General features: G+C 45.1%; 46 protein-coding genes (2 of these 46 only partly in view). 14 read left to right on the top strand and 32 right to left on the bottom strand.

The window, feature by feature from the left end; genetic code table 11:
- The 9 genes from KYK27_RS02110 to KYK27_RS02150 all read left to right on the top strand — a co-directional run.
- On the top strand, positions 1–513 hold the 3' portion of the coding sequence (locus tag KYK27_RS02110; protein WP_199108409.1) for an MBL fold metallo-hydrolase. 504 nt of this gene lie to the left of the window's left edge; only the last 513 of its 1,017 coding nucleotides appear in the window; its start codon lies off the left edge, out of view; the stop codon is at positions 511–513.
- A gap of 63 nt (positions 514–576) precedes the next feature.
- A complete protein-coding gene (locus KYK27_RS02115; protein ID WP_199108410.1) occupies positions 577–2,049 on the top strand; it encodes a sodium:solute symporter in 1,473 nt (490 codons plus the stop codon).
- A gap of 414 nt (positions 2,050–2,463) precedes the next feature.
- Complete coding sequence (locus KYK27_RS02120) at positions 2,464–4,281, top strand: ABC transporter ATP-binding protein (protein WP_199108411.1); 1,818 nt, start codon at positions 2,464–2,466, stop codon at positions 4,279–4,281.
- Positions 4,282–4,417: 136 nt separating this feature from the next.
- On the top strand, positions 4,418–4,939 hold the full coding sequence (locus KYK27_RS02125) for a hypothetical protein (protein ID WP_233150210.1): 522 nt from the start codon (positions 4,418–4,420) through the stop codon (positions 4,937–4,939).
- Between the two features lie 101 nt (positions 4,940–5,040).
- Positions 5,041–5,907: a DUF2911 domain-containing protein gene (locus tag KYK27_RS02130; protein ID WP_199108412.1), complete on the top strand. Its 867-nt coding sequence runs from the start codon at positions 5,041–5,043 to the stop codon at positions 5,905–5,907.
- Positions 5,908–5,980: 73 nt separating this feature from the next.
- A complete protein-coding gene (locus tag KYK27_RS02135) occupies positions 5,981–6,904 on the top strand; it encodes a class I SAM-dependent methyltransferase (protein WP_199108413.1) in 924 nt (307 codons plus the stop codon).
- A 236-nt stretch (positions 6,905–7,140) separates the two neighbouring features.
- Positions 7,141–8,025, top strand: coding sequence for a hypothetical protein (locus KYK27_RS02140; protein ID WP_199108414.1), 885 nt, complete (start codon positions 7,141–7,143; stop codon positions 8,023–8,025).
- A 407-nt stretch (positions 8,026–8,432) separates the two neighbouring features.
- Positions 8,433–9,899: an ATP-binding protein gene (locus tag KYK27_RS02145; RefSeq protein WP_199108415.1), complete on the top strand. Its 1,467-nt coding sequence runs from the start codon at positions 8,433–8,435 to the stop codon at positions 9,897–9,899.
- Positions 9,900–9,958: 59 nt separating this feature from the next.
- Positions 9,959–10,393 carry a response regulator gene (locus tag KYK27_RS02150; protein WP_199108416.1) on the top strand — a complete coding sequence of 145 codons (435 nt, stop codon included), beginning with the start codon at positions 9,959–9,961 and terminating at the stop codon, positions 10,391–10,393.
- A 24-nt stretch (positions 10,394–10,417) separates the two neighbouring features.
- Here KYK27_RS02150 and KYK27_RS02155 read toward each other — a convergent pair whose 3' ends face one another.
- From KYK27_RS02155 to lon, 23 genes are all read right to left on the bottom strand, one after another.
- Positions 10,418–11,014 carry a ribonuclease HII gene (locus tag KYK27_RS02155; protein WP_199108417.1) on the bottom strand — a complete coding sequence of 199 codons (597 nt, stop codon included), beginning with the start codon at positions 11,012–11,014 and terminating at the stop codon, positions 10,418–10,420.
- Between the two features lie 147 nt (positions 11,015–11,161).
- Entirely contained in the window at positions 11,162–12,736 is a 1,575-nt protein-coding gene (locus tag KYK27_RS02160; RefSeq protein WP_233150211.1) for a RagB/SusD family nutrient uptake outer membrane protein, read from the bottom strand.
- Positions 12,737–12,754: 18 nt separating this feature from the next.
- Positions 12,755–15,895: a SusC/RagA family TonB-linked outer membrane protein gene (locus tag KYK27_RS02165; protein WP_246594249.1), complete on the bottom strand. Its 3,141-nt coding sequence runs from the start codon at positions 15,893–15,895 to the stop codon at positions 12,755–12,757.
- 1,159 nt (positions 15,896–17,054) lie between these two features.
- Entirely contained in the window at positions 17,055–17,780 is a 726-nt protein-coding gene (locus KYK27_RS02170) for a hypothetical protein (RefSeq protein WP_199108419.1), read from the bottom strand.
- 69 nt (positions 17,781–17,849) lie between these two features.
- Positions 17,850–18,362 (bottom strand): lipid-binding protein, encoded by a 513-nt coding sequence (locus KYK27_RS02175; protein WP_199108420.1) that lies wholly within the window; start codon positions 18,360–18,362, stop codon positions 17,850–17,852.
- Between the two features lie 10 nt (positions 18,363–18,372).
- Positions 18,373–19,020 carry a DUF5011 domain-containing protein gene (locus KYK27_RS02180; RefSeq protein WP_199108421.1) on the bottom strand — a complete coding sequence of 216 codons (648 nt, stop codon included), beginning with the start codon at positions 19,018–19,020 and terminating at the stop codon, positions 18,373–18,375.
- A gap of 26 nt (positions 19,021–19,046) precedes the next feature.
- Positions 19,047–20,480: a SusD/RagB family nutrient-binding outer membrane lipoprotein gene (locus KYK27_RS02185; RefSeq protein WP_199108422.1), complete on the bottom strand. Its 1,434-nt coding sequence runs from the start codon at positions 20,478–20,480 to the stop codon at positions 19,047–19,049.
- A gap of 21 nt (positions 20,481–20,501) precedes the next feature.
- A complete protein-coding gene (locus KYK27_RS02190; RefSeq protein WP_199108423.1) occupies positions 20,502–23,702 on the bottom strand; it encodes a SusC/RagA family TonB-linked outer membrane protein in 3,201 nt (1,066 codons plus the stop codon).
- A 568-nt stretch (positions 23,703–24,270) separates the two neighbouring features.
- Positions 24,271–25,348 (bottom strand): peptide chain release factor 2 gene (gene prfB, locus KYK27_RS02195; RefSeq protein ID WP_199108424.1). Its coding sequence is split into 2 segments (ribosomal slippage): positions 24,271–25,296 and positions 25,298–25,348, totalling 1,077 coding nucleotides; the frame shifts between segments, so codons are not numbered across the junction.
- Positions 25,349–25,451: 103 nt separating this feature from the next.
- Entirely contained in the window at positions 25,452–26,525 is a 1,074-nt protein-coding gene (locus KYK27_RS02200) for a branched-chain amino acid aminotransferase (RefSeq protein ID WP_199108425.1), read from the bottom strand.
- Between the two features lie 16 nt (positions 26,526–26,541).
- Positions 26,542–27,093 carry a cob(I)yrinic acid a,c-diamide adenosyltransferase gene (locus KYK27_RS02205; protein WP_199108426.1) on the bottom strand — a complete coding sequence of 184 codons (552 nt, stop codon included), beginning with the start codon at positions 27,091–27,093 and terminating at the stop codon, positions 26,542–26,544.
- Positions 27,077–27,820, bottom strand: a complete 744-nt coding sequence (locus KYK27_RS02210; RefSeq protein WP_199108427.1) for an ABC transporter ATP-binding protein — start codon at positions 27,818–27,820, stop codon at positions 27,077–27,079. Before KYK27_RS02210 ends, KYK27_RS02205 begins: the two co-directional genes overlap by 17 nt.
- Before the next feature lie 9 nt (positions 27,821–27,829).
- The gene (locus tag KYK27_RS02215; RefSeq protein ID WP_233150212.1) at positions 27,830–30,808 is read right to left on the bottom strand and encodes a tetratricopeptide repeat protein; all 2,979 of its coding nucleotides are present in this window, start codon (positions 30,806–30,808) and stop codon (positions 27,830–27,832) included.
- A 78-nt stretch (positions 30,809–30,886) separates the two neighbouring features.
- On the bottom strand, positions 30,887–31,174 hold the full coding sequence (gatC, locus tag KYK27_RS02220; protein WP_162428626.1) for an Asp-tRNA(Asn)/Glu-tRNA(Gln) amidotransferase subunit GatC: 288 nt from the start codon (positions 31,172–31,174) through the stop codon (positions 30,887–30,889).
- Positions 31,116–31,928, bottom strand: a complete 813-nt coding sequence (locus KYK27_RS02225) for a lysophospholipid acyltransferase family protein (protein WP_199108429.1) — start codon at positions 31,926–31,928, stop codon at positions 31,116–31,118. The genes gatC and KYK27_RS02225 overlap by 59 nt, the downstream gene beginning before the upstream one ends.
- A 1,030-nt stretch (positions 31,929–32,958) precedes the next feature.
- Positions 32,959–33,513 (bottom strand): NUDIX domain-containing protein, encoded by a 555-nt coding sequence (locus KYK27_RS02230; RefSeq protein ID WP_199108430.1) that lies wholly within the window; start codon positions 33,511–33,513, stop codon positions 32,959–32,961.
- A 58-nt stretch (positions 33,514–33,571) separates the two neighbouring features.
- On the bottom strand, positions 33,572–33,952 hold the full coding sequence (locus KYK27_RS02235; RefSeq protein ID WP_199108431.1) for a RidA family protein: 381 nt from the start codon (positions 33,950–33,952) through the stop codon (positions 33,572–33,574).
- Between the two features lie 26 nt (positions 33,953–33,978).
- Entirely contained in the window at positions 33,979–34,566 is a 588-nt protein-coding gene (locus KYK27_RS02240; RefSeq protein ID WP_199108432.1) for a hypothetical protein, read from the bottom strand.
- Positions 34,567–34,692: 126 nt separating this feature from the next.
- Positions 34,693–36,591, bottom strand: a complete 1,899-nt coding sequence (gene acs / locus KYK27_RS02245) for an acetate--CoA ligase (protein ID WP_199108433.1) — start codon at positions 36,589–36,591, stop codon at positions 34,693–34,695.
- Positions 36,592–36,876: 285 nt separating this feature from the next.
- A complete protein-coding gene (locus KYK27_RS02250) occupies positions 36,877–37,605 on the bottom strand; it encodes an SDR family NAD(P)-dependent oxidoreductase (protein WP_199108434.1) in 729 nt (242 codons plus the stop codon).
- Positions 37,606–37,934: 329 nt separating this feature from the next.
- Positions 37,935–39,326, bottom strand: coding sequence for an ATP-dependent protease ATPase subunit HslU (hslU, locus tag KYK27_RS02255; RefSeq protein ID WP_199108435.1), 1,392 nt, complete (start codon positions 39,324–39,326; stop codon positions 37,935–37,937).
- Positions 39,327–39,376: 50 nt separating this feature from the next.
- Positions 39,377–40,420 carry a type IX secretion system protein PorQ gene (gene porQ, locus KYK27_RS02260; protein WP_199108436.1) on the bottom strand — a complete coding sequence of 348 codons (1,044 nt, stop codon included), beginning with the start codon at positions 40,418–40,420 and terminating at the stop codon, positions 39,377–39,379.
- 73 nt (positions 40,421–40,493) lie between these two features.
- On the bottom strand, positions 40,494–42,983 hold the full coding sequence (lon, locus tag KYK27_RS02265; protein WP_199108437.1) for an endopeptidase La: 2,490 nt from the start codon (positions 42,981–42,983) through the stop codon (positions 40,494–40,496).
- A gap of 225 nt (positions 42,984–43,208) precedes the next feature.
- On the opposite strand from lon, the gene KYK27_RS02270 reads away from it, so the two are divergent.
- A complete protein-coding gene (locus KYK27_RS02270; RefSeq protein ID WP_199108438.1) occupies positions 43,209–45,188 on the top strand; it encodes an OmpA family protein in 1,980 nt (659 codons plus the stop codon).
- A gap of 14 nt (positions 45,189–45,202) precedes the next feature.
- Positions 45,203–45,955, top strand: a complete 753-nt coding sequence (locus tag KYK27_RS02275; protein ID WP_199108439.1) for a DUF4184 family protein — start codon at positions 45,203–45,205, stop codon at positions 45,953–45,955.
- Here KYK27_RS02275 and KYK27_RS02280 read toward each other — a convergent pair.
- The 6 genes from KYK27_RS02280 to KYK27_RS02305 are packed head-to-tail and all read right to left on the bottom strand — an operon-like array spanning position 45,952 to position 52,017.
- Positions 45,952–46,452, bottom strand: coding sequence for a DUF6702 family protein (locus tag KYK27_RS02280; RefSeq protein ID WP_233150213.1), 501 nt, complete (start codon positions 46,450–46,452; stop codon positions 45,952–45,954). The two genes, KYK27_RS02275 and KYK27_RS02280, sit on opposite strands and share 4 nt — an antisense overlap.
- Before the next feature lie 8 nt (positions 46,453–46,460).
- Positions 46,461–47,573 (bottom strand): LysM peptidoglycan-binding domain-containing protein, encoded by a 1,113-nt coding sequence (locus KYK27_RS02285; RefSeq protein ID WP_199108440.1) that lies wholly within the window; start codon positions 47,571–47,573, stop codon positions 46,461–46,463.
- Between the two features lie 11 nt (positions 47,574–47,584).
- A complete protein-coding gene (gene rseP / locus KYK27_RS02290; protein WP_199108441.1) occupies positions 47,585–48,898 on the bottom strand; it encodes an RIP metalloprotease RseP in 1,314 nt (437 codons plus the stop codon).
- A gap of 49 nt (positions 48,899–48,947) precedes the next feature.
- Positions 48,948–50,108: a 1-deoxy-D-xylulose-5-phosphate reductoisomerase gene (locus KYK27_RS02295; RefSeq protein WP_199108442.1), complete on the bottom strand. Its 1,161-nt coding sequence runs from the start codon at positions 50,106–50,108 to the stop codon at positions 48,948–48,950.
- Positions 50,109–50,132: 24 nt separating this feature from the next.
- The gene (locus KYK27_RS02300; protein WP_199108443.1) at positions 50,133–50,504 is read right to left on the bottom strand and encodes a four helix bundle protein; all 372 of its coding nucleotides are present in this window, start codon (positions 50,502–50,504) and stop codon (positions 50,133–50,135) included.
- A 13-nt stretch (positions 50,505–50,517) separates the two neighbouring features.
- Positions 50,518–52,017, bottom strand: coding sequence for a GH3 auxin-responsive promoter family protein (locus tag KYK27_RS02305; RefSeq protein WP_199108444.1), 1,500 nt, complete (start codon positions 52,015–52,017; stop codon positions 50,518–50,520).
- A gap of 167 nt (positions 52,018–52,184) precedes the next feature.
- Between KYK27_RS02305 and KYK27_RS02310 the strand changes: the two genes are divergently transcribed.
- Positions 52,185–52,619 (top strand): OsmC family peroxiredoxin, encoded by a 435-nt coding sequence (locus KYK27_RS02310; RefSeq protein ID WP_199108445.1) that lies wholly within the window; start codon positions 52,185–52,187, stop codon positions 52,617–52,619.
- 58 nt (positions 52,620–52,677) lie between these two features.
- Positions 52,678–53,184 carry a hypothetical protein gene (locus KYK27_RS02315; protein WP_233150214.1) on the top strand — a complete coding sequence of 169 codons (507 nt, stop codon included), beginning with the start codon at positions 52,678–52,680 and terminating at the stop codon, positions 53,182–53,184.
- Between the two features lie 552 nt (positions 53,185–53,736).
- Here KYK27_RS02315 and dnaA read toward each other — a convergent pair.
- The 3 genes from dnaA to KYK27_RS02330 all read right to left on the bottom strand — a co-directional run bounded on the left by dnaA (position 53,737) and on the right by KYK27_RS02330 (position 56,975).
- Positions 53,737–55,161: a chromosomal replication initiator protein DnaA gene (dnaA, locus tag KYK27_RS02320; RefSeq protein WP_199109196.1), complete on the bottom strand. Its 1,425-nt coding sequence runs from the start codon at positions 55,159–55,161 to the stop codon at positions 53,737–53,739.
- Between the two features lie 106 nt (positions 55,162–55,267).
- Complete coding sequence (locus KYK27_RS02325; RefSeq protein WP_199108446.1) at positions 55,268–56,203, bottom strand: metallophosphoesterase; 936 nt, start codon at positions 56,201–56,203, stop codon at positions 55,268–55,270.
- Positions 56,204–56,216: 13 nt separating this feature from the next.
- The gene (locus KYK27_RS02330; RefSeq protein WP_199108447.1) at positions 56,217–56,975 is read right to left on the bottom strand and encodes a 5'-nucleotidase C-terminal domain-containing protein; all 759 of its coding nucleotides are present in this window, start codon (positions 56,973–56,975) and stop codon (positions 56,217–56,219) included.
- Between the two features lie 424 nt (positions 56,976–57,399).
- Between KYK27_RS02330 and KYK27_RS18495 the strand changes: the two genes are divergently transcribed.
- Positions 57,400–57,671: the 5' portion of a T9SS type A sorting domain-containing protein gene (locus KYK27_RS18495; RefSeq protein ID WP_199108448.1), read on the top strand. Its footprint extends 1,261 nt past the window's final position; the window shows 272 of its 1,533 coding nt (coding positions 1–272); the start codon lies at positions 57,400–57,402; its stop codon lies beyond the right edge, outside the window.

Genomic DNA, 57,671 nt, shown 5'->3' on the forward strand with positions numbered 1-57,671 from the left:
ATCCGGAGTGCGAGCAAACACCTGCCTTACCAGGAAGCCGGCTGGTACCAGCGCTACGACATCGTCCCTGACCATCTTGAAATTTATTTTGTACCGGCATCGCACTGGCACCGTCGCGGCCTGTTTGATATGAACACGGTACTTTGGGGCGGATTTATCATCAAAACAAAAGAACAGACTATATACTTTGCCGGCGACACCGGTTTTAACGGCCACTTCGAGGAGATACAGGAAACCTTTGGCCCGCTGGATATTTGTATCATGCCTGTGGGCGCATATAAACCTACGTTTATGATGCAGAAAAGCCACCTGAACCCGAACGAGGCAGTGCGAGCTTACAATATTCTGCGTGGCGGCACTTTTATACCCATGCATTATGGCACTTTTGACTTATCAGATGAGCCGGCAAGTGAGCCAGTGCGGTTGCTGGAGCAAATTGCTGCGGCCGGCCTTATGCGCGGCTTAAAAATACCTGCTATAGGCGAACCACTGCTGCTCCGCGACCTTGCCTAGGCGGTAGCTAAAATAGCGTTATACTTTTGCTATATTTGTGGTTTACATCTAACAGACAGCCTTATGTCTTCTACCCTAATTATAAGCCTGATTATTGGCTACTTCCTTATTCTGATCACTATTTCCTGGTTCACGAGTAAGAACACCGACTCCGACACCTTTTTCCTGGCCAACCGACAGTCGCCGTGGTACATTGTAGCCTTTGGTATGATCGGCACCTCGCTTTCGGGTGTAACGTTTGTGTCAATTCCGGGGATGGTACAGAATGCGCAGTTCTCGTACCTGCAGCTGGTGCTAGGTTATCTACTGGGTTATTTTGTGATTGCTACCGTACTGATGCCGCTTTACTATAGATTGAACCTGGTGTCGATCTATACTTACCTGGAGCAGCGCTTCGGTTACTGGTCTTACAAAACGGGAGCTGCTTTTTTCATGCTTTCGCGCACTCTGGGTGCTTCCATCCGCTTGTTCCTGGTGGCAGGTGTGTTGCAGTTAGCTGTGTTTGATGATCTGGGTGTTCCGTTTGCGGTTTCGGTTATGATAACGATAGCGCTGATCTGGGTTTACACGTTCCGGGGTGGCATGAAAACCATTATCTGGACCGATACTTTCCAGACCACAGCCATGCTGATTGCGGTTGTTACCACCATCTGGCTTATTTCAGATGAGCTGAACATGGGCTTCCAGGGGATGATTGACAGTGTGCAGGCAAGCGATTACTCACAGGTATTTTTCTGGGATGTGAAAGACAGCAAGTATTTTCTGAAGCAATTCTTTTCCGGAGCTTTTATCGCGATCGTTATGACTGGCCTCGACCAGGACATGATGCAGAAAAACCTGAGCTGCAAAAATATTGGCGAAGCCCAGAAAAACATGTTCTGGTTCAGTATTATACTGGTGTTCGTAAATATGCTTTTCCTTACGCTGGGCGCTTTGCTTTACATTTATGCTAACACGAAAGGCATAACTCTGCCAGCTAAAGGTGATGATGTGTTCCCGTTCCTGGCACTTAACCACTTCACGCCATTCCTGGGTATCGTGTTCATTTTAGGTATCATTGCTATTACCTACGCTTCCGCCGACTCTGCGCTTACTGCTCTTACAACATCCTTCTGTGTCGATTTCCTGAACTTTAGTGAGCGATCGGAGCACGAGCGCGTGCGTTTACGCTACATTGTGCACTTCGGGGTTTCGGTAGTGATGGTGCTGGTGATTATCGCCTTTGATATTCTGAATTCTGAAAGTGTGATAACAGCTGTATTTAAAGTGGCCGGCTATACCTACGGGCCATTGCTGGGACTTTACACCTTTGGCCTTTACACCAAGCGCGCCATCCGCGACAAATATGTACCGGCTATCTGTATCGTCGCCCCAATTCTTACCTACATTATCAGTTACAATTCTGTAGAGTGGCTCTATGGGTATGAGTTCGGTTTTGAAGTGCTGATCCTGAACGGCTTCCTGACATTTGTTGGTTTATTCGCCATCTCATCCGGCAAAACAGACGATCTGGAACTGGCGCAAGAGCAAGCTTAATTTAGTTAAAGAGTTTGGGCGTTAAAGAGTTTAGGAAGCGAGAATTACATCAATTATGGCGCGAGCCTCCTGGCTCGTGTCGAACTATAGCAGGGGCCTCTGGCCCTTACCGAAATTTATAGTCTGTTACATATTCACTGAATTTTGAAATGTGTAAAAATGGGCGGGACGCCCAACTATAGTTCGACACGAGCCAGGAGGCTCGCGCCATGCTATTTTAACTTTCTAACTTCACTAACTCATTCCCCTAAACTCTAAAACTCCCAAACTCTTTAATTCTATAACTCTTTATTGCTTACCTTTGCAGGAGTGTAAATTGGGCAACTTTAAACCTAAGCAAAAGGTATCAGTTAAAACCAATCCGGCTACCTAACTATAGGGGCTTTTCAAAATTAAGTAACGCACAGTACATTAATGGCAAAACGCGGATTCGGGCAAACAGGAGCGCAGGACGGCGAAGAACGAAAGAAGATCACAAAGGAAAGCTTTCAACGCGGGCTCCGCATTTTCAGCTACGTATTACCTTATAAATTCAAATTTATAGTTGGGCTTGGGTTCCTGCTGTTCTCCAGCCTTACCTTTATGGCCTTCCCGTACCTGGTAGGTCAGCTATTCGATTCTGCTACGGGCAACTCAACAGGCATTCTGACAAACATCAACGTCATAGCGATGGGGCTGTTTGGAGTTATATTACTACAGGGTGTTTTCTCATTTTTCAGGGTGTACTTTTTTGCGCAGGTAAGCGAGAATGCCGTGGCCGATATCCGTAGGGATCTGTACAGCAAATTCATGCAACTTCCGATCTCATTCTATGAGAAACGCCGTGTAGGTGAAATTACCAGCCGTATTACAACAGATGTAGCCCAGGTGCAGGATGCCATGTCTATCACGCTGGCAGAGCTTTTCAGGCAGTTTACCACGCTTATAGTTGGTGTCATCATCATCATGTGGACGTCCATTAAGCTGTCGCTGTTTATGCTGGCCACTTTTCCGGTGCTTATAGTGCTGGCGATGGTCTTTGGCCGCAGAATAAAAACACTATCCAAAAAAACGCAGGACGAGCTCGCAAACACCAACGTTATAGTTGAGGAAACGCTGCAGGCTATAAACACGGTGAAAGCATTTACAAACGAGATGTTTGAAGTAAACCGCTACCGTACTACCCTGGCAAAAGCAGTTAAAACAGCTATAACTACAGCAAATTACCGTGGCGCCTTCATCTCCTTTATCATCATCGGCCTTTTTGGTGGTATCATACTCGTTATCTGGTATGGCGCTACGTTGGTAGCAAATGGCGATATCAATCAGGGCGACCTGGTTTCGTTTGTACTCTACACAGCCTTTATCGGAGCCTCTGTTGGTGGTCTGGGCGAACTATACGGTAAAGTACAGTCAGCCTTAGGAGCCACAGAACGTATTTTAGAGATACTGCAGGAGCAGGAAGAACCAACGGATAAGAGCCTTCGGGCCCTGAGCCAGGTACCGCGTGTGCAGGGCAATATCACTTATCGTAATGTAGCATTTTCCTACCCTACCCGCCCGGATATCCAGGTACTGAAAGACATCAGCTTTGAAGCACGAGCCGGTGAAAAAGTGGCTGTAGTTGGCCCAAGTGGTGCCGGTAAATCAACCATTATACAGCTACTGATGCGCTTTTACGATGTGCAGGGCGGCAGCATAACTGTTGATGGCAAAGACCTGCGTAGCATGGACCTAACCACGCTACGTGGAAATATTGGTATCGTGCCTCAGGAAGTGTTGCTGTTTGGCGGAACTATAAAAGAGAATATTGCTTATGGCCGTCCGGAAGCTACGGAGGCTGAAATTATAGAAGCTGCCAAAAAAGCCAACGCCTATAACTTTATCGAGTCGTTCCCGGAAGGCCTGGATACATTGGTTGGCGAACGCGGCATAAAATTATCGGGTGGCCAGCGCCAGCGTGTGGCCATTGCCCGTGCTATACTTAAAAACCCTGTTATCCTTATACTCGACGAAGCAACCAGTTCGCTGGACTCTGAATCAGAGCAACTGGTGCAGCAGGCCATGGATGTGTTGATGAAAGACAGAACCACGATCATCATTGCGCACCGCCTGGCAACTATAAGAAAAGCAGACAAGATATTGGTGATTGATGGCGGTGAAATTGTGGAAGAAGGCTCGCATGAGCAGCTTTCTGCAAACGACAACGGTATTTACGCCAACCTGCTCAGACTACAGTTTGAGCTCAGCTAACGTTTACTTATTGATTCCCTGAAAACCTGTCGGAGCTTCCCCGGCAGGTTTTTTTATGCGCTGGCATACTTAATATTATATTTTTCGTATGTTCGATGCAAATTCACACCTATAGTTAACGGTTAGCCGCTTCTAGATGCATTTCAACCTTTTTCGCGCTTTTATAGTCTTATTGCTGCTGCAAGCTCCCTTTATAGTTCATGCGCAGGAGTTCACTCAAAACATTCGGGCCAAACTTTCGCTTTATGTTGAGGCAGGCGGTAACTCCGACAGCTATTCTATAAACATTGACCATATTTTATACCAGCGGGATGCTTGGAAGGGCGGATTAAGAGCAGGTCTGGGCACCAACCTGTTTTTTATGGAAGAAGAACCCGGCGTGTACCCTGTAGTACCTCTGGAAGCTTATGCGATGGTGGGTAAAGCCCGTAACCATTTCGAGTTTGGCCTGGGTTATACCAAACGCTTCACTGATGCCCCTGAACTGTTACAGAACATGTACTTTGCACGGTTAGGATTCCGGTACCAGGTACCCAAAGGCGGATTGCTGGTGCGGGCAGGTCTTACACCATTTATTTCCCCGGAAGGCAGGGATGAGAAAACCGGGAGTTTAGCTTTGGTACCACGTTTTGGGTTAAGCATAGGGCGCAGCTGGTAAACTATAGTTGCAGCAAACAGACCGGAATTAAACTTTACAGGCAACTTAATTTTGACTAATTTCACACACCAAACTATAAACCTCCAATAAAGTATAAACTCATGAAAAAGACACTTATCGGCTTAGCATTTTCTGCAGCCATGTTAGTTGGCGCAAGCACTGTACAAGCCCAGATCGAAATCCCTGCTGCCAGCCCTGCTGCTACCGTAACCCAGAAAGTTGGCTTAACCGATGTTTCTGTTTCTTACTCGCGCCCGTCGCTGCGAGGCCGCACTGTTGGTAAAGATGTAGCTATCTATGGCGACATGTGGAGAACTGGTGCTAACAGCCCAACCCTGATCAAGTTTAACGACGACATAACCATACAGGGCAATAAGGTACCTGCCGGCGAATACGTGCTGATGAGCATACCTGCACAAAACGAGTGGACTGTGATCCTGCACAAAAATAAGGAACTGTGGGGTAACAACGATGCAAAGTATGATCAGGCTAATGACCAGCTTCGCTTTACTGTAAAGCCACAAACCAACCCGCGAACTATAGAATCCTTTACTATCAACTTCGCTAACCTGAAAAGCAACAGCGCTGATGTAGAGTTACTATGGGGCAAAGAGATCGCCAGCTTTACCATTACCACTGATGTAGATAGCAAAGTGATGGCCCAGATACAGGAGAAAGTAGTAAACAGCAAAGAGGTTTCGCCAAACACATATGCGGCAGCTGCATCGTACTACATGAGCGCCAACAAAGACATGAAGCAGGCGCTGGATTGGATGAAAAAAGCCAATGCCAAAGATGCCAAGTTCTGGAACCTGCATGCACAGGCTAAAATTCAGGCTAATTTAAAAGACTATAAAGGTGCTATAAAAACCGCAGAACAGTCTATAGAACTAGCTAAGAAAGCAAACAACCCGGAATATGTACGTATGAATGAACAGGCCATTGCAGAGTGGAAAAAAATGAAGTAATACCTGTTTAGCTAGATACCATAAGCCTCTGCCCTGGCAGGGGCTTATTTTTTATATTTAACCCAAACTATAGTTGAAAGACCAAGACGAAAAACAACATTCAGAAGAGCACCTGGGCCCTGCCCGCGAATACTGGTGGAACGACGATTACCTGGAATTACTGGCCCAGCGCCTTCACCTGCCTTATTGCCAGACTTTAGTGGATATTGGCTGCGGCAAGGGTATGATGGGCTTTAAGTTCTCGAAGTACATGCCCGATGGCAGCAATGTTATAGGCGTAGATTATGAACCGGGCTATATAGCAGAGGCACAACAACGCGCGCACAGCCAGTTCGGACACAACCAGATCAACTATAAATTCAGCGTAGGTAACGCTACTGACATTCCGCTACCCGATAACATTGCCGACATTACCCTTTGCCAGACCTTATTGATACACGTTAAAAACCCGCAGCGTGTAATCCAGGAAATGATACGCGTTACCAAACCGGGTGCCTGGGTAGTGGCTCTGGAGCCCAATAACCTAGTGCCCAACCTGATGTTCGACCGTTACGGCGAAACCGATTTTAACGTGGAAGGCATGCTGGACGTGCTGGAAATAAAGCTCCGCATAGAAAAAGGCAAAAAAAACCTGGGCGAAGGCTTTAACTCACTGGGCGATGTTGTCCCGGACCTGTTCCTGAAAGCTGGCCTGCGCGACATTAAAGTCTGGATATCGGATAAAGCACTGTCTATCATCCCGCCTTACGATACCCAGGAAAAGATATTGCGGGTAGAACAGATGATGCAATGGATTGAGACCGAAGCCATGGGTTATGATTACCAGGACAACCTGAACTATTACATGGCAGGCGGCGGCGAAAAAGATAAATTTGATGCCTACTGGGAAAAGCTGCTCTACAATAAAATAACTATGAAACAGAAACTGCTGAATGAGGAATATGTCTCGGCAGGTGGTAGTTTGGTGTATATAGTGGCTGCTCAGAAGCCGCGGTAATTTGCATGTGAACTATAGTTGCAAACTTGTCACATACAAAGACACAACTTCTGCCTACTTGGATATAGTCGGCAAACTATTGAGCTTCTATCTCTGAATTACTTTAGATGCTTGCAATAGCGTAAACCTATTGCCTGTCATTAACTTATTGACGCTTTCCATAATATATAGTAAGTTTAATATTAGTTTTACGAATCAATCGTCAGAAACTTTTATCTAAACCTTTATCATATATTATGAAAACATTACTTACTTCAGTATTGCTTGCTCTGCTTATTTTAACGGGTTGCAGTAAATCAGACGACCCTGCTCCCTTGCCAAAAATTAAGAGTGTTTCTTCTTATATGTACAATTATGACATTGAAGGTAATCTAATTGAAAATAGAAGACTTGCCTGGTCTCAGGAAGTTTATGATGTAGAAGGTGTGCTTTTGAAAAAGCAGTACCGCAAAGCACATTATTTAACTGATCATGAAAACCCTCTGTTTACAGAGAACAATACATACGAAAATGGTCTGCTTATTAAAAAGGAAATATTAAGATCTGACTACCCGACCCATAATACTTATAACAAATACTTATATGTAAATGGCACTCTGAACGGTTACGATTATTATTCAATTTCAGGTGGTACTCACTATTTACTTAAAAAGTACAGATATGAGTATATTACAGGCAACAACCCAAGCAAAATGCTGATTAATGATTATCCTTTTGATGAAGCCCCTGCTATTTATGAGTATGCCTATGATAGTCATGGTAATAAAATCAGGGAACATATATCGGGCAATAGTGCCATCAAAGGAACTTACGAATGGGAATTTGATGCTTATAATAACCAGACAAAAGAAATATTTACACGCTCATGGGGGACCTACTCGACATCGACTATATCTACCTATAAATATGATGCTACCAACAAGATAGCTGAAAAGTTAACGCATTATTCAACAGACTTTGGAAATTACATTTACGATTACGGTTCTTATAAATATATCTATGAGTATGACAAAAATGGATTACTAAAAACTGTAAATATCTTTTATCTTAACAAAGATGTTACAAATGGTGAATTCAGATTAGACGCAGAACTCCGGTATGAATATGAATTCAACAAATAACCTGGTGAGTTAACTTTAGTAAAATAAGTTGATTAAAGATACCGAGAGACTAAACTACAAATTAGTAAAGTCAAAAGGTTTACAGTAAGTCCTGACATAACTATAGGTGTGTCAGGACTTATCTTTTATAATTAAAAAGGTGCAATTTATTTTTCAAATAAGTGTAACCCCAAACCCAAAGTCCCGTACACAACGGACACTGTTTTTAGCCAAACCAAATCAACATCATGCTTTTCTACCCGCACCTTTATCATAAAACACCGCTTTCTGCAAAACTCCATAGCCGTGAGGTTATCGAAAATTTTATCCTATAATTCTTATATTTGTTCAACAGCCTTTCCTGCTCCTTAATACAAGGCGGCTATCCTGTTGATTATCAGACATTACGCAGAAAGTAAATCTCTTACATGAAATTATCTGTAAAGCTGTTTGTCGGGTTCCTGCTTATCTCGGCACTGTTCACAGCTGTGGCTATAGTTAACTTCCGGCTCTCGGAAGATGTAAATGCAAACTCAGACTGGGTGACACGTTCACAGGAGGTGGTGCGTAACTCGGCATCCCTGCAACGTAACATTATTGATATGGAAACCGGTATCCGGGGCTTTTTGCTGAACGGTAACGAAACTTTCCTGAAACCTTATACCCAGGCAAAAGAACAAATGCCAGCTCTTTTCCAGGATCTGTCAGAATATACGACCTATACAAAAGACCAGACACAAAAGCTAAAGCATATTATGAGTATGCAGAAGCGTTGGGAATTAGACTATGCAGAGCCTTTGATTAGGATTACAAGGGCAGACCTGGCCGATAGCACCTTAACAGATATAACTTCAAATGTAGAGACCCTGCTGATGGGCGAAAAAACCCTGATGGACTCGTTACGTGTTGCCTTCAGGGATTTTAATGCTTACGAGTACAAAGTGCGGGCAGACCGGCTTACCCGACTTAACAGCAGTATTGAGAACACACGTCAGGTATCCACTATACTAACTATAATTTCTGTAGTGCTGGGCCTAAGCTGGGCTTACTATATTACCCGTCTTATTACCGGGCGTATCATGATAATGGTAAACCTGGCCGATAAGATCTCGAAAGGAGAATATAAAACACAGATAATTGATACAGCCAATGATGAGCTAAGCATGCTCTCACGTTCCCTTAATATGATGGCTGCTACTATTGATGAGACTTTCTCGGAACTGGACAGGAAGAACAAAGAACTGGACCAGTTTGCCTATGTGGTATCGCATGACCTGAAAGCACCCTTGCGTGGCATAGAAGTAGCGTCGAGGTGGGTAGAGGAAGACATGGGACGTAGCCTTCCTGACAATGTAAAAGAATACCTTGTAATGATGCGGGCCAGGGTACACCGCATGGAAAATCTTATTAATGGTATACTGGCCCTTGCGCGCATTGGCCGTACAACCCTGATCGAGGAACAAGTAGTGGTTCACGAACTGGTAAAGGAAACTATAGATCTGCTCTCATTACCTGATAATTTTAAGGTAACCATACCCGATAATCTACCTGTTCTGTATACAGCCCGCGTACAGTTACAACAGGTTTTTTCGAACCTGATCAGTAATGCCGCAAAGTATAACGATAAAGCGGAAGGCAGCATAACTATAGGTTGCCAGGAGGGCGAGGAATTCTATACGTTCTCTGTTTCTGACAATGGTCCTGGCATAGATAAAGACTACCACGAGCGCATTTTTGTAATTTTTCAGACTTTACAGGAAAGAGATGCTGTGGAAAGTACTGGAGTAGGCCTGGCCATCGTTAAGAAGATTGTGGAATGGCAGGGCGGCACCATCCGGATTGACTCTGAACCTGATAATGGTTCAACTTTTACATTTACTTGGCCTAAAAAGTAGAAGTTAAGACCGGGATTTCCTACTTTTGTAATTGAGCACCCTATTTACATTTTTAAATAATGAGTGAAAAAATATTAAATATCCTTTTAGTTGAAGATGACTACCTGGATATTATGAATGTAGAGCGAGAGCTTAAGAAGATTGGATTAACACAACCACTGCACGTAGCGCGCAATGGCCGCGAAGCCCTGAAAATGCTGCGTGGCGATGGTGTTCCTAAAATTACCCCTGCACCTAAGGTTATACTGCTGGATATAAATATGCCGAAAATGAATGGCATGGAGTTCTTAACAGAATTGCGTCATGATCCTGAATTCAGCCATATCCCTGTTTTTATCATGACTACGTCAAATGAAGAAACAGATCGTATGGCCGCTCAAAAGTTACAGGTATCCGGCTATATTTTAAAGCCTTTGTCGTTCGAGAACTTCGATAATAACTTATCGTCCTTGGACAGCTTTACCCTTTTCCTGGATCTGATTAAGCTTAAATAACGCCCAACTATAGTTACCAACTGCTTAAACTGCGCTTAGCGGTTCAGGCAGCAGCGTAAAAGAAAGACGGTGGTGGTTGGTGGGCCCGTATGTTGCTATAGCACTGCGATGCTCTGTTGTAGGATAGCCTGCATTTCGCTCCCAGCCATACATACTAAATTCTAGGGCCAACTGCTCCATCAGGTCGTCGCGGTGCGTTTTAGCAAGCACAGATGCCGCCGCGATAGACAAATACTTTCCATCTCCTTTCACGATACAAGTATGTGGCACAATGCCATATGGTTTAAAGCGATTCCCGTCAACTATAAGGTATTCTGCTGTGTGGGTTAGAGCAGCTACAGCCCGGTGCATGGCCAGGAAAGTTGCCTGCAGTATATTTATTTCATCTATCTCAGTTGGCGAGGCCTCTCCTACTGCCCAGGCAACTGCATCCTGCAACACATCTTTGCGTAAGAGTTCGCGCTGTTTTTTATTTAGCTGTTTGGAGTCCTTCAGTAACTGGTGTTTATAGTCTGGGGGTAGAATAACTGCCGCCGCAACCACAGGCCCGGCCAAACAGCCACGACCCGCTTCATCTATACCAGCTTCCAGAACTGTACCGCTAAACGTTGAGAGTAACATAACCTATAAATGTGCGTCTGTTATACTTGCCTGAAACACAAAACTACTAAAAAAAGCTCCACGCACATTGCTAAAATTATCCAAAATAAGGCGCATAAAAAAGCCCGCTACAAGTGCAGCGGGCTTTTAAAACAAACTTATCTAAAATTAGTAACCAGGGTTCTGTTGTGCTTTTAATACTGGGTTTGATGTTGTCTCAGATGTTGGTATTGGCCATAGGAAGCGGTCATCACCATAAGGTATTGCAGGAATACTGGTAAACAGTGCAGGTCTCACTTCACCGCTTGCAGCAACCCAATCTGTAGCCTTTACAGCTCCATAAGCAACTTTTGCAGGGATACCAGAAACACCAAATTCAGCATTCTTAGCTAATCTGTGAATATCCTTCCAGCGTAACCCTTCTGCCACAAATTCAATTCTGCGCTCATTAATGATAGCCTGAGTTAAGGCATCACCAACAAGTGCTAAATCAATCTGGCTTGTAGATCTGCCTCTTACAGCCTTATAAAGTGCAAGTGCTTCAACTGGCTGATTTAAACGGGAATGCGCTTCTGCTTTGTTCAGTAACACTTCAGCATAACGAATAACCGGTGTATTATCAGACCAACCTGTCAGATCCTGGTATTTAGTGGTATACATTTCACCTCCAAAAGCAGAAAGAGCAAGGTTTGTTCTTCTCTTATCATCTGTAGGCCAGAAAGTCTGGTTCCAGATAACAGGGCTTATTGCAACAAGAGCACGGTTCTTTCCTGAATACATGTTAGCCAAGGCAGCGTTTGTGCCAGGGTTATCATCTGTTGAATTCAGGATAGAGAAGATAGACTCGCTATTACCTTTGTTGCCAGTAAATGGACCTTCAGGAGTAGCTGTTAAAGCATAGCCACCAACAGGGCTAGTGAATGTAGTAGTACCGGTAACAATTTTATTTGCTTCAGTAACTACACCACTCCAGTCTCTCATGTGCAGCTTTACTCTTGTTTTAAGCGCTATTGCAGCACCCTTAGAAGCTCTTGTTAAAGTTGCTGTAGTGATATTGTTTTCAGCAAAATCAAGATCCTCTAACAGGAAAGCATAACTTTCTTTAACAGTATGTCTGCCTTGTTTTTTAGCCTCCTCTATTCTGGTAGGATTATTAATGGCAGATCTTCTGTAAGGCACACCTGCATGTGAAGCATCTGCGGTGTGATTGTATGGTCTTGCAAAGTGAGTTAGCAACTCGTGATGTGCCAACGCTCTTAAGAATCTGGCTTCACCTTCGTACGACTTTGCCTTCTCTGCTGAAATAATACCAGCAGCCGCAGCAGTTTGTACCCCTTCTATCATTATATTGGCTTTATTGATAAGGCCATATAATGTCTCCCACATATACACATTGTTTAGTGTAGTAGTAGCGTTAAATGTACTCTCGTACGAAAAAGCGTAAAATGCCGCAACGTTTAGCATGTCTTCGCCTCTTACATCACCCTGCTGAATTGAGGCTGCCCCAAATGGATATCCACGTTGAGCACCGCTATAAAAGCCAGTCTGTGCAGCATCGTAAACGCCAAGCATAGACAGTTCAATTCTTTCAGCAGTTTCAAAAGCTGAAGCTTCTGTGATACGATCTTTCGGCAGCAGATCCATAGTCTCCTTTTCGCAAGACGTCATCATAACTGATAGCGCCAGCGAAGGAGCAAGCAGCGCCAGTCGCAGTTTATTTTTCAGATAAAAAGTATTTTTCATCGTAATTAAATTAATATTTTAGAAACCAAGGTTTAATCCTACTAGAACAACACGCTGCTGAGGGTTTGCATTAAAGTCAACACCTGTTGAAGTGAAGATTTCTGGATCTAGCCCCTTGTAACCTGTAATGGTAAATGCATTCTGCATCTGCGCATATACTCTTAAACGCTGTATTTTCACTCTATCAGTCAGAGCAGATGGAAGTGTATAACCAAGAGCAAGATTGCTTACTTTCAGGAAGTCTCCATCTTCAACGAAACGGGTTGTAGATTGTCCGTCTGCGTTGGCTGCTACGCCTCTACCCTGGTATAGACGAGGGGTTACCCCATCACCAGGTTTTTCCGGGCTCTGCCATCTGCCTAAGATCTCAGTACCATTGTTCTCAAAAGTCTGGTTTAATAAATCCTGACGAGTACGGTTCATGATCTTATTACCACCTGAGTAGCGTAAGAATACATTCAGGTCGAAATTGCCATACTTAAAGTTATTATCAAGTCCGCCAAACCACTTTGGCAGTGCACTACCTAGCACAACTTTGTCATCGTTCGTAAGTGTTCTTGATAGCTTCTGAACCTCAGCCTTCTCTGCAGGAGTAGTAAACGCCAGGTTGTTAGGGTTAGCAGGGTCATATACATAATATCCTGACAAACCAGTCTGAAGGCTCGACTGAACAAGGCTACCATCCGCTTTTCTATAGATTGGGTTACCATTTGCCTTGTTTACACCTTCGTAAACATAACCATAGATCGCGTTGAATGACTCACCAACTCTATTGATTGTGTAATCACCAATGATATCCTGGTTATTTACCAATGCTGTAACCTCATTGTTCTGCGTTGAGAAGTTCAGGTTGGCATTCCATGTGAAGTTTGATTTTTCAATAATAGATCCGTTAACAGAGAACTCCAGACCATCGTTTTTCATTGAACCGATGTTCATGTAGATCAGGTTACCAGGTAGACCAAGTGATGGTGGTTGAGGCGCCGCCAATACAACGTCTTTGTTATCTTTTCTCCAGTAAGCAGCTTCAAAGTTTAAGCGGCCATTGAAAAATCCAAGATCAATTCCTACATCGGAGATCTTTTGTGTTTCCCAGCTCAATTCATCGTTACCAGTGTTACTGTACGATATACCACTAGCACCACCATAAGGTCTAGGAGCAAACGAACCTAAATAAGGGAAGTTACCACCTACGATGCTTGAGTTACCAACTTCTGCATAGCTACCTCTGAACCTTAAGTCAGAAACGATGTTTGCGATCGCTGAACCTTTGAAGAAATCTTCTTCAGAAACTCTCCAGGCAGCAGATACGCCCGGGAAATAACCCCAGCGATTGTTCGGAGACAGTTTTGACAAACCATCTGCTCTAAGAGAACCTCCGATATAATATTTTCCTTTGTAGTTATAGTTGATACGACCTAAATAAGAAGAAAGGCCACTTTCACCAATACCACCAGAAATGTCTTTATTTGCTAAAGTACCGCTAACGATATTTTCTTTAAATAAGCGATCAGAGATCCCGCTACCAAAGGCATTGAAATAAGTTGATTTTGTTTTGTTATACTCTGCTACAGCTGTCACATCAATGTTATGCATATCATTGAATGATTTGTTGTAAGAAAGTATGTTTTGCCAGTTCCAGGTGCTGTAAGGAGAGTAATACTGATCGATATAACCATTTAATCCTCTACCGTCACCATGGCGAGGGTCCATATAACCGTAGTCTTCGCTCAGGGCTAAGTCAACACCTAGTGAAGTTCTTAAGTTAAGGCCTTCAATTATTTTGAAGTCTAAGAATGTGTTACCATTCGCGCGATAGCTTGCGGCTCTACGGATATTCTCTTTTAAGCTGAAAACAATGTTTGGCGTATTGTTATTGATGTGGATCAAGTTTGCACCTCTACCTAAGGCAGCAAGGTTTTTATCATCAATATTGTAACCAGTTTCATCAGCAGCATCATACACTGCAACGTTTGGCAACATGCGTATTACAGCAAATGTATTACCACCTAAGCTGTTAGAACCTGTTGACACACCGTTATTCAACTGATGCGTTAAACCTATATTTACACCAAAAGTAATGCGCTCAGAAACTTTCTGATCTAAGTTAGCTCTTAAAGAGTAGCGTTTCAGGTCGTTGGCAATAGCAATACCTTGCTGATCTGTATAACCCAGAGAGAAATAATATTTGCTACGGTCAGTACCAGCAGATGCTGAAATACTGTGGTTTTGCTGGAAGCCTGTTCTATAAACATAGTCATTCCAGTTTGTATTCGTATTATTTTTATCCATGAATGCCTGAGGAGCATTTCCTGCATTTGTATACTTTTCGTTTGCGATTTCTACAAATTGCTCAGCATTTAGTAAATCATGCAGTTTTACAGCCTTAGACCAGCCCGTATACATATCGTAATTTACTTTTACCTGTCCTTTTTTACCTTTTTTGGTTGTAACCAGGATTACACCATTAGACGCACGAGAACCGTAAATAGCTGTAGCTGCACCATCTTTCAATATCTCAAATGATTCAATATCATTTGGGTTGATATCGCCAAGTGCATTTGAAGAAGCATAAACGCCGGTATTACCACTAAGAGCTGGTACGCCATCAATAACTACTAAAGGGGAGTTACTACCAGATATAGAGTTTGTTCCTCTAATACGAATTACCGGAGGTGCTCCTAATATACCTGATGGTTGCTGCACAACTACACCAGATGCACGGCCTGCAAGTTGCTGGTCAAAGCTTGGAGTTGCCAGGTTAGCAATTTCAGCTCCCTTAACCTTTGAAATTGAGCTTGTTACATCCTTTTTTAACTGAGTACCATAACCAACAACAACAACCTCTTCCAGTTGCTTGCTATCTACAGCTAGTGTTGCGTTAATGGTAGTTGCACTACCAATTGCTTTCTCAACAGTGGTGTAACCTATAAAGCGGAAAACAAGTGTTTGAGCGCCTTCAGGCACATTAAGCGTATAGGATCCATCTGCAGTTGTTGCTGTACCAACCGATGTGCCCTTAACAATAACTGCCACTCCGGGCAATCCTAAAGAGGTACTCTGGTCAGTAACTGTACCAGACACAGTTCTACTTTGAGCAACTGCCTGGTTGAGCAGTGTTAGCGTCAAAATAAAACTCATGAGTAATAGTTTTCTCATTTAGTGTTTAATTTTAAAGTGAATAATAAAAAGGTTAGTTAGTAATTGTGTTAAGATTTTTATTAAAAGTATAGACAATACAATACCTGAGCACCTTTTTTGAAGGCACTAAACATTAATGTAACTGCTAGCAATCTGATGCATTACATCACACTGCCGTGTTATAGAATAAATTTATGAAGAGGTATGATGATTGCTTTACAATAGCAAATACATCATTTGTTACAGAGTTGTATTTGGAGCATTATTTTTCTTAATCACTTACTTTCATCGGGCGATAAAACTCCAAAACTTTGTCAATAATATTGACGATTTAATTGATAAGCAACTGTTAAGCAAAAAATATTTTCTCGACGAACAGATAAATTTTATCTACTAAATCAGTGTTATAACACACAAACAACTATTTATTCCTCCTATTATTAAGAAATGCACCTACTATAGACCCAGAATAACAGCACTTAAAACCTATTAATAATTATAACCGAAATAACAGTATATCTTAAAATAAACACCTGTAACATTAATAAATTATTATCTGGCTGAACGCTGCGAACTACATTCTTGAAACTTCACAATCTGTGAAGTGATCGCTTACCAGATAGGGACACTTTTATTTACCAGTATTCTTAGATAGTGTATGGAGTCGTCGTTAAAAATAGATTCTGTTACTTTAACACCCCACTTTTCGCGCCTGATAAAGAGCGCAAGATAGAGACAGTTGATGCTCCAAAAGCCCAGTGCTCTTTCATTAGGTCTGTTCGGGTTTGAAAAGTCGAGAGCGATAGATTCAGAAGATGATAAAAAGAACAATGTACTCGCTTTGCTTTCTAAAGTCAGACCCTATATTACACATCTATCACATTACGGAAACAAAGGCTAATTCGGGGCTGGACTGTACAAGTAAAGTTTGCAGAAAATACCTGGGACCTCTTTAACTCGTAACAACTTCGCTTCATTTATTCTTGTCTATAATCCTACTGCCCTGGCAACAACATACTGCAACATAAAACTGGGAAGAAAGCTCCTGACCTGTAATTGCTTTCAGCTAATATTGAAGAAGAAAAAAAGCTATTGAGCTCAATAGGCTTTTAAAGCAAAAAGCTTTTCCTTAAAAGGGCAAATACTATACAACCCGTGCCAGAGTAACAAACTTTGACTATAACGAACTATAGAATTCTAAAATGGCAATGGCGTCTTCTTTCTTATTCAGTTTCAGTTTTTTGGCTTTGGCATACGCCTTTACCCGATCAGCTTTATTCCCGAAAACAGAATAACTATCTTTCTCCAGTTCTGTAAGGTCGTTACCTCTTGCCAGGAATAACTTTTCTTTTTTTACCAGTTTATCTGTTTTGCTGCCCACATCAAACTGCGGCGAATAATCCGATCGCTTTAAATGTAACTCTGTGCGCATAAGCAGGTTTAAATCCGGGGAGGTTGCAAGCACTTTATAAAAAGTAGTATGTAACCCGGCTGCCACATCAGTATTGCTACCACTTACATAGAGAGCTTTTTTTGTTGGCTCCTGCAGCTCGAATTGCTTAATATACCGCCCCATCAGGGTTTTAACGCCATCTGCTGTATTTATTTCCATCACATCGTTTTTGATGTCATACTTCAGCTGTGCGTCCTGCAACACGTGTCCCGAGGAGGTATAAAGCGTTCCGGTAGTCCAGTTATCGTTAAGGTAAACTGTGCCTTCAGCATTTGCTACTCTAGTGTTTATCTCTCTTATGTTATCATAATTAACAATGGCAAACTGCTGATTATGGAAATATTCTCCGGGTGGCAAAGCTAACCGTTCTCCACGCTGTGCAGAAGCTGTGCCTATAGCGCAAACTATACTTAGCAATATAAGGCCGGGTAAAAGTTTTATAGTTCTCATAGGGTAATCTGTGGTTATAAAGTATAAAAAAAGGGGCAAAACGCCCCCTCTTTTAGAAAGACTTTTCTGTTAAAATTCATCTTCCAGGAAACCGGTACGCCTGTGACCCGAAACAACGTAGGTTAATCCGGTATCATCGTCGCCAAAAGCAACTTCAAAATAGATGCTGTCCGTCTTTACTCCTGTTCTGGATTCTCCGCCTCCAATAATGATCTTGCCATTATTAATAATTACTCCATTGGAGTCGTAGTATAAATTATCACCGTTCGGCGCTGAGAAAGTTCTTTCAGCTTTATTCACACCTACTATTGTTTTATATTCCCAGAAATTACCAAGGTCATCTACTATCATAGAGTCAACTGTATTTCCGGAAGTATTGTAAGTTATTAATGGTGAATAACCTACCCCATACACATCAACCAGGTCTCCGGTTCCTGATGTATCTGCCTTATAGGTTACATACCATTCGCCAGCCATATCACCAATGGCGGTCATTTCTATTTCCGGATCATCCCTTTCGCAGGAACTGAGTGCACCAAGCAGAAAGAGCAGTGCTATAATATATGTATATCTGTTTTTCATAACATTATCCTTAAAGTCTTTCAAAAGTTCGCAGAGCAGTACCGTACCCAGGGTTTATTACAACCCAGCTATATTGGCTAGCCGAATTGCCTACCGGCACATAAGATCCATCCTCAATAGAGAATACCCCCCCACCTGCAACTTCTTGTGCTGGCGCGACCAACGTAGTTCCTTCAGTATTGAAGAAATGAATGGTTGTGGATGGCCCCGGCACTGCTACACCGCCAACGTTGTCGGTGGTGTAATGGCCGGGCCCAAGCTTTATAACTGTAGATACACCAAGTGCACCAGCAGTTCTCTGGTACATCCCACTCAGGTCTACATCAGTTACAGCAGAATCTATAACCCCTATATATCTGCTGACAGATACTGTGAAACCATCTTTGTTGGTAGCCGAGTAAGTTATAGTATAAACGCCTGGCGTACTGGTATCAACAGAGCCCACTGTTGTAATCTCAGAAGGTTCTCCAGCTTCGGTGGCTGTTACAGCTGAATCAGTGTAAGTATCTCCGACAAAAACAGTCTGAAACTGTTCTCCTTCCATTTCAAACACAGGATAAAACGTGATAGTGGAGATATCTTCTGTATCCTTATCGCAGCTTACAAACAGGCACGCTGCAAAAAGTGCAAAAAAGTATAATATCTTATTTCTTTTCATGATTTCTAAGATTTAGATCTTTACAACTATTTAATATCCCACCAGATCGGCGTTGTAATTGGTACAGGCGTCTGCGGTGCGTTCGGGTTACGCTGCGACACAATGTTCGGCAACGGAAGCCGTTTAGCAAATACACCACCAGTTACACCTTCTACCGGGTAATCAAAGAAATCAGGATATCCTGTTCTGAGCTGTTCAAAATAAGCTTCCAGGCCTTGGTAAGTGCCAGCCAGTGCAACCCACTTTTGGGTAATGATAGCCTTTAACTGCTCTTCAAAACCACCTCCCGGAAAAGGATATCTGCCCCCTCTATCAACACCTAATTGCGCAAAAGAGGCATCTACACCTGCATTATAAAGTGCTGCCGCATCTCCGGTTCCCCATCCTCTAAGTACAGCCTCTGCCTGCAAAAAGTAACTCTCAGCTTCTGATATAAAATAAACAGGAGCGTCCGGCTCTATTAAAGCTCTGGAAACTGATAAAGGGTCCAGTTGTGCTGTTGTTGCATTAAATGTACCCTGTTGCTGCCCTTTATAGCCACCTGATGTCGCTTCCCGGTAAAGTGCCTGTAATCTGGGGTCGGTATTCTCTTCCAGGAATTCAAAAAGCGTAAGACTTGCTTTCAGGTTTTGGTTTGTGTTAAGCGCAGTACTTTGGTCCATTTCATATAGTGGATTCCTTCTGCTGGTAACATCCTCAAATATGTCCACGTTGGCAGATGTATCTAAAAACTCAGCTCCGGCAGCATACATTTCCTCAATACCGGCCTGTGCTACATCAGGGCGTGCTTCTGACTGGCGAATGAATATTTTAAGTTTAAGCGTATTTGCAAAACGTACCCATTGTTCCATATCGCCACCAAAAACAACATCGTTTTCTGACAGGCCTGAACTGGCGCTTCCTTCAGGAATTTCCTGCGCCAGTGCAAAGTTTATTCTGGCTATCAGAGTGTCATATACCTCTGGTCCGGGCCTGAAAACCGGATTAACATTGCCCTGATTCCCTTGCAGGGCTTCATCAATAGAAATATCTCCATACAAATCTGTAAGTACCTGGTAAGTGTAAGACTGCATAACGGTAGCCATAAGGTAGGCATCCCACTGGCCTGCAGTGCGCGACCTGTCTCTGATTACCTGATAGTCGTTTAAGGCTCCTGAGTACAACTCTGTATACCTGCCGGCAAACGTCGTATTGGTAGAGATAATGTTGTAAGAATCTATATCCTTGTACTGGTTAGAAGCATTGTTTTGTGTATAATACTGTGACCATAACCCGCCAAGGATAGCATATTGCCCGCCAACTGTACCAGCTGTTGAAATTACCGCAGCCGGAAATAACAGCTCTACTGGTGCGTTGATAGGGTTATTCGGGTCAGTGTTCACATCCAGAAAATCATCGCAGGAGGTCGTAGCGAACAGCATTGCCATGATAGCTCCGATATATTTGATTGCTCTTTTCATGTTCTTCAATTTTAACTGTTCTTAGAAACCAAATTTGAGGCTCAAGCCGAAGCTTCGTGTAGTAGGACCGCCTGCAAACTCGCCAAACTCACTGAGCAGGTCATTACCAAATGTGGTAGACTCTGGGTCAATGATATTATTGTTATCCGGAGTCCAGACAAACACGTTCCTGGCTACGAAACTGATATTGGCATTGCTGAATGGTGTGCGCTCAATAAATGTAGTTGGCAGATTGTAGCCTAAGGTAAGCTCACGCATTTTCAGGAAATCTCTTTCGCGCAGGTGGTCCCGTTCAATTGGCGGGTTACTGCTTGGGTTCCAGTAATCTACCACGTGATCGGCTTCTATTGGCGTAGTGTTAGGCACGGTTACCAGGTCCCCTTCTCCATTCACATCTGGTACTCCATCTTCATCAGCATCTACTGTTACCACCGAGTTAGGCACAATAAATGGCAGGCGGTCGTTATACAAGGTGTTGGTTGAGTTACCCACAAACTGCGTTAGGCGCTGGGTATAAGAATAGAACAAGCCTCCTTTTCTATAGTCGAAACCGAAAGACAGAGAGAAGTCTTTATAGTTAAAGGTATTATACAAGCCCATTGTAAAATCAGGCTGCGCAGTACCAAATTTAACTTCTTCGCCAGCCAAAGGATAACCAGTTGCAGGGTTAACAATAATACGGCCTTGTGAGTCCCGCTGGTAATCTATTCCTCTGAACACACCCAGTGGCTCTCCTTTTTCAGCAACAAACCTGATACCAAAAACACTAGTCAGTAATACTTCGTCAAGCCCTTCTTTCAGTTCGGTAACTTCGTTATCATTTTTTGTGAAATTATAGCGTACATCCCAGCTGAAATCACCTGCTTGTATCGGTGAACCAGACAACAACAGCTCCACACCTCTGTTTCGTACTTCACCAAAGTTCTGTATCTGTGTGGTAAAACCTGAAGTTGGGTCTACCGGAACTGCAAGAATCTGATCAGTTGTCTTTCTGTTGTAGAATGCAAGGTCAACGTTCACCCTGTTTTCAAAAAAGCCAAGGTTTGTACCTACTTCCATTTCAGTAGTAATCTCTGGTTGTAATTGTCTGTTACCTATCTGGTTCGATAACTCGAAAGCGTTGATACCTGCAATTGGGAAGTTAATAGTACCAAAACCTAGTCCTGTACCACCAGGTACAAACACCGGATCAATACTATAGACTGGTGCATCGTTACCTGCTTGTCCCCATGATGCCCTGATCTTACCATAGGATAGTGCAGATGGCAGGTCAGTGAACATATCAGAGAATACCCAGGCTACGTTAGCTGCCGGATAGAAAAAGGAGTTATCATTTTTTGGAAGTGTAGATGACCAGTCGTTTCGCGCACTTAGAGTAAGGAACAGGTAGTCCATGAAAGAGAATTCTGTCTGGCCATATACCCCGATTAACCTGCGCTGTTGTGTTAAGGTAGTTGCAGTTACCGGGTCTGTAGTATTTGACAAGTCAAAGAAGTCTGGTATACTTAGGTTGGTGATAGAAGCTGTGGTATTCTTACCATACCGCTCGTTCACGTTAAAACCAGCCAGTGCATTTAAATGTATATTCTCAGTCAGGTCATTGTTTGTTGAGGCAATAATATCTGAATTCAACTCTCGGGCCAGTGTGTTTATTTCAGCCACAAAACCTTCTGACGGGCTGGCAGTTGCATTCGGGCTGCCTGGGGTATAATCATAAGGCCTGATCCAGTCTTTCAGTACACCTGCTGCAACATCACCACCACCTCTTGCCGATAATGTTAACCAGCTATTCAGCTTATAGTCTAATGTAATGTTACCGAAGAAGCGGTTTTCTTCCAGGTCGTTGCCATTCATTTTAAGCGGCCAGTACGGGTTCTGCGCATAAAGCGTAAAGTAGTTATCGTTTGTGTTGAACGGGTTGTCCAAATCTTCGAAGTCAACTATACTTATATCGCGCGGAATCTGGATAATCTCCTGGAAGAGTGTGGTACCTCCACCTCCCTGGCCAGTAGTAACTACTGAGGCATCTTTACGAACATAGTTAAGGCTGGAAGAAGCAGATAGTTTTTCTCCTTTGGTCGAACCTCTCAAGGCTACAGTATTACGGTCATACTGGTCAGCATTGGTCGGGATGATGCCATTTTCTGTAGCGTTACTATAAGACAGGTAATAAGTAGACTGCTCTGAGCCACCACTCACCGATACTGTATTCAGGTAAGCCTGGCCTGTTTCAAAGAAATCTTTCAAGTTATCTTCCTGGGCTACAAATGGCTTTAACTGCTGTGAGTTATTTACCACGTTACCCCATACACGCTGTCTGCCATCGAATTTAGGGCCCCAGCTGCCATTTTCTTCAAAGGCAAATCTAGCGCTCCAGCCTTGTCCGAACCTGTTCTGCAACTGTGGCAAAAACAGTGGTCTGGATAAGGTGGCCGAACTGGTAACTTCTATTTTTGGTTTTTCGCCAGCCTGACCTCGCTTAGTAGTGATAAGTATCGCTCCGTTTGCTGCCCGTGATCCGTAAAGCGAGGTAGCTGCAGCTCCTTTAAGTATAGTTATAGAGGCTATATCGTCGGGGTTAATGTCATTGGCGCGGTTACCAAAGTCCTGGGTTCTGTTTACGCCACCAGCTGAATAGTTACCCGAACCGTTTGTAATTGGTGTACCATCCACCACATAAAGCGGGTTGTTATCACCACCTATAGAACTATAACCGCGAAGTATAACCTTGGTTGAGGCTCCAGGTTGACCGGAAGCAGTGGTAATGTTTACGCCTGCTACTTTACCCTGTAACGAGTTCATAGGGCTGGTTGCCCTGGCTCTTGTTATTTCTTCGCTCTGCACTGTACTGGCAGAGTAGCCCAAAGAGCGTTCTTCACGCTCAACACCAAGAGCAGTTACAACCACTTCCTGTAATTGCTGTGCATTAACGCCGAGGGCCACATCTATAGTTGATGCATTGCCAATTTCTCTTGTAGTAGTTTCGTATCCGATATATCGGAATTGGAGAGCGGTGCCACCCGCGGGAACGTTAATAGTATAAGCACCTTCAACGTTGGTAGATGTACCAACTGTAGTGCCTTGTACTATTACAGCTACTCCCGGAAGGGGCTGGCCGGTTGCCTGGTCAGTAACTTTACCAGTAACCGTCCTGCCTTGTGCAAACGCCTCTTGAGATAGGGTGAGCAACATGACAAGACTCAGTAGTATTAGTTTTTTCATTTGCCTTCATAGTAATTTTAGTAACGGAGTGAAAAGCAGTTAACACGAGTTAAACCACTTCGGCTCAACACATTGCTGAGGAAGTGTTTAGTCAGAGAAGCTCAAGTGCTAACAGGCGCAGAAATGAAGACAACAGCCAGCTACAGTTATACTGTAGCGCTATAGGTTCGGCACCGAAAGTAGAGGGAGGGCACTATGTTTATTAAAATATTATACGAGCATAATCTAATTTTATCTTGATTATGATGCATATTTTAGATTAAAACATAAAATCTTCCAATTTGGAAGGGTTTAGGCTATCGTTTTATAGTATAAAAAGTCAATTTCATTAACAGTTTATCCCTAAACTGGCAGTTCTACTGGGCTTTTTGGTTAGGTATACTTCCTGCAAACTATAGTGAACTACATCTTTATTTATGCTGTAATTCACCTATTGTTATATCCGAATATAAACAGGAGATATTATAGTGTTTTGTGCTATAGTTGCGAACTGCGTAAAATCAAAAATAAAAGCCGGCACACTTACCTGGGTAAGTATGCCGGCTTTTAAACTATAGTTTGAGATGCTTTAGTGCTGCATCAGGTAGGCTTTAATGTATTCGTCGAGGTCGCCATCCAGCACGTTCTGCACATCAGTGCGCTCAACGCCTGTTCGTACATCTTTTACCAGTTTGTATGGGTGCAACACATAGTTCCGGATCTGCGACCCAAAGTCGATCTTCTTTTTCGTGCTCTCGATGCGGTCGCGCTCTTCGTTACGCTTCTCCACTTCGATCTGGTATAACCTGGAGCGAAGCATACGCAGGGCATGTTCTTTGTTCATGAGCTGCGAACGCTCTATCTGGCACTCGATCACAATACCGGTCGGCTTGTGCTTTAAGCGCACAGCGGTCTCTACTTTGTTTACGTTCTGGCCACCAGCCCCACCTGAGCGGAACGTGTCCCACTCTATGTCACCCATGTTCACTTCAATGTTTATCGTATCGTCTACTACCGGGTAAGCATATACCGACGCAAACGAGGTATGGCGCCGCCCACCCGAATCAAAAGGCGAGATACGCACCAACCGGTGCACGCCTATTTCAGATTTCAGGTAACCATAGGTAAAGTCGCCGGTAATTTCCAGGGTTGCGGATTTTATGCCTGCGCCGTCGCCGGCCTGGTAGTTAAGCTGTTTTACGCTGAAGTTGTGCGACTCTGCCCACATAATGTACATGCGCATCAGCATCTCGGCCCAATCCTGGCTTTCGGTGCCGCCTGCGCCGGGGTTGATCTCAACTATAGCACTTAGCTGGTCTTCTTCGGAGCTAAGCATGCGCTTAAATTCCAGACCTTCTATCGCTTCGGTGGTGGCTTTAGCTTCCTGGTTTATCTCTTCTTCGGTAACGTCGCCTTCCTTGTAAAAATCAAATAGCGTTTCGAAGTCGTTGTATTTCTTTTCTACTTCTTCGTAATGCACCGTCCAGACCTTTATGGCTTTCACTTCTTTCAGCACCTTTTCTGCTTCTTTCGGGTTATCCCAAAAGTTGGGTGCAGTAGTTTGCGCCTCTATAGTTGCTACTTCTTCTTTCTTGCTATCGTAGTCAAAGGTACCTCCTCAAGGCTTCTACGCGCGCCTTTAAATCTTTTACCTGCTCTGCGGTCATCGTTTTATAGTTTATGCTTTTATTTTACTGTAGTTAAAACAAGAAGATGCTGAAGCATAAACCTCCGCGGCTATACTCCAGCATCTATCGTTGGTTCAAGCTTTTATAGGCTTATCTTTTGTACCCAGTTGTAAGGGTCCGGTGCCTGCCCGGTTTTTATCTTATCCAGTTCTGCGGCTACTCTGTTCGAAACCTCACGACTTTCTATGGCTGGCAGATCAAGGTCTTCGCCGTTATAGTTTATAGTTGCGATCTGGGCTATAGTTGCGGCTGTGCCTGTTCCAAAAGCTTCCTGCAATTTACCGGCTTTATGCGCTGCTACCACCTCATCTACAGAAACACGACGCTCTTCAACCTTATACCCCATATCTCTCGCCAATGTCAGCACGCTGTCGCGGGTAATACCGGCAAGTATAGTTGAGCTAACTGCCGGCGTTACCAGCACGCCATCTATCACAAACATGACGTTCATGGTGCCGGATTCTTCAATATACTTATGCTCTTTGTGGTCGGTCCAGATAAGCTGGTGATACCCTTTTTCCTGCATTTGGCGGGCCGGGTACATGGCTGCACCATAGTTGCCGGCTGCTTTTGCAAAACCTGCGCCACCCTCAGCAGAGCGTACGTAATTTGTTTCGATGGCCACACGCAGCGGAGCACTGTAGTAAGCGGCAACCGGGCATGAGAAAATGGCAAATCTATAGTTGGATGATGGTCTTACCCCAATAAAATCGTCGGTAGCGAACATGAACGGACGGATATACAAGGCACTTCCAGCTGTTGGTGGTACCCAGGCCGCATCTATACGCAGCAATTGTTCCAGGCCCTGCATAAATATCTCTTCCGAAATTGGAGGAATACACATGCGTTCAGCTGAAATATTGAGGCGGTGGAAGTTGTCGTACGGTCTGAAAAGCAGGATATCGCCATTTATACCGCGGTATGCCTTCATACCTTCGAAAATGGCCTGTCCGTAATGTATGGCTGATGTTGCAGGGCTAAGCGACATGTTACCGTAAGGCACGATCTCCGGATTTTGCCAGGCGCCATTTTTAAAGTCGGCAACCAGCATGTGATCCGAAAATATCTTACCGAACTCAATGTTATTGAAATCCAGTTCCGAAATACGGGACGTTGCTACAGGTTGTGTAGCTATAGTTAAGGTATCAGTAGACATAGTGTACTTAATAAATTTAGACTCTAGGTTTCCAGGTTATTTCTTCGGCCTGCAGTTCATGGGTCATACGGCGGCAAAGAGCAAACAGATAATCCGAAAGTCTGTTTAAATAAATAACAACTAATTCATCAACTGGAGATTCTTCCTGCAATCTGATAGCCAGGCGCTCTGCACGGCGGCATACGCAACGCGCTACGTGGCAAAACGAAACAGACTGATGACCACCCGGCAGCACAAAGGCACGCAAAGGCGGTACGTCTTCGCTCATGGCATCAATTTCGCTTTCAAGTAAGGTGACGTCTTCGGGGTGCAGGTCCGGAGTTACCATTTTCACGTTTTTATCCGGATCGGTCGCTAACATAGAGCCAATGGTAAACAGCCTGTCCTGTATCTCTTTCAGAATAGCAGCTCTTGATCTGTTTATTTCCTGATCGCGAACAAGCCCGATATAGGAGTTTAGTTCGTCAACGGTACCGTAAGCTTCGATACGCAGATGTGATTTTGCTACACGGGTGCCCCCGATAAGCGCTGTGGTACCTTTATCGCCTGTTTTAGTGTATATCTTCATTCACGTTGTGCGCTTCGCGCAGTTTTGCGGCAACAGCAATATCTTCGTTTATAGTATCCGACTCTATCAAACCATCACGCAAACGCACAATGCGGTGCGCATACCGGGCAATGTCTTCTTCGTGGGTTACCATAATAATAGTGTTGCCTTTGCTGTGCAGGTTCTCGAACAATTCCATGATCTCGTAAGATGTTTTGGTATCGAGGTTACCGGTCGGCTCATCGGCCAGGATGATACTTGGATCATTGATAAGAGCACGGGCAATGGCTACACGCTGGCGCTGTCCACCCGACAATTCGTTTGGTTTATGCTTGCCACGGTTGCCAAGTCCTACGCTTTCCAGAGCCTGCTGGGCCCGCTCTTCGCGTTGCGATTTGTTGTAACCGGCATAGATCAATGGCAAGGCAACATTTTCGAGAGAGCTTTGGCGCGGCAACAGGTTAAAGGTCTGGAACACGAAACCGATCTCTTTATTGCGCACTTCGGCCAGCTCGTTATCGGTCATGTTGCTCACATCGTTCCCGTTCAGGATGTAGGTTCCACCTGTCGGAGTGTCAAGGCAGCCAATGATGTTCATGAGCGTAGATTTACCAGAACCAGATGGCCCCATAAAAGCTACATATTCTCCTCTTTCTATAGTTATGGATACATCCTGAAGGGCATTGATTACTTCGCTGCCCATGCGGTATATTTTAGAAATATGATGTGTCTCAATGATGGTGCTCATACAGGTTTTTTATAGTTGCCAGTTGTCAGCTTTTTTAGCTGCGGCCTGGCGGTGGCTCTCGAACTGCTTTATAAATGTAGTATATTCTGATGCAGTAAGCAAACTCTGTAACGTGGTAAGAGCCCCTGCTGCATAGCTGATTAATCCCCTGTCCAGGCTCTCCAGCGCATAAGCTTTGTGCAACTCTGCCGAAAAAGTATTATAAGTTATACCATCCAGCAGTATGTCGTACGCTGTCATCTCATCAGGGGCATACTGTTTGTAAAAAGCCGAAGCAGCCTTCACCACTTCCTCATCAAATAACAGAATTTTTACAGCCTGGCTATATTTTTCAGCAGCTTCGCGGTCGCGGCCTTTGGCGGCGGCTATACTGGCTTTAAAATATAGTTTGTAGCGTTTATCCAGTCTTGTAAGGAAAACATTATCCATGCGATCGAGCAGGGCATCGTAGTTTTTAGTATAGTGCCAGAGCTTTAATTGCTGCAGGTTAAGCTTGCTCCGCAGTTCGCCTTCCGGCTGCAGTTGCGGCGATGCCATTTTAATGGCTTTGTTGGCCAGTCGCCATTTGTGCTGGTGCATCAGGTAATCTATCTGGCTTAGCAACGCTACTCTGTGCAGTTCCTTTTCTTTTACACTTTTTACAAGCGCATCAACCTGTTCTATAGTTAGCTGAGGCAGGTACGTTTGCAGGTATTTCACTTTATCGTCATCAGAACCCGACGCTATAGTTTGCCGCACATTTTGCTGCAACACCTGCTCCAGTTCCCCGGCCACTTCCGTAGCCGACTCCAGCCCGGTATAACCTACTTCCTGCAGGGCATTAACAGCTGCTTCCGGTTTATGCGCCATAGCCAGCGCATACCCATGCGACAGAAACGCCTGGGTATAGCCCAAGTCTTTAGCCTGCTTAAAGTAGTGTGCTCCTGCAAGGTAATTTTCTTCTTCCAGCATCCAGATACCCAGCGCATTATAGTAGTAGCCACTTCGTCCGGAAGCTGTAAGGGCAAGGTTCTCCACTATACTGCGCGCTTCTTTTGGACGGCCGTTATAATGATGCACCAGGGCCTTGCTGTAAAGCAGATCTTCCTGGAACAACTGGTTGCCTGGCATTTTAAGGTAACGGTCTATGGCTTTTAACTGGCTGGTATCGCCGTTATTCAGCCTGCTGATCGTTTGGTTATAGAACAGTGTAAAGTCTTCTACCTGCTCCAGCGAGTCTGGGGCAAATGCTTCGTCCGGTCTGTCGCTCACGCCAAGTAACTGGCGCAGGGCAGCCATGTTGCTGCGCAGCGATTTATAGTTGGCACCCTTTGCTTCGTTCAGTAAAGCGCGTGCCGGCTCCAGCATAGCCTGCCGGGTGTAAAACGCCAGCTTATTGCTTTGTATAACTTCTTTATCCGAACTATACTTTTCGGCCAGGTTAAAATAATACTCTACAGAGTCGGTTACGCTGGTTTGCATGTAAAGCAGCGCCATGTTGTTGTAGATCTCGCTACTCTCCGGAAACCTGTTGATACCCTCGTGCAGCACATACAGCTTTTCAAAAAAGTATTCCTTCTCGTCGTAGAGGTTAGCCATGCGCACATACAGCTTCGGGTTCGGGCGTTTGCCCAGGGCTCCCTTTAAGTGCACTATTTCGTTATTCCGCTGCGATTCTGCGCGGTACATAGAGGCTAAACTATAGTTGGCTTTCACATTGTTGATGTCGTATACATCACTCTCTTCGTAAAAGCGCTTTGCCAGTGCCGGATTTTCGGAGGCGGTATATAAGTCTCCGAGATAGTTATAATAACCTGCCTTTGCCTGGAAATACGTGCTATACTGGGTACGGATCACTAAGATGGCCAGTATGACGGTGCTCATTAAAAAGAACGAGAACAACGTAAACATGCGAGGCTCATATACCACTTTGTAAACAGGTTTACGTTCCTTTATCAGCTTCCCGAAATTCATCATCAGGTACAGGAAAAAAACCGAACCGTATACTAGATGCGTGTAAATGATGAACGTGTGAAACAAGGTGGTAAGCGAGTCGTTGGCAGTAGCGTAAGCGTACCCAATGCTTAAAAAAGCTATCGTTGCGAATACAAGGTAAAGGATCGCACCTGTAGGTCTGAAGGGAAAATACCTGCCATAAAAAGCTTCGCGCTGCTGCATTCCCCAGAAACCAGCCACTACCGAAAGCAGCAGTATCAGGTAACCGTTAACATAAATCAGGTCAGTTTGCAGATACCCCATGTGCCGTAGGTATAACAGCAGCAGGTTGGCTAAGTATAAGCCGGCAATTAACACAAACTGCCACAAACTATAGCGGCGTTCGGGGGTTTTGCCTTGCGTATTTATCCAGAGCAGCGCATTTACGTTTTCATACGATATCCAGATTATGAAAAGCAAGGTGGCAATAAGTGTCGCCAGCGAACTATAGTTTACCAGATGCAGAGCTGTCAGATCGGGGGCAAATTCGGCTTCGGTAAAGATGGCTACACCCAACACAATTATAGTTGCCAGCATAGCCAGCACGCGCCAGCCAAAAGCTATATGCTTCCAGAATGCCTGAAACCCGTAACTCAATCCAGCCAGCAACACAATGGCTACCAGCAACATGGCCTGGCTTTGCTCCGCGCCAAACACCTGTAACAAATCAATATTAAACGATGCCAGGAACAGCATCAGGAGTGAAATACCTACAAAGTAGGGTATCTGCCGCATCGTACTAATGGCAGCAGTATAAAAAACTAGGCAGAGGCTGAGAATACCGAGGAAAACGGCGGCAGGCCATGTATGAACTATAGCCGGGGCAGTGTCATACTGCTCCAGCAGCAGGTAACCATCGGCGTACAGGGTAAAGGGCTCGAGTAGCCGGGTAACTTCGTGCACCGGCACCGGCACTACCTGCAGATCCGATATTTTGTCCCAGGCGTAGGCGGCTGTGTTGCCTGCCAGGTAATAGTAAGCGCCCAGCAGCAAAGCCACTGCAGCAAGTACCATTAAAAAAAGATAGGGATACTTCAGATCAGTATCCCAGTTTTTCCAAAAGTTGGTTTTACTCATAAGCAGCCTTGCCTGTTACTCCAGTACCTTTGGCACTCTGAAGTAATCGGAGTCTTTTTTAGGAGCGTTCAACAATGCTTCTTCGTGTGTAATGGTATTTTGGGCCACATCTTCGCGCATCACATTCATTTCGGCGGTCATGTGCGTCAGGGGCTCTATGTTTTCGGTATCCAGCTCGCGCAGTTTATCTACCCAGTTCAGGATCTTGTTCAGATCGCCCAGTACTTCCTGCTCTTTCTCTTCGTTAAACTCCAGCCTGGCCAGGTGCGCTAACTTTCTGATAGTTTGAATATCTGTTGACATCCTTGTTATAGTTGTGTTTGGTTAACTCTTGTTGTATTATGTGGAATACCCGCTCTTTTAATGCCGGCAGATCTTCCAGGGTCATCCCTTCGGTTGCAATTGGTTCGTGCACGATCATTTTAAGCGGATGGCGTCGTATTTTCAGCCCTACTTCTTCCACATCGGGCATAAAGTGCTGGTTATACGGCATGGTAACCGGTACTACCGGCACTTGCTTTTCAATCGCTATTTTAAACGGTCCGTCTTTAAACTCCAGTAGCTGCTCCCCTGCCGTCGGTGGTATCGTTCCTTCCGGGAAAATTACCAGGCTACGGCCTTCATCCAACGTCTTTTTAGATTGGATGTAACTTTTGGCACTGCTCATGGCACTTTTGCGATCTACACAAATATACAATGTTCCGTATACTTTTCCCCACAACGGTACTTTAGCAAGCGAGCTTTTACCTACAAAGTTAAGAAAACCCGGAATAGAGCGCAGTATCATCGGTATATCGAGGTACGAACTATGGTTAGGCGTTAGTACATAGCGCTGCTTCGGGTCAAATTTAAAGCGCCATTCTACCTGGAGCGGGGTCAGAAACATGCGCAGAAAAATCACGGACCACAGCCTGTTGAGGTTATGTGCGTGCCTGTGCCACTGCGGCTTCCTGATAAATATCGCCTGAAATGGATATGCTACCACAAACGGGGCTATAAACCAGGTACAGCACCAGGTTGTATAAATGCGTTGCGACAGGTATTTAAGCACTTTCATGAGGTCAAATGTAAGAATATTCCGGCATTGTTCAACTCACCGAAAACCAACCTGGCGACAGAATGATTCAATAACGGGTATAGGTTGTGTATGGTATGGTTAAAGTAAAGGTTGTTGTTTTATAGTTAACCATTATAGCCTTATATTATATGTTATTCTGAACGATAGCCGAGGGTCTTAATCGTTTTATAGCTTCTCTTTACTTTATTGTCATTTCGAACAAAGTGAAAAATCTATCTCGGCTTTTAGATAACTATAGTTGCAGCTGGAACCAAGCCTTCTCTTTCATAGCTGCTTCTACTTCTGGGAGCTTTACTTGCCTATCATTCTATAGTTAGCTTTGGTGCCCTCACGGCCGGGAGGCCCCGTCTTCGGGCATCGCGCGGTGTACATTTCTTTTGCTCGTGCCTCGCAATGCCCTACAGGCACCAGATATTCACAAGGCGCTCAACCCAAAGACTGCGATCAGTTCGATCGTTAAACTATAGTTTAAGAAGCTGCTATAGTTACATCGCTTTATCGTGGCTGTAGTTCCAAGGGACAGGTAAACCTGTCCATATCGTGAGTTGTAACTAATGTAGACCCAGATTTCTCTCTTCGTTCGAAATGACAGTTGAGAGGTAGTAGCCAGAAAAGTCCCCCTTCGAAGGGGGGAGGGGGATGACAAACTCTAACTATAGAACTATAGCACCAACTATAATTATAGCTAAAATTCCCCTCTTGGGAGGGGCGGGGGTGGGTTAAAACGCTAACTATAGAACTATAACCTTTACTATTGCAGTAACCGAAAAGCTCCCCGCCTTAGACAAGGAGGGGATAAAGGGGTGGTTGGATCACGGTAACTATAAAATGATAGCCGGCGCTACTACTAGGCCTGTCCCTACCAGGCCAGTTGAGTTGAAAACTCAACACCATCGTAAGACACGGGTTGCAAACCCGCGCCAGTAGAAACCTATAGCCAGAGTGATACCAACAGCCCAATCCTGCAAATCTATTAACCCTGCGAATCCTTATTCAGACAACTATAAAACTACCTTACTCCAAGTATAAAAGCAGCTTTCAGGATTCCGGCTACGCTGATGGCGTCTGTTATTTCATTATTAAGGGCCATGCGAACGGCTTCTGTAAAAGGGACTCTTTTAATCTGGAGGTCTTCGGTTTCTTCGAAAGCGGTTTCGCCCGGAGTGAGTTCCTGGGCCAGGAAAACGAAACCCTCCTCGTCGGTTACGGAGTTAGATGTGTGCAGGCGGCAGATGTTGGTCCAGCGCGCAGCGGTAAAACCGGTCTCTTCCTGGAGCTCACGCTTGGCGGATTCAAGCAGGTCGTTTTCTACCAAACCACCGCCCATCGGTATTTCCCAGCTGTACTCGTTCAAAGCGTAGCGGTATTGCCCGATCAGGTAAGTATAGCCTTCATCATCAACCGGGATAATGCCAATGGCCTTGTTTTTAAAGCTCACTACACCGTAAATGCCTTCGCCACCTTTCGGATTCAGCACCTGGTCTTCACGCAATTTTATCCAGGGGTTCTGGTAAATATCTCTCGTTGAAAGTGTAGTCCAGGGGTTATGCTGCTCGTCGATCATAGCTATAGTTTATTCCTGTGCAAAGGTAAGTAGTTTGAAGTGTTAGCACCTAAGCGTACTACTTTATAGCTGCAATCATCTCAATCTCTACCTGTGCACCCAAAGGTAACGAAGCCACACCTATAGTTGTGCGGGCCGGGTAGGGCTGTGTAAATTGGGTTTTATACACATCGTTCATTGCCCCGAAATCTGCCATATCGGTTAAGAACACATTTACTTTTACCACAGCATCCGGGGTAAGACCAGCTGCTTCCAGAACAGCAAACAGGTTTATAAAACACTGCTTTGTCTGCGCAGCAATATCTCCTTCTACCAGTTTGCCGGTAGTTGCCTCTATGGGTGTCTGGCCGGATAAATACAACAGATCACCAGTTTGCACGGCATGTGAATACGGGCCTACGGAAACAGCACCTTCGGCAGTAAAAGCTTTTCTTGACATGATATTATAGTTTACAATGTGCCCCTCTATTGCTGGGGCTTGTGTTTAGTTATAGGTAAAAGGAGCGCAACTTTTGATGAAGCATATAGTACTCCCGGCCGGATAAACAGGTACAGTACGGCTCCCACCAGGCTTACCAAAATACCAAATCCGGTTGGAAGCACAGCGCCAAACGTAAAGGTCATCCCGAGTACAAAACCAAGCAGGCACTCAGCTCTGTATATTGGTAAAAAAATTGCGAAGGCGAGAAGCGCTAAAACCAGGTTTCCTGTTAAATCATTATATCCGAATGTAAAGCAAGTAGCTATAAGGGTTCCAAAAAGTATAGCACCTGCAAATCTGTAAAGTACGTCCATCAGAATCCTCCGATCTCCAGCATCTTCCCTTTTGATACTGAAAACTCTTTTATGAATGCGGTATAGCAGAAACCAGGTCAGCAATGGAAGTAACAGCGCTCCCCACCAATTGGAAATAGCAGGCATATCGTTATCTGCTGCGATGTGATGAATTGGCACACCTCCGTTATAGTGCCCCCAAACTAAAAGCGACCATATAGCGATAGTTATTACGCCTGTAACATAAAGGCGTAGCTTATAGAATTTCTGTTCCTGCATAACCAGTAGATTGGATTGGTTTTATAGTTTAGAGACGCTTTGATTTAGCTTTTTGGTATATAATAAAACTATAGGATTACCTGTCAGAAATAACAGGTAATCCTATTTATGAAATCTACTATAATCCTATAATGCTCCGTCCTTTATCTCATCCACCACATCCGGGTCGAGCAGTGTGGAAGTATCACCCAGGTTAGACGTATCGCCCTCGGCAACTTTGCGAAGAATGCGGCGCATGATTTTGCCGGAACGTGTTTTTGGCAGGCCGCTCACGATCTGTATCTTATCTGGCTTGGCTATTTTACCAATTTTTTCAACCACAGTCTCGATGATCTCAGCACGCAGGTAATCTTCGCGATCCGGTTTTTCTTTGCAGATAACGAAAGCATAAATTCCCTGCCCTTTGACATCGTGCGGGTACCCAACTACAGCAGATTCTACCACGTGTTCGTTATGGTTGATAGCTTCTTCTATTTCAGCCGTTCCGAAACGGTGACCCGATACGTTGATCACGTCATCTACCCGACCAATAATGCGGTAAAGACCGTCTTTGTCGCGCTTGGCACCATCTCCGGTAAAGTATAATCCTTTGTAAGTAGAGAAGTAGCTTAGGCGGCAGCGCTCATGGTCGCCGTAAGTGGTGCGTATCATTCCCGGCCACGGAAACTTCATGCACAGGTGCCCTTCCACTTCGTTCTCCGTAATTTCAGTACCATCCGAGTTAACCAGCAAAGGCTGTATGCCCGGCAAAGGATACGCTGCATGGGCTGGTTTTATAGGCGTAACGTTAGCCAGCGAGGAGATCATGATGCCGCCTGTTTCGGTTTGCCACCAGGTATCTACTACCGGGCAGTCTTCTTTACCAACGTGGGTATAGTACCAGTGCCAGGCTTCTTCGTTGATCGGTTCTCCTACTGACCCGAGTACTTTCAGCGAGTCTAAACTATAGGATAGCACGTCGTCAATATCGCCGGCCATAAGCGCACGAATGGCAGTTGGCGCTGTATAAAAAATGCTGACACCAAACTTATCACACACCTGCCAGAAACGACCGTTGTCCGGGTAAGTTGGCACGCCTTCAAACATCAGGGTTGTGGCTCCTGAAAGCAGCGGGCCATAAAGCAGATATGTGTGGCCGGTAACCCAGCCAATGTCGGCGGTACACCAGTATACATCACTTTCCTCGTACTGAAACACGTTCATGAAGGAATACTGGGCATAGACCATGTAGCCTCCGCAGGTATGCACCACGCCTTTCGGTTTGCCCGTTGAGCCCGAAGTATAAAGAATGAACAGCATATCTTCGGCGTCCATTTCCTCGGCAGGGCAATCTTTGCTTACATCTTTCACCTCATCATGATACCATACATCGCGGCCTTCCACCATGTTTACGGCCCATCCCAAACGCTCTACAACTATAACCTTTTCTACAGAAGGGCAATCTTCAAGGGCTTCATCCACCACACGTTTTACAGGTATCTGCTTGGAGCCACGGTTCAGGCCATCTGACGTGAGCACCATCTTGGCACCGGCATCGTTAATTCTGTCGGCCATGGCCACTGCCGAAAAACCGGCAAAAATAACCGAATGTACAGCACCGATACGGGCACAGGCAAGCACTGCAAAAGCCAGTTCCGGAATCATGGGCATGTAAATACACACACGGTCACCTTTTTTAACACCGTTCTTTTTCAGCACATTGGCAAACAGGCACACGCGCTCGTATAGTTCGCGGTAGGTAAAGCGAATAAATCTCTCTTTGGGGTCGTTGGGCTCCCAGATAAGGGCCAGTTTGTTGCCGCGGGTTTTGAGATGCCGGTCGAGGCAGTTTTCAGTAATGTTGAGCTTACCTCCCTTAAACCACTTCACGTCCGGCTCATCAAAATTCCATTCCAGCGTTTTGTCCCATTTTTTACGCCAGTTAAAAGACTCAGCAATGTCGGACCAGAAACCTTCCGGGTCTTCCACGCTGCGTTTATAAACCTGCTGGTACTCTTCAAAGGATTTTATTTGCTGATTGTGCATGGCTCTGATAAGTTTAAGGAGGGATGAGGTAATTTACATGTTAATTTAATCTAATAAACGCTCTCTACAGAAAGCGGTTTTGTTAAGATAGAGTTTCTGCTATAAATAAACAAGCATACAAAAGCGTCAGGAACTATAGTTACCAAGAGAATAGAACTATAGTTGGCACCGTCCGACACAGCAAAGCCCGGCTCTGTTGGCCGGGCTTTGCTGTTATCCGCTTATAGTTTGAGTTGCTGATTTATCCCAAAAACACAGAAACTATAGTTGTTCCGGAAAGCTGAACTACATATTCCGGACATCTACAACTACATCGCTGTAGTTGTCTGTGTTATGCATAAAGTGCACTATCTTTTGTCCGACTTCTTCAGGTGAGGCCAGTTCGTTGTTGGCTTTATAATCTCTGAACTTCTCTACTGTGCTGAAGCGGTCAGCGTCTGCTTCTCTTATATTTTCCTGCATGGCAGTATCAACCACTCCCGGCGACAAAGCATACACTTTTACACCGCTGCCGCGCATGTCCTGTTCCTTTTGTATGGTCAGGGACAGCATATCCAGGGCTGCCTTGGAGGCGCAGTAACTTGCCCAGCCATCGATCGGGTATTTGCCTGCCCCAGAGCTTATGTTAACTATAAGTTTCTGAGCCGGATGCTGCTGGTAAACCTTCAGGAAGCTATTCATCAGCATGGCCGGCACAATCACGTTCACATCAAAAACAAACTCGAAACGCTCGTTTGGCATGCCTTCTCCCACATATCCGATGTCGCCTAAAACGCCAGCATTGTTTACCAGTACCAGCTTCTGAGCGTCTTTATAAGGCAGAAAAACTTTCTGAAGATTGTGCTCCACAGCTGGTATATCTGAAAAATCGAGGGGCTGATGGCGGTAGTTTGGGTGGTTTATAGTACTGTTGCGGCAAACGCCAATCACGAAATTGCTTTCGTCTTGCAGAAGTTCCTCTGCTATAGCTTTGCCTATACCTTTGCTGGTTCCGGTTATAATGTAGTAGTTCACGGGTCGATGAGTTAGAAAATTTTAGAAGTTAGAAAGTTAAAAAGTTAATCGCTATGAATTACGACTTCCGAGTTGTTAAAGGTTATTTATGCATGTATAGTCAAAGTATGAAAATCGAACTATAAAACAAAAAGCCGGCAGCTCTGCATATGCAAAACTGCCGGCCCGTAAACTATAGTTATAACCTCAGCGAGTCTGGAAACTCGCTCCTAGCCTTCGTTACCGGTTGGATGCCTGCGCCAGAAACTTTTTTCGCGAATCTGAGATTTGCTTTTATAGTTGGCCCCGGAAGAGACTTCCGCGCCAGTTATAACTTTCTAACTTCCTAACTATAGAATAAACTCGCTCAGGTCGCGGTTCTTCACCATGCCTGCCAGTTTTTCGCGCACCATTTCGCGGTTTACCAGTATCTGGGCGTTGGCACCTATTTTGTCCGGAACATCAAATAGAATGTCGTTCAATAAGCGGCTCATAATAGTTTGCAAACGACGTGCACCAATGTTCTCAACTTCGGCATTTACTTCATACGCCATAGATGCTATCTCGTCCAGGGCTTCGTCGTTAAAGCTAAGCGATACATTTTCGGAAGCCAGCAACGCTTCGTACTGTTTGGTAAGCGCATTTTTTGGGAACTTCAGAATCTGGTAGAAGTCATCTTTTGTCAGGCTTTGCAGCTCTACACGAATCGGGAAACGGCCCTGCAACTCCGGGATAAGATCAGATGGCTTAGCCACGTGGAACGCACCAGCTGCAATGAACAGGATATGATCCGTGTTAATAACGCCATACTTTGTGTTAACCGTTGAGCCTTCAACTATAGGTAACAAGTCGCGCTGCACACCTTCGCGACTCACATCCGGTCCGCTGCCTTTTTTGCTTGAGCTGGCAACTTTGTCTATCTCATCAATAAAGATCACACCAGAGTTTTCCGCTTTAAAGATCGCTTCTTCCTTCACTTCATCCATATCGATGAGTTTCGATGCTTCTTCTTCCAGTAAGATCTTGCGGGCTTCAGCTATAGTTACTTTTCGCTTTTTGGTCTTTTTCGGCATCATCCCACTGATCATCTCCTGGATGTTCATCATCGAGGCTTCGTCCATTCCCGGGCCCATTACGCCCATGCCCGGCATCGCGCTCTGCTGAATCCGGATCTCGATCTTGCGGTCTTCCAGTTCGCCGTTTCGAATCTTTTCTCTGAATTTCTCGCGGGTACGCTCGTTCAGTTCATAGTCGCTATCCGGAATGGCATCCGGGTGCGCGGCCATGCTTACCGGCGTTGTAGAGCGGCCCTGAATCGGTGGAATAAGCGCATCCAGGATAATGTCTTCTACAATTTCGGCAGCGCGTTGCTTTACTTCTTCTTTCTTTTTGGTCTTCACCATGTTTACCGATTGCTCCACCAGGTCGCGCACCATGCTTTCCACGTCGCGGCCCACGTAGCCTACTTCGGTAAACTTAGACGCTTCCACTTTGGTGAAAGGCGCATCTGCAATTTTGGCAAGGCGGCGGGCAATTTCGGTTTTACCCACACCGGTTGCGCCTATCATCAGTATGTTATTCGGTACAATTTCTTTCTGGATGCTTGCATCGGCATTCATACGGCGCCAGCGGTTACGAAGCGCAATGGCTACGTTACGCTTGGCATCCTGCTGCCCGATAATATATTTATCCAGCTCCGCTACGATCTGGGCTGGCGTTAAATGTTCTAAGGAATCTAACATCTTTAAATTTTTAAGTATAATAAAGTGGCTGCAAACGATAGCAGCCGCTGCTATTCTGTGTTTTTACGTTTTAGTAAGGTGCCGGTATCGGTACTTATAGTTACATAATGGCCTGCGCCCGACGGATGATAAAACGCACTGCTATAGTTCAGCTCAAAAGCCCGGACGCGCAGCATAGCTCCCAAAGAAAACCCTGCGCCACCTGCTTTGTTTTGCAACCTGAGTTCTTTACGACGCAAATGGTTGTAACCGGCACGTAACTGAAAGTTTTTGCTGAATATAAACTCGGTGCCAACTACAAAATGGCGCGCGATCTTATCTCCAGTTGTTTTCTCCTCTTTTATCTCATTCCCGTTCGCATCTAACCGGCCTTTGGTATTCGGGTCCAGATATACAACGTCGAACTGGTAAAGATGGTGTGCTGTAACAGATAGCCGCACCGGCATGTGTTCCGGTTTGTAGCTGGCTCCCAGTTGCGCATCAAAAGGCATTGCCTGTCGTTCGCCGTCTTCAAAACGCTTTACCTGGTAACCGATGTTTTTAAAAGCCAGGCCAATTGTAAGATCGCGTTCCGGATGCTTAAATAAGCCACCTACATCAGCCAACAAGCCAACTGCTTTATTACCAGCTATACTTGATACCGCAAACTTGGCGGTGGCACCTATAGTAAAAGCTTCGGCCTGACTTGCATGGGTTAAACTAAGCGTATAATCGTTCACGGTAAAGCTGCCCTCTTCCATGCCGGTTGCGTCGCGCTGCACAAAATCGCCATAGTTCAGGTAGTTTATAGTTGCTGCCCAGCGCCCCAGTTTTTCGTGGTTAAAGGCATAAGCTATGTTGCTTTGCTTGATATCTGCCAGGAAACCGACATAACTCAAACTCAATTGCCGGTCCATTTCTGCGTTCAGCAAGGCCGGGTTGGCGTTTACCATATTCACATCATGCCCAAAAGAACTGACATTTATAGTTCCAAGCGCAGCCTGTTTGCCACTGGTTGGCAACTCCAGGTGCGTAAAACCACGCTGCCCTCCTACCTGCGCCGCGAGCGGAAAGCTCAACAGCAAACAAAGTAAAAGGGCAGCCTGTGACTTCATATTTATTTAATTGTTGATTGTTAATAGCTGATTGTTGTTTCCAATTTAACAATTAACAACCAGCAATCAGCAATTATTCAACCTCCACTTTTCTATCTTCGGTTACGGTCAGGTCCAGTGGGTGCTTCACCTTTTCTTTCAGCAAAGCGATCTTCACTACTTCTTCCACGCGGTCCACATAGTGTATGGTCAGGCCTTTAATGTATTGCTCCGGTATCTCGTTTATGTCCTTGCGGTTTTTCTGGCAAAGAATAACATCCGTAATACCTGCGCGCTTGGCCGCCAGTATCTTCTCTTTGATACCACCCACCGGCAATACCTTACCGCGAAGCGTGATCTCACCGGTCATGGCCAGTTTAGGGCGTACTTTGCGCTGTGTGTAAACCGAGGCAATCGATGTAAAAATAGCGATACCTGCCGACGGACCGTCTTTTGGAACAGCGCCTTCGGGGAAGTGGATATGCAGGTCGTACTGATCAAAAACGCGGTAATCGATATCTAATAACTGGTAGTGTGCCTTTAAATGTGACAGCGCCGTAACAGCTGACTCCTTCATCACATCACCCAACTGTCCAGATAAAGTCAACTTCCCTTTTCCTTTGCTGAGGATGGACTCTACAAACAGAATATCGCCACCAACCGAGGTCCAGGCCAGGCCTGTAACTACACCAGCAGTACTGAAATCCTGGTAGATCTCTTTATCGAAGATCTCGGAACCCATGATCTTTACAACATCTTCCGGCTTAATGGTGGTGTTATACTCTTCTTCCATCGCCTTCAGTTTAGCTGTATTTCGTACCAGCTGGCCTATTTTACGCTCTAAACTTCTCACCCCGGATTCGCGAGTATAATCTTCTATCACCTTCTGTAGCGTAGCTTTCGGCAGCTTCACATCTTCTTCTGCCAGACCATGATCTTTTACCTGCTTTGGTACCAGGTGGCGCTTAGCTATTTCCAGCTTCTCTTCCATGGTATAACCGGTCAGCTCGATGATCTCCATACGGTCGCGCAGGGCAGGCTGTATCGTATCCAGGGAGTTGGCAGTAGCTATGAAAAGAACCTTAGACAGGTCATACTCCACATCCAGGTAGTTATCCATAAACGTATGGTTCTGCTCCGGATCCAGCACTTCCAGCAACGCAGACGACGGATCGCCACGGAAATCTGAAGCCAGTTTATCGATCTCATCCAGGATGATAACCGGATTACCGGAACCTACTTTTTTGATCTGGCTGATGATCTTGCCCGGCATAGCGCCCACATAGGTTCTGCGGTGACCACGAATTTCTGCTTCGTCTCTAACACCACCCAGTGACATTCTGACATATTTACGACCTAAAGCAGTAGCTATGGAACGACCCAGCGATGTTTTACCAACACCCGGAGGTCCGTAAAGGCAAAGGATCGGTGCCTTCATGTCATTTTTCAGTTTCAGAACAGCCAGATATTCCAGGATGCGTTCCTTTACTTTCTCCAGGCCATAGTGGTCTGTGTCGAGTATCTTTTTGGTACGCTTCAGATTAAAATTGTCCTTGGTATAGTCTTCCCACGGAAGGTCCAGCAGAAACTCGATATAGTTTACGGCCACCGGGTACTCAGCCGACTGCGGGTTAAGGCGGGCCAGCTTATCTATTTCTTTCTTAAAGTGTTTGGCAACAGCTTCGGGCCACTTCTTTTTGGCAGAACGATCCCTGAAACGTTCGATCTCCTGGTCCGGACTCTCCTGACCCAGCTCATCCTGCAATACTTTTATCTGCTGGCGCAGGAAATAATCGCGCTGCTGCTGGTCAATATCAGTATGCACCTTGGTGTGGATCTCCTGCTTTAGCTCAAGCAACTGTACTTCGCGCAACATAAGTTGCAGAAGCTGTGTGCCGCGCTCGGTTCCGTCGTTCACCTCCAGAAGCTGCTGCTTCTGAGCCACTTCCACGTTCAGATTACTCGACAGGAAATGTGTCAGGAAACTTGGGCTGTCGATATTATCTAAAGCAACCTGTGCTTCTTGTGGTATTTCAGGGTTCAGTTTCAGTATTTTGGCAGCCGCATCTTTCAGCGACTGTACCAGCGCCTTTACCTCCTTATTTTTCTTGTTAAGGTTGGTTTCTTTGCAGTAGCTAACACGGGCCGTCAGGTAAGGATCTTCCTGAATTATCTCGTCTATCTGGAAACGGCTATGCCCCTGTATAATGATGGTTGTATTGCCATCCGGCAGCACAAGCACCTTTAATATGCGGGCAACCGTACCTACATTAAACAGGTCTTCCGGAGACGGATCGTCAGCATTGGTATTTTTCTGGGCTACTACCCCAATTGTTTTATCGCCTTTATAAGCTTTGCGCACCAAACGCACCGATTTTTTTCGGCTAACAGTAATTGGCAGCACCACACCAGGGAAAAGCACGGTATTACGAACGGCAAGTATGGGCAGTTCAGATGGCAGCTCCTCTGCAGGTATTTCTTCTTCAGGGTCTGTAGTTATGATTGGAATCAGCTCTTCGTTTTCGTTTTCTGAAGCTGAGCTAAGTAAGAGGTTATGCAGAAAGTTATTCAAGGTATACTTCATAGTAAGTGTCAATGCCAGAATGACATAAAAAGGCCACACATATGGCGTTTTTTGAATTGCAGTACTATAGTCAAGACTTGTGCCAACTATAGTTAGCTGCAGCAATAGCAAGCGTTAAAGTTATCAGGTATTTTGCCCAAAATAAAATGACATCACAGCTATTTCATTACAAAAATATAGTTTAAAAGTAATATCTTTGAGCGTCAGGTAAAAACAAGATGGATAATGAATAGATTATACCTGCTGGTGTTATTTTTTATACTTGTACCGGCGCTTTGCCAGGCCCAGGAGTATAAACACATTCCCCTTGACACGGAGCCAGGAATAAAGGTGCATAAAAAAGCACCGAAACAAGAAGTTCAGATCACTTTCCCGAACCTGAACAAATTACCCTATTACCACGACGAAAAAAAGCTGGCTGCGATCCAAAAGCTTGAAAAGAAACGCCGCTACAACGAAGTGCTTCCCCTGCTCGAAGCGTACGTAAACAACTTCGGCATCGAGAACTTTTACAAAGACACCCCCCTGATCTGGCGTCTTGGCCAGTTACTCGAAAAACAGGACCAGCCTGAAAAAGCCAAAGCACTTTACCGCATGGTGCTAAAGCATCATCGCTCCGATGTGCGGCGCGTGTATTCTTACTACGACTCGCTGGAGCAGAACACAAAAGACTACTACGTTCCGCTAAAACATTATTATGAGCTCGTAGAATACCGTAAATCTGTCGCTTCGTTTCAGCCACCTAAAGGCGTGTATCTTAACATGGGCAACGCGATAAACTCTCCTTTTGAAGATTACGGCCCAACTATAAATTCTGAAGACGAAGTACTGATCTTTACCTCGCAGCGCAACACACAAGGCATTAACGGGCGCGCCAACGAAGACCTGTTCTACTCCCGCCAGGAAAACGGTTACTGGGAAGCTGCCCAATCTTTCGGGAAACCAATCAACAGCATTTACAACGAAGGATCGGCCTGCCTGAGCCGCGATGGAAACACGCTTTACTTTGCCCGTTGTGAATCACCGGATGGTTTTGGTAACTGCGATATTTATGTAGCTACCAAACAGGCAGACGGCACCTGGGGTAATATTAAGAACCTGGGCGCTGGTGTAAATTCATCGTCCTGGGACTCACAGCCAACGTTAACAGCCGGTGAGGACACTATCTACTTTGCATCTGACAGGTTAGGTGGCTTTGGTTTATCTGACATTTACTACACGCATAAAAACAAGAAAGGCGAGTGGCAGAAAGCTGAGAATGCGGGCCCGATCATAAATACCCGTGAAAGCGAAGTAAGCCCGTTTTTCCATCCGCTTTACCAGGTTTTGTATTTTAGCTCGCGCGGGCAACTATACAACTTCGGCGATTTCGATATTTATAAAACCTACCGTGTTGGTGGCCAATGGCAGGAACCCCGAAACATTGGCCCTTTGGTAAATGGCCGTGGCAGCGAATACTATTTTGCCATCGATTCTAAATCGAAGAACCTGTATTATGCCCGCTCCGAAGCCAGCGACCTGCATAACCTCGATCTTTTCTCGTTTCCGTTACCCATGGAGGCACACCCGCTGGCTGTAACTAAAATTGAGGGCACACTTGTCGATTCTGTTACACAAAAACCCCTTTCGGGCATTATCTCCGTTATCGACCTGGAAAATGGCATTGAAATATCGTCCAAATACATTCGCCCGGATGGTACATTTGAGTTTGACCTGATCGACAATACCAAGTACATGATGCTGATCCAGAGCCCGGACTTCTTTACGATAGAACGTGAGCTCTCGCTACAGCAGGATACGGCATTTCAGATCATGACCACGCTGATAGACTATAGTGTACCAATGGTTTTCAGGAACATTGAATTTGACCAGGCCCAGTCAGATATAAAAGAGGAAATGAAACCGATCCTGGATGAAGTGGCGCTCTTCCTGGTAGATCATCCAACCTTTAAACTGGAAATTTCAGGCCACACCGATGCTGCCGGCAACCCAGAGTTTAACCTTGCCCTATCACAGGACCGTGCAGATGCCATCCGGAAATACATTGAAGAAAAGGGAAACATTGCACGGGGCCGCATAGAATCGTTCGGGTTTGGTAGTACCAAGCCGCTACGCGAAGAAAAGACTGAAGATGACCGACGCATAAACCGCCGCGTAGAATTTAAGGTAATTAAACCTGAAAAGTTAGACAGAAACGGCCGATAAAGCGTTACAACGGTATGCCTTTTACAGCCGCTCACCCTGCTCTTATTTTACCCCTGTTACGTCTTAAAAGCCGTTGGCTCTCAACCACCGGGCTTATTGTGGGCAGTATTGCCCCGGACTTTGCCTACTTTTTACCGTATCGTAGCTACGGAAGCCTCAGCCATTCATTCAAAGGCCTTTTAGTGTTCGATCTGCCGATGGCCATAGTTCTGGCCATCGTTTTTCATGTGTTTGTAAGGGAGCAGGCAGTTAATAATTTACCGGAATATTTTAGGGAGCGGGCATTGGCTGTAAAGCCTGTAAAAATCGGTAGGTATCTGCTAAAGAACTGGCTGATTTTTGCCGTTTCAGCACTCATCGGCTCTTTCACACATTTGTTCTGGGACAGCTTTACCCATGCCAACGAATATTTTGTCCGGAACTATAGTTTCCTTTTAACGCCTGTTTCGCTGGGCTTTATTGAGTTGCCGCTTTCACGGGTTATTCAGCACACGAGTACGTTTGTGGGGCTGGCGGCTATTGGCTGGTACCTCACCACCCTGCCAACTATAGAAATAAAGAATAGTAACTGGTTTTCCTGGATGCCTTACTGGATATTTATCGGCTTTATGGGGGCTGTATTTATGCTACTCAACCTACCACGGAGTTTAGGAATCAGCGACCTCGAAAAGTTGGTTATCCCATTTTTAACGGGTAACCTGTTCGCTGGTATTCTACTGGGGGTACTTTACAAACTGAACGCTCTTTTCAGGACCACCCGAAACTAGAAGGAAAGCTTTTTACTGGTGTCGCTTTTCTGTAGCAGCATGCTGTGCATTTCGCCTTTATAGTCCAGGTTTACAATGTTCATCTGGTCATCAAAAAGCTCTGTAAGCACGGTGTTCTGTATGTATAGTTGCGAAAGGGAAGCTTGCTGCACCGGTACTTCAAAATACATCCATACTACATCTGCATCTTCTTCGGAGCCAACAAAACGCTGCTTCAGTGGCTTGCCTTTTGCCAGCTCAAACTTCATGGTTGCCGCCAGGTAGCTGGCCAGCTGTTGTTTTATAGTTTCTGAAGCCGGGTCGTAACTGACTTTGGTCTTGTTCCTTTTTGAAAGCGCACTTTCCAGATCATCAGTAAACACTTTAATGGCAACCTGCAGGCTTTGCGTACGCGGGTTAAACTTGATATCGGCGATGCTGGCGTGATAGTCGTGGGCCATAGTTACCGTACTTGCCAAAAGGCAAACGATAGCTGTCAGTAGAAATTTATAGTTCATGGTGGTAATTACCTGTGAGAAGGCGGCAGGTCAGCCAGTACGCGCTGTGCCATGTTCGGCATGTTATCGCTAACTATACGTTGCACATCGTTCATGCTGGAGTGGTAAGGCACTTTTACCTTATTACCCGACACCAACTCGCCTTTGTTGTTATAGATCGAATAATGAACCAGGAAATCGCGCTCATAGTTCAGCGCCGCACGGTCCAGGCAATGCTCATAGTTGGTCTTTACTTCAAACTGGTTGATGAACACATAATAATCGATGCCATACTGGTTGTTGAAGTAACTATAGAACTGCGGGTCCTTTACCTTCACGCCAAAATGCTTGTTCGGGTCTTTTGAAGCAGGTACTGGTCCGGTCTCTTTTTCCGCGCCAAGCTTACCTTTCTGGTTATTTACCCAGTTCAGCACCCCGCCTTTTTGCTCTTCCACTTCCGGCTGCGTGTTGTATCTCGATTTCTTGTTATCCTGGTAACTATAGCTCAACGATTTATAAAGTCTGCTCAAATCGCTCACGCTATCGCGGTAAACTCCTCCCAGCAAATGGATTGTTTCGTAGCCATCCGGGGCCAGCATAGCATTCAGGCGGTTCCGGAAAGCATAACGCACATCCTGGCGCGGAATCTTAGACTGGCGCGCAATCTCTTCGTCAGCATCTGAGAAGTAAAGGTGCGGGTCGAATGGCACGACCAATACGCGTTGTTTTGTTTTACTGGCTGCAGTAGTTGGCTTTGGCGAGGCAGAGGCTGACGTGCTGACTGGTGATGTTGCTGGCGTAGCTATAGTTTGCTTAGGTGCCGTTTTAGCTGCTGGTTTTGGAGTAGCAGCAGGTTTGGCTGCAACTATAGTTTTATCTTTTGCAGGATTTTTAAGGTAGAGCGTCTGCCCTATTTGCAATGTGTTGTTATTCCATTTCTGGAGAGAATCGAGCGGAACCTGGAAGCGACGCGAAAGGCTGTAGTAGGTATTGCCTTGCTGTACCCTGTAAACGCTGTCGCTTTGGAGAGCGACAGCGTTCTGGGTTATAGTTTGTAGCCGGGCAGCCGGGCTGGCTGTGGCTAAGGTAAAGGCAAAAAGAAAAAAGGCACTGGTAATAATAACTGTAACGAAGGCTTTCATTTGAAATCTTTTTAGAAGATCAACTTGAACACATCGTTAAATATAGCAAAAGCCATTAAGCCTAACAACAATACCATACCCACTTTCTGGGCGTTTTCTAAGAAAGTATCCGACGGCTTACGGCCGCTTATCATCTCGTAAGTAAGGAACATCACGTGTCCGCCATCCAGGGCAGGAATTGGCAGGAAGTTCATGAAAGCCAACACCATAGACAGCATAGCTGTAATAGACCAGAACTTGTACCAGTTAAAAGTATCACCAAAGATCTGTGCGATACCGATCGGGCCGCTCACAGACTTTGAAGCCGAAACCTCCCCACGGAAGATCTTGCCAAAGCCTTTCAGGTTAGCTGTAATTACACCAAATGCCTGCTCGGTACCAGCCGGAATGGCCTCGCCGATGCTATACTCTTTGGTAGCATAGTTAAGCAATGGCTTCTGCTGAAACCCGATCGTTCCATCCGGCTCTACCTGTGCTTTCAGATCGATAATTTCATCGCCACGTTCTACTTTCATGGTTACCTGTTTGCCGGCATTCTTCTCCAATAGTTGTTTAAACTCATCAAAGAACCTGGCCTCCTGTCCGTTAACTGAAAGTATAAAATCGCCTGGCTTTAAACCGGCGTCAGCGGCATTGCTTCCTGCCACCACCATATCAACCATAAATGGCTGGCGCGGCTGCACGAAAAGCATACGCTCTTCTTTATCAGCCAGCTTATCCATCAGGTCAACCGGCACTGGTATCTTTACCTGCTCGCCGTTGCGCTCTACTGTATAAAATGAACCGCGGTCCAACAGGGCATCCAGCGAATAAACATCATTGAATTTCTCCAGCGGCTTGCCATTTACAGCTACAATCTTGTCGCCGGTCTGGAAACCGATCTCTTTACCGATCTCGTTTGGCACCACGCCATATTTCACTTCCTGGGCTGGCAAATAGCTTTCGCCATAGTTGTAGGTCAGGAAAATATAGATAACGATACCTGTGATCACGTTTACAATAATACCGCCCATCATAACTATAAGGCGCTGCCAGGCTGGTTTCGCTCTGAATTCCCATGGTTTCGGCTCTTCTTTCAGAGCTTCAGTATCCATCGATTCGTCTACCATACCAGAAATCTTCACAAAACCACCCAGCGGGATCAGGCCCAGCATATACTCTGTTTCGCCTATCTTTTTACTGAAAACTTTGGGTGGAAAACCGATCGCGTACTTCTCTACGCGCATGCCAAACCACTTTGCTGTGAGCATGTGCCCCAACTCGTGTAAACCAACTAAAATTGTAAGGCCCAGAATAAGCTGGGCAACCATGATTACTATGTCCATCTAAGAAAAAATATGCAAGTATAATTTGTGTTAAAGAACCGATGTCTGGCTAAACAGTTTTGTTTTTCAGAAAATTAGTAGCCATTAAGCGGGTTTCCCTGTCCGTTTCAACATAGTCAGTAAGAGAAGGGTGTGCAATATACGCAACTTTTGCCATACAGCTTTCGATCAAATCCGACATCTCCAGAAAACCAACCTCATCCTGCAGGAATGCTCCCACGGCTATTTCATTTGCTGCGTTCAGGATACAAGGCATATTACCGCCCTGCGCCATGGCATCAAAAGCCAGCTGTAGATTACGGAACGTCTTCAGGTCGGGCTGCTCAAACGTAAGTTGCGGGTAATCCATAAAATTAAAACGCGGGTAGTCAGACTTCAATCGGTTCGGGTAGCCCATAGCATACTGTATCGGCAGTTTCATATCAGGCAGACCAAGCTGCGCTTTTATGGAGCCATCCTGGAACTGCACCAGCGAGTGAATGATAGATTGCGGATGCACTACCACTTCTATCTGGTCGTTGCGCAACCCGAAAAGCCATTTCGCTTCTATCACTTCCAGGCCTTTGTTCATCAGGCTGGCAGAATCTATCGTTATCTTGGCGCCCATCTCCCAGTTCGGGTGTTTGAGTGCCTGGGCTTTAGTTACAAATTTCAGCTCATCTATAGTTCGCCCCCTGAACGGACCACCGGAAGCAGTCAGGATAATCTTCTCGATCGGGTTATGAAACTCGCCTGCCAGGCACTGGAAAATAGCGCTGTGCTCCGAATCAACCGGGCAAATGTTCACTCCTTTTTCACGGGCCAGGTCTGTTATCAGTTGTCCGGCAACAACCAGCGTTTCTTTATTGGCTAGCGCTATTTCTTTGCCAGCCTGTATGGCGCGTATAGTTGGCTGCAGCCCGGCATAGCCTACCATCGCTGTCAGCACCATATCCACAGTACCCATCTCCACAACGGAGCAAAGGGCATTGGCGCCGGCATAAACTTTAATGTCTTCGTGTTGCAAGGCATCACTAACTATAGTATACAGGTCTTCGCGGGCAATTACGACCACGTTCGGCTTAAACTTTAAGGCCTGTTCAATAAGTAAATCAGCGTTGTTATAAGCGGTTATTACTTCAAGTTCAAAGCTTTCAGGGTTAGCAGCAATCACTTCCAGCGCCTGCGTGCCTATAGAGCCTGTTGAACCAAGTATGGCGATTCTTTTCATTAATTACGAATTACGAATTACGAATTACGAATTGGACTTCTTATCCAGCTTCGCTTTACTCGTAATGATGATACTATTCAAGATTTTAATTATTTCTTCGCAATCTGCGTGTATACTTTCAAAATGATTCTGCTTGATATAAGCAGTATCATGTAGCAATCTTAACCAGTAGCTGCTTTCTCTGGCTTCTTTCCGGGCTATACTTAATTTATGTATAAAATCTATAGTTGACTGACCTGCAACTGCTTCCTCTACATTTGCCCCAACAGAAGTACCACTTCGTAACAGCTGCTTTGCTAATACATATTCCTGTTTCTCTCCTTTCAGGTGCTCGTACAGCTTCACAATCCGGATGGCAAAAGCATAGGATTTGGCTACAATTACATTTTCCTTCATTCGTAATTCGTAATTAGGAATTCGTAATTGCCAGCAGGCCATCGGCCAGCGTACGGTCGTTACTCAATCTAGGTACTTTATTCTGCCCGCCCAGCTTGCCCTGCGACTTCATATAGTTCCGGAACGTACCAAGTGGCAAAACACGTACTTTCAGGTTTGCTAAAATATGTCCGGTTATCAGGTCGTCGTAATAACTGTTCAGTTGCTGAAGTTGCTGGTTCAGTTCTTTTTCAAAGTCATCGAAATTGTTCGGTGCCTTCGAGAACTCGATCAGCCATTCATGATACGATTCGCCTTCGCCGCTGCTTACAAAAGGTGCCACTGTAAACTCTACAAGCTCTACTGTCGGGAACCGCTTCATGGTTTGCTGCATAGCTTTCTCCACTTCCTCGCCAATAACGTGCTCTCCAAAAGCGGAAATAAAGTGCTTGATGCGACCCGAAACTATAAGCTTGTACGGTTTTAAACTTGTAAACTTAACAGTATCGCCAATAGAGTAGCCCCAAAGACCAGCATTGCTGCTTATAACCAGTGCATAATTCTTACCCAGTTCTACTTCACCAATAGTTAAGCGGGTCGGGTTATCGTTAAAATATTCTTCTACCGGGATGAATTCATAGTAAATGCCGGCATCCAGCAGCAATAATAAGCCTTTGTCGTTCTGCTCGTTCTGGTAAGCAAAAAAGCCTTCCGACGCCGGAAAAGTTTCAATGCTATCCACATGGCGGCCAATCGACTCGAACATCTTCTTGCGGTAGGGTTCAAAATTCACGCCACCATACACGAACAGCGAAAAGTTCGGGAAGATATCCTTTATCTGTTTACCAGTCTGGCGCATCAGCTTATCAAAATACATCTGCACCCACGGCGGTATGCCCGAAATGAGCGACATATTCTGATCTATCGTTTCTTCGATGATCTGGTCAAGCTTTGTTTCCCAGTCTTCAATGCAATTGGTTTCGTAAGTTGGCAGCTGGTTTGTGCGCAGGTAACCCGGCACGTGGTGGTTCACGATCCCCGAAAGCCGGCCAGTTTTAATACCACCTACTTCCTCCAGCACGGGGCTCCCGGACAGAAAGATCAGCTTGCCATCCAGGAATTTTGAGTTACCGGTTTCGTGGATGTAAGCCAGCAGTGCGTTTTTAGCCCCGTTTATATGGTTCGGGATAGAGTCTTTGGTAATAGGGATATACTTGGTACCGGAAGTAGTGCCTGATGTTTTAGCCAGGTAGATTGGTTTGCCCGGCCAGGTGATATCTGCCTGGCCAGCTTTAATGCGGTTGAAATAGCTACTAAGGCCTTCGTAATCGCGTACGGGCACAGCTTTTACAAAATCCGTATGGGTTTCTATCGTTTCGAAATTATGGTCGCGCCCAAAAGCGGTTTTCTTTGCACCGGCGATAATATTCCTGAAAACTTCCTCTTGTGCCTGCACCGGATTCTGTATCCATCTTTGTTGCTTTTTATGCACATAAGCTGCCAGATATTTACTCAACCACGCTTTTACACCCATACATTGCTGCTGTTTATAGTGGTAAATATAGGCAGTTATCAGTTAATGTTATAAGGTTGCTTTACTTAAAACACACATTAGGAAAGCAAAACCAACAAAATTGGGAGTAATAGAGTAACCTATAATCATAAACTCGGTTCTATACTTTATTTAAACAATACAAAATTATGAAGCAGCATAAAGCAAAAGCGCAATGGAATGGCAGCCTGAAAGAAGGCAATGGTGAATTTGAAACCGGCCGCGGCAATATAAAAACAGGTTTCTCCTTTGCATCCCGTTTCGGCGAAGACACCAAAGCCACTTCACCGGAAGAGCTGATAGGAGCAGCACACGCCGGTTGCTTTTCGATGTTCCTGAGCGCATTAATTGACAAAAAAGAACTTAAAGCTGATTATATCAGGACAGATGCCAATGTGACACTAGGTGAAACGGACGGTGCCCCAACTATACTTAAAATAGAACTGACTGTGGAAGGCAAGGTGCCTAATATGCAGGATGCTGATTTTCAACAACTGGTAAAAGAAGCTAAAGCAGGCTGCCCTGTTTCGAAAGCACTGGCTTCGGTGCCTGAAATTACAGTGAACGCAACACTTACAGAATAATTTATTATCTTGCACTAGCCTGTAAAAAAGGCATTATGTTCCACCAAAACAGTATGGCATGGCAGCATCTGGCAGTAGCAGTGCACGATCGTCGTTATTTATTCAGTTAAGTCCTTCGCGCAGCGCAAAGCTGTCGTTTTCTATCCAGCTCCTGCTCACCCTGTTGTGGGTTGCCTGGGCTGCTATACTGGCTTTCTCAGATAGATCTGCCGGTGACTCGTACCTGTTCCATGCTTTTTTTGGCCTGGCGCTGGCTTTCCTGGTTTATGTTATACTACAGAATACTTCTGTTTTCGGGTTTCAGTCCTATATTGAGGTTACACCGGAGTATATTGTTCGCAAGCATGGTGTTTTCCGCCCGAAACATGTGGTAGCTATACCGGATATTAAGGCAGTACATATTTCGCCGCTGGCCCTGCGTGTTACCGAGAAAAACGATCACCAGACTTACTTCGATTTAAAGCAGGTAAGAAAGCGTCGCGACAAAGAGAAGATAAAACGTAAAGTCCGTGACCTGGCTACACAATATGGCTTTGAAATAACGGAAGCAAGCAATAACCAATAGGTTCGTAACTATAAAAGGCGGGCTATACTTGATAAAAGTATAGCCCGCCTTTTTTGTGTATCTATAGTTAGCGTAATTAGGGAATCCTGCTTTATGCCCACACCATCAACTCCATCCGCCGTCTAAGATTCGCTGTTTTGGATTTCTTAATCCGCTTTACCTGCAATATGGGGATTAAGAAATCCCTCGGCAGTTAGCTTCCGGACTAGGAAGTCCGGAAGAGCGAGGCCTTTTTTATAGGGTTTAAATTCTAGAAACCCCGTCATCTCCTACCCCCTTCAAAGCGGCACTTTATCGACTAATGTAATTAAACAAAAGATTAACGTATTGCTGATTGTCCCCCTTTTAAGGGGCAGAGGATGATTTACGTAAACTGTTCATGTAGCTTAGGCCCCTTTCGCAACTAAGCAAAATTTATAATCCAAACGGGCCGGAGGCCCAACTATAGTTCGTCACGAGCGAAGACGCTCGCGCTATGTGTACTTACCAAAAACAAACCGGGGCTATAGTTTCAGCAACTATAGCCCCGGTCATTTATAAAGTAAAGTTTTTCTATCCGGCTTTCGATTTAAATTTTTTCTGAAGTTCCTGTATACTCGCTTTGAATTTCTTGTCCGTATCGATCAGGTCGGAAACGGTTTGTACGGAGTGGATAACGGTACTGTGGTCGCGGCCACCGAAATGGTAACCGATCGACTTTAGCGAGTGGCTGGTAAATTCTTTGGCGAAATACATGGCCACCTGGCGTGCTGTAACAATTTCCTTTTTACGGGTTTTGGCTTTTAATGAGTCAAGGCTCACCTGGAAGTATTCGGCTACCGTTTTCTGTATGAAGTCAAGGTTTACTTCTGTCTCAACATCCTCAATAATATGCTTCAGGGCCTGCTTGGCAAGCTCCAGGTCAATTTCTTTTCTGTTCAGCGATGACTGTGCGATCAGGGATATCAGTACGCCTTCCAGTTCACGCACGTTGGTATCCACACTATAAGCCAGGTACTCTACCACGTTATCCGGAATATCAATTCCGTCGCCCTGCATCTTTTTCTGGATGATGGCCATACGCGTTTCAAAGTCCGGGCTCTGTAAATCAGCTGTTAAGCCCCACTTAAATCGGGACAATAATCGCTCCTCCAACCCTTTCAGGTCGCGCGGCGGACAGTCAGAGGTCATCACAATCTGTTTGCCGGACTGGTGCAGGTGGTTGAAGATATGGAAGAACATTTCCTGGGTTTTATCTTTCCCGCTCAGGAACTGCACGTCGTCAATGATCAGGATATCTACCAGCAGATAGAAGTTGGCAAAGTCCTGAACGTTGTTGGTCTTAACCGATTCGATGAACTGGTTTACAAATTTCTCCGACGAAACGTAAAGTACAAACTTGTCGGGGTTGCTGTTTTTGATGTGGTTGCCAATGGCCTGCACCAAGTGCGTTTTACCAAGACCAACACCACCATACACCATCAGCGGGTTAAAGGAAGTAGTACCAGGTTTGTTAGCCACGGCATAACCCGCAGAACGCGCCAGGCGGTTGCAATCTCCTTCAATGTAATTCTCAAAAGTGTAAGCCGAGTTTAGCTGCGAGTTCAGGAAGTTCCGGTCAATGGTTTTAGACTCGAACGGGCTCTTGATGAAGTTCTGCTCCGGGCGGTATGAGTTTACAACAGCTGCCGGTATTTTCTTGGTAGGGATGTTAACCGTCTGCGGCTTGTTAGATTCGTTGCCGCGGTCAACAATAATAGAATATTCCAAACGCCCATCGGCTCCGAGCTCCTGGTAAATGACCTTTTTCAGAAGTTGCACATAGTGCTCCTCCAGCCACTCATAAAAGAACTGGCTAGGCACCTGTATAGTTAGCACACCATCGCGCAGGGATATAGGCTTAATCGGCTCAAACCAGGTTTTAAAACTCTGATCGCCAATATTATCCTTAATAACCTGCAGGCAGTTACTCCATACAGTCGTACAATCTTTAATCATCCAATTTTCCAAAGCACACTAGATTAGTTTGGTGAAGCAAACCTCTCCTTATTCGACAGGGGGGTTACAAAATTGCTTAAATATAAGTAAACAAAAAATTATTTTTTCACGAAGTTAATACAGGGTTATCCACAGGCAGTGCTGCCGTTTTTATAGTTGTTTTTTCCTTCGTTTTTTTATTGAATTCAAAGTCGATGCGACCTAAATAGATGCCGGCATACCCTACCTGGTTAATAAGTGTTTCGTGTCCCGACTCGTGGCGAAGCACTTCCGGCTCATCCATAAATGTATGGGTATGACCACCTAAAATGAGGTCGATGCCGCTTACCTGCGCTGCCAGTTTGCGGTCGTCTATTTTCTCGGTCTGGTAACTATAGCCCAAATGCGACAGACAAACAACCATGTGGCATTTCTGGTTTTCGCGGAGCTCGGTTACCATTTCCTGCGCTTTTGCAACAGGGTCTAGATACACGGTCTCACCAAACTGCTTTTTGCCTACCAAACCTTCCAGTTGTATCCCTAAGCCAAAAACACCCACGCGGACACCTTCTTTCTCGAATATCTTGTAAGGCTTGAATTTATCTTTCAGGATGGTTTTAGAGAAATCATAGTTGGCGTTTACAAACTCGAAGCCGGCAACAGGTAACTGTTTTGCCAATCCCTCCAGGCCAAGGTCGAAATCGTGGTTACCTAAGGTGGCGGCATCGTATTTCATGTCGCTCATCAGTTTGTACTCCAGCTCGCCATTAAAGAAATTGAAATAAGGCGTTCCCTGCCAGATGTCTCCTGAATCGAGTAACAGAATATTAGGCTCCTCTTTGCGGATCTTTTCTATCAGGCTGGCACGGCGGGCCATCCCTCCCATGCCGGCATATTTTCGGCCGTCACTCGGAAACGGATCGATGCGCGAATGCTGGTCGTTGGTGTGTAAAATGGTAAGCTTTATAGTTTTGCTGGCTGCCTGGGAGCTGAATGGTAACCCAACTATAGTTAAGCCGGCTGCACCTACGGCGCTATACTTTAAAAAATCTCTTCTCTTCATGGCTAACTATAGTTTATTGTGCGCCGGAAACGCGTTTGGCAGTATCGGCAACTATAGGTTTGCCGGCTGCAGTCAGTTCTTTTATATGCTTCAGAATCATGTCACGCATCATCATACCCACTTTTTCAGACTTGATGGCTTTCTTGAACATCACCATGTTATCGCCACCACCTGCCAGGTAATCGGATGTTACAATGGTATAGTTGCGGGATGTATCCAGGGGCTTACCACCAATTTTAATGTTTGTGGCTTTACCATTCTGTATGGTGTAAGTAGCATTGGCAATGGGCGAAATACCTGTTTTGGCAGCAAAGTCTAACAACTCCTGTGTGGTCGGGCCATCAAGGGTTAGAACGATAACCTCATTTTCGAAAGGCATCAACTCGAAGATGTGGCCAACTGTTATTGGTCCGGCCGGAAGCGGCACGCGCAAGCCGCCATTTGTTGTCTGGGCCATGTCTACCGGCTCGTCTACCAGTTTATTTGTCTCTTCCAGCAACAGGTCTACCACAAAATTGCCCAACGGCGATTCGTAGTCTGCTTTGCGAAGCTCAACGGGAGCTGTACCAATTACTTCACTCATTTTGGCTGTAACCTGCTGGCGGTAAGGCACAATTATGGCCTCAGTTTCCGGATCGGCGGTTAAGGTGCTGTCAACGGCTACATCGGTTTGTTGGAGGCTGGCCTGTGGTTGCCAGATCTTCTGCTGGCAGCCAACGGTGGAAACGGCAAGCAAAAGGGCAGTTATATAACTATAGATCGGGTGCTTCATAAACTATCAGGATGCGAGTTATCCACAAAAGTACGGATATAGCTGCTGTGGCACAACAACAATTAACCAGGCAACGGTTTCATTGCTTAAGTTAACATTTATATTCTATAGTTGCTATATTTTATAGGTGAGTTGTTATCTTTAGTGACTTTTAACCTGATCTATGAAACAACTTATACTTCTTGCTTGCCTGTTTCTTTGCTTTGTTAGTGCTTCGGCTTCACACCACAGAGGTAGCTACATAACTTTCAAGAATGATACCACCGCAAATCCAATTCCACGGAGGGTTTTTTTTACTTTAACAGTATTTACAGATAGAGCTTCCCTGGCTGACTCCCCTGAAGTTGAAATTAAAATGGGAGATGGGAAAAATATAATAGTACCACGACATTCAATTACGCCCGTCGGGGCACTTTCATCTCTGGTGGATAAGGAGGTATATACATGGCAATACACCTATGCCAGCGACGGGACTTATACAGTTTCACACGTTATCATAAACCGTAACCCGAATCTTCTTAATATGACGCTGCCCAGCGATCAATCTCCCATTTACAGACAAACAACAGTAACTATAAACGGAAATGTAGGCTTTAACAGCAGTCCACAATTCTTATCGCCAGCGCCTGTTTTTGCCAGTATCGGGAAGGCAGTAAACTATAATTTTTTGGCTTACGATCCTGAAGGCGACAGTCT

It is taken from the genome of Pontibacter populi (assembly GCF_019336435.1).
Classification (GTDB): domain Bacteria; phylum Bacteroidota; class Bacteroidia; order Cytophagales; family Hymenobacteraceae; genus Pontibacter; species Pontibacter humidus.

What these genes read in the sequence shown, in the direction of transcription:
- KYK27_RS02115 (WP_199108410.1), top strand. Translation starts at nt 577, where the DNA reads ATGTCTTCTACCCTAATTATAAGCCTGATTATTGGCTACTTCCTTATT.
- KYK27_RS02120 (WP_199108411.1), top strand. Translation starts at nt 2,464, where the DNA reads ATGGCAAAACGCGGATTCGGGCAAACAGGAGCGCAGGACGGCGAAGAA.
- KYK27_RS02125 (WP_233150210.1), top strand. Translation starts at nt 4,418, where the DNA reads ATGCATTTCAACCTTTTTCGCGCTTTTATAGTCTTATTGCTGCTGCAA.
- KYK27_RS02130 (WP_199108412.1), top strand. Translation starts at nt 5,041, where the DNA reads ATGAAAAAGACACTTATCGGCTTAGCATTTTCTGCAGCCATGTTAGTT.
- KYK27_RS02140 (WP_199108414.1), top strand. Translation starts at nt 7,141, where the DNA reads ATGAAAACATTACTTACTTCAGTATTGCTTGCTCTGCTTATTTTAACG.
- KYK27_RS02145 (WP_199108415.1), top strand. Translation starts at nt 8,433, where the DNA reads ATGAAATTATCTGTAAAGCTGTTTGTCGGGTTCCTGCTTATCTCGGCA.
- KYK27_RS02150 (WP_199108416.1), top strand. Translation starts at nt 9,959, where the DNA reads ATGAGTGAAAAAATATTAAATATCCTTTTAGTTGAAGATGACTACCTG.
- KYK27_RS02155 (WP_199108417.1), bottom strand. Translation starts at nt 11,014, where the DNA reads ATGTTACTCTCAACGTTTAGCGGTACAGTTCTGGAAGCTGGTATAGAT.
- KYK27_RS02160 (WP_233150211.1), bottom strand. Translation starts at nt 12,736, where the DNA reads ATGAAAAATACTTTTTATCTGAAAAATAAACTGCGACTGGCGCTGCTT.
- KYK27_RS02165 (WP_246594249.1), bottom strand. Translation starts at nt 15,895, where the DNA reads ATGAGAAAACTATTACTCATGAGTTTTATTTTGACGCTAACACTGCTC.
- KYK27_RS02170 (WP_199108419.1), bottom strand. Translation starts at nt 17,780, where the DNA reads ATGAGAACTATAAAACTTTTACCCGGCCTTATATTGCTAAGTATAGTT.
- KYK27_RS02175 (WP_199108420.1), bottom strand. Translation starts at nt 18,362, where the DNA reads ATGAAAAACAGATATACATATATTATAGCACTGCTCTTTCTGCTTGGT.
- KYK27_RS02180 (WP_199108421.1), bottom strand. Translation starts at nt 19,020, where the DNA reads ATGAAAAGAAATAAGATATTATACTTTTTTGCACTTTTTGCAGCGTGC.
- KYK27_RS02185 (WP_199108422.1), bottom strand. Translation starts at nt 20,480, where the DNA reads ATGAAAAGAGCAATCAAATATATCGGAGCTATCATGGCAATGCTGTTC.
- KYK27_RS02190 (WP_199108423.1), bottom strand. Translation starts at nt 23,702, where the DNA reads ATGAAAAAACTAATACTACTGAGTCTTGTCATGTTGCTCACCCTATCT.
- KYK27_RS02200 (WP_199108425.1), bottom strand. Translation starts at nt 26,525, where the DNA reads ATGTCTACTGATACCTTAACTATAGCTACACAACCTGTAGCAACGTCC.
- KYK27_RS02205 (WP_199108426.1), bottom strand. Translation starts at nt 27,093, where the DNA reads ATGAAGATATACACTAAAACAGGCGATAAAGGTACCACAGCGCTTATC.
- KYK27_RS02210 (WP_199108427.1), bottom strand. Translation starts at nt 27,820, where the DNA reads ATGAGCACCATCATTGAGACACATCATATTTCTAAAATATACCGCATG.
- KYK27_RS02215 (WP_233150212.1), bottom strand. Translation starts at nt 30,808, where the DNA reads ATGGTACTTGCTGCAGTGGCTTTGCTGCTGGGCGCTTACTATTACCTG.
- gatC (WP_162428626.1), bottom strand. Translation starts at nt 31,174, where the DNA reads ATGTCAACAGATATTCAAACTATCAGAAAGTTAGCGCACCTGGCCAGG.
- KYK27_RS02225 (WP_199108429.1), bottom strand. Translation starts at nt 31,928, where the DNA reads ATGAAAGTGCTTAAATACCTGTCGCAACGCATTTATACAACCTGGTGC.
- KYK27_RS02230 (WP_199108430.1), bottom strand. Translation starts at nt 33,513, where the DNA reads ATGATCGACGAGCAGCATAACCCCTGGACTACACTTTCAACGAGAGAT.
- KYK27_RS02235 (WP_199108431.1), bottom strand. Translation starts at nt 33,952, where the DNA reads ATGTCAAGAAAAGCTTTTACTGCCGAAGGTGCTGTTTCCGTAGGCCCG.
- KYK27_RS02240 (WP_199108432.1), bottom strand. Translation starts at nt 34,566, where the DNA reads ATGCAGGAACAGAAATTCTATAAGCTACGCCTTTATGTTACAGGCGTA.
- acs (WP_199108433.1), bottom strand. Translation starts at nt 36,591, where the DNA reads ATGCACAATCAGCAAATAAAATCCTTTGAAGAGTACCAGCAGGTTTAT.
- hslU (WP_199108435.1), bottom strand. Translation starts at nt 39,326, where the DNA reads ATGTTAGATTCCTTAGAACATTTAACGCCAGCCCAGATCGTAGCGGAG.
- porQ (WP_199108436.1), bottom strand. Translation starts at nt 40,420, where the DNA reads ATGAAGTCACAGGCTGCCCTTTTACTTTGTTTGCTGTTGAGCTTTCCG.
- lon (WP_199108437.1), bottom strand. Translation starts at nt 42,983, where the DNA reads ATGAAGTATACCTTGAATAACTTTCTGCATAACCTCTTACTTAGCTCA.
- KYK27_RS02270 (WP_199108438.1), top strand. Translation starts at nt 43,209, where the DNA reads ATGAATAGATTATACCTGCTGGTGTTATTTTTTATACTTGTACCGGCG.
- KYK27_RS02275 (WP_199108439.1), top strand. Translation starts at nt 45,203, where the DNA reads ATGCCTTTTACAGCCGCTCACCCTGCTCTTATTTTACCCCTGTTACGT.
- KYK27_RS02280 (WP_233150213.1), bottom strand. Translation starts at nt 46,452, where the DNA reads ATGAACTATAAATTTCTACTGACAGCTATCGTTTGCCTTTTGGCAAGT.
- KYK27_RS02285 (WP_199108440.1), bottom strand. Translation starts at nt 47,573, where the DNA reads ATGAAAGCCTTCGTTACAGTTATTATTACCAGTGCCTTTTTTCTTTTT.
- rseP (WP_199108441.1), bottom strand. Translation starts at nt 48,898, where the DNA reads ATGGACATAGTAATCATGGTTGCCCAGCTTATTCTGGGCCTTACAATT.
- KYK27_RS02295 (WP_199108442.1), bottom strand. Translation starts at nt 50,108, where the DNA reads ATGAAAAGAATCGCCATACTTGGTTCAACAGGCTCTATAGGCACGCAG.
- KYK27_RS02300 (WP_199108443.1), bottom strand. Translation starts at nt 50,504, where the DNA reads ATGAAGGAAAATGTAATTGTAGCCAAATCCTATGCTTTTGCCATCCGG.
- KYK27_RS02305 (WP_199108444.1), bottom strand. Translation starts at nt 52,017, where the DNA reads ATGGGTGTAAAAGCGTGGTTGAGTAAATATCTGGCAGCTTATGTGCAT.
- KYK27_RS02310 (WP_199108445.1), top strand. Translation starts at nt 52,185, where the DNA reads ATGAAGCAGCATAAAGCAAAAGCGCAATGGAATGGCAGCCTGAAAGAA.
- KYK27_RS02315 (WP_233150214.1), top strand. Translation starts at nt 52,678, where the DNA reads ATGGCAGCATCTGGCAGTAGCAGTGCACGATCGTCGTTATTTATTCAG.
- dnaA (WP_199109196.1), bottom strand. Translation starts at nt 55,161, where the DNA reads ATGATTAAAGATTGTACGACTGTATGGAGTAACTGCCTGCAGGTTATT.
- KYK27_RS02325 (WP_199108446.1), bottom strand. Translation starts at nt 56,203, where the DNA reads ATGAAGAGAAGAGATTTTTTAAAGTATAGCGCCGTAGGTGCAGCCGGC.
- KYK27_RS02330 (WP_199108447.1), bottom strand. Translation starts at nt 56,975, where the DNA reads ATGAAGCACCCGATCTATAGTTATATAACTGCCCTTTTGCTTGCCGTT.